At 37.3% G+C, this 57,559-nt stretch carries 52 protein-coding genes; 31 read left to right on the plus strand and 21 right to left on the minus strand.

From position 1 onward, the window contains the following. Positions 1 to 609: DUF5366 family protein (locus tag ABU914_RS09245; RefSeq protein WP_379669443.1), on the plus strand; the 609-nt coding region annotated here is incomplete at its 5' end. Here the strand turns inward: ABU914_RS09245 and ABU914_RS09250 are convergent. Next, entirely contained in the window at positions 606 to 2,498 is a 1,893-nt protein-coding gene (locus ABU914_RS09250) for a transglycosylase domain-containing protein (RefSeq protein ID WP_379669444.1), read from the minus strand. The two genes, ABU914_RS09245 and ABU914_RS09250, sit on opposite strands and share 4 nt — an antisense overlap. Positions 2,499 to 2,734: 236 nt before the next feature. Here ABU914_RS09250 and ABU914_RS09255 point away from each other — a divergent pair, with 236 nt between their 5' ends. The 6 genes from ABU914_RS09255 to ABU914_RS09280 all read left to right on the plus strand — a co-directional run bounded on the left by ABU914_RS09255 (position 2,735) and on the right by ABU914_RS09280 (position 10,536). After that, positions 2,735 to 4,630, plus strand: a complete 1,896-nt coding sequence (locus ABU914_RS09255; protein WP_379669445.1) for a PrkA family serine protein kinase — start codon at positions 2,735 to 2,737, stop codon at positions 4,628 to 4,630. A 183-nt stretch (positions 4,631 to 4,813) separates the two neighbouring features. After that, the gene (lepB, locus tag ABU914_RS09260; protein WP_379669446.1) at positions 4,814 to 5,368 is read left to right on the plus strand and encodes a signal peptidase I; all 555 of its coding nucleotides are present in this window, start codon (positions 4,814 to 4,816) and stop codon (positions 5,366 to 5,368) included. Between the two features lie 164 nt (positions 5,369 to 5,532). Further along, positions 5,533 to 6,705 (plus strand): sporulation protein YhbH, encoded by a 1,173-nt coding sequence (gene yhbH, locus ABU914_RS09265; RefSeq protein ID WP_379669447.1) that lies wholly within the window; start codon positions 5,533 to 5,535, stop codon positions 6,703 to 6,705. A 73-nt stretch (positions 6,706 to 6,778) separates the two neighbouring features. After that, positions 6,779 to 7,216: a CBS domain-containing protein gene (locus tag ABU914_RS09270; protein ID WP_379669448.1), complete on the plus strand. Its 438-nt coding sequence runs from the start codon at positions 6,779 to 6,781 to the stop codon at positions 7,214 to 7,216. Positions 7,217 to 7,328: 112 nt separating this feature from the next. Then, the gene (glpK, locus tag ABU914_RS09275) at positions 7,329 to 8,825 is read left to right on the plus strand and encodes a glycerol kinase GlpK (RefSeq protein WP_379669449.1); all 1,497 of its coding nucleotides are present in this window, start codon (positions 7,329 to 7,331) and stop codon (positions 8,823 to 8,825) included. A gap of 307 nt (positions 8,826 to 9,132) precedes the next feature. Continuing rightward, positions 9,133 to 10,536, plus strand: coding sequence for a SpoVR family protein (locus tag ABU914_RS09280; protein ID WP_379669450.1), 1,404 nt, complete (start codon positions 9,133 to 9,135; stop codon positions 10,534 to 10,536). Positions 10,537 to 10,642: 106 nt separating this feature from the next. On the opposite strand, the gene ABU914_RS09285 is transcribed toward ABU914_RS09280, so the two are convergent. Next, complete coding sequence (locus ABU914_RS09285) at positions 10,643 to 11,074, minus strand: PaaI family thioesterase (protein WP_379669451.1); 432 nt, start codon at positions 11,072 to 11,074, stop codon at positions 10,643 to 10,645. A 408-nt stretch (positions 11,075 to 11,482) separates the two neighbouring features. Between ABU914_RS09285 and ABU914_RS09290 the strand changes: the two genes are divergently transcribed. From ABU914_RS09290 to ABU914_RS09300, 3 genes are all read left to right on the plus strand, one after another. Continuing rightward, a complete protein-coding gene (locus ABU914_RS09290) occupies positions 11,483 to 12,838 on the plus strand; it encodes a TrkH family potassium uptake protein (protein ID WP_379669452.1) in 1,356 nt (451 codons plus the stop codon). 161 nt (positions 12,839 to 12,999) lie between these two features. Next, the gene (locus ABU914_RS09295) at positions 13,000 to 13,206 is read left to right on the plus strand and encodes an alpha/beta-type small acid-soluble spore protein (RefSeq protein WP_379669453.1); all 207 of its coding nucleotides are present in this window, start codon (positions 13,000 to 13,002) and stop codon (positions 13,204 to 13,206) included. A 153-nt stretch (positions 13,207 to 13,359) separates the two neighbouring features. Further along, positions 13,360 to 13,545 carry a hypothetical protein gene (locus ABU914_RS09300; RefSeq protein WP_379669454.1) on the plus strand — a complete coding sequence of 62 codons (186 nt, stop codon included), beginning with the start codon at positions 13,360 to 13,362 and terminating at the stop codon, positions 13,543 to 13,545. Positions 13,546 to 13,576: 31 nt separating this feature from the next. On the opposite strand, the gene ABU914_RS09305 is transcribed toward ABU914_RS09300, so the two are convergent. The 7 genes from ABU914_RS09305 to ABU914_RS09335 form a co-directional block, all read right to left on the minus strand. Beyond that, entirely contained in the window at positions 13,577 to 13,765 is a 189-nt protein-coding gene (locus ABU914_RS09305) for a hypothetical protein (protein ID WP_379669455.1), read from the minus strand. A gap of 66 nt (positions 13,766 to 13,831) precedes the next feature. Beyond that, a complete protein-coding gene (locus tag ABU914_RS09310) occupies positions 13,832 to 14,047 on the minus strand; it encodes a DUF5342 family protein (protein WP_379669456.1) in 216 nt (71 codons plus the stop codon). Between the two features lie 20 nt (positions 14,048 to 14,067). Then, on the minus strand, positions 14,068 to 15,429 hold the full coding sequence (locus tag ABU914_RS09315) for a YjiH family protein (RefSeq protein WP_379669457.1): 1,362 nt from the start codon (positions 15,427 to 15,429) through the stop codon (positions 14,068 to 14,070). Between the two features lie 131 nt (positions 15,430 to 15,560). Beyond that, complete coding sequence (locus ABU914_RS09320) at positions 15,561 to 16,583, minus strand: YheC/YheD family endospore coat-associated protein (RefSeq protein ID WP_379669458.1); 1,023 nt, start codon at positions 16,581 to 16,583, stop codon at positions 15,561 to 15,563. Next, complete coding sequence (locus tag ABU914_RS09325; RefSeq protein ID WP_379669459.1) at positions 16,580 to 17,965, minus strand: YheC/YheD family endospore coat-associated protein; 1,386 nt, start codon at positions 17,963 to 17,965, stop codon at positions 16,580 to 16,582. Before ABU914_RS09325 ends, ABU914_RS09320 begins: the two co-directional genes overlap by 4 nt. Beyond that, the gene (locus tag ABU914_RS09330) at positions 17,958 to 19,031 is read right to left on the minus strand and encodes a YheC/YheD family endospore coat-associated protein (protein ID WP_379669460.1); all 1,074 of its coding nucleotides are present in this window, start codon (positions 19,029 to 19,031) and stop codon (positions 17,958 to 17,960) included. Before ABU914_RS09330 ends, ABU914_RS09325 begins: the two co-directional genes overlap by 8 nt. Before the next feature lie 17 nt (positions 19,032 to 19,048). Next, a complete protein-coding gene (locus ABU914_RS09335) occupies positions 19,049 to 20,404 on the minus strand; it encodes a YheC/YheD family endospore coat-associated protein (RefSeq protein ID WP_379669461.1) in 1,356 nt (451 codons plus the stop codon). 145 nt (positions 20,405 to 20,549) lie between these two features. Between ABU914_RS09335 and ABU914_RS09340 the strand changes: the two genes are divergently transcribed. Continuing rightward, positions 20,550 to 21,683 carry a DUF445 domain-containing protein gene (locus ABU914_RS09340; protein WP_379669462.1) on the plus strand — a complete coding sequence of 378 codons (1,134 nt, stop codon included), beginning with the start codon at positions 20,550 to 20,552 and terminating at the stop codon, positions 21,681 to 21,683. A 119-nt stretch (positions 21,684 to 21,802) separates the two neighbouring features. Next, complete coding sequence (locus tag ABU914_RS09345; protein ID WP_379669463.1) at positions 21,803 to 23,575, plus strand: methyl-accepting chemotaxis protein; 1,773 nt, start codon at positions 21,803 to 21,805, stop codon at positions 23,573 to 23,575. Positions 23,576 to 23,613: 38 nt separating this feature from the next. Here ABU914_RS09345 and ABU914_RS09350 read toward each other — a convergent pair whose 3' ends face one another. Both ABU914_RS09350 and ABU914_RS09355 read right to left on the minus strand, forming a co-directional pair. Continuing rightward, complete coding sequence (locus ABU914_RS09350) at positions 23,614 to 24,054, minus strand: universal stress protein (RefSeq protein ID WP_379669464.1); 441 nt, start codon at positions 24,052 to 24,054, stop codon at positions 23,614 to 23,616. 82 nt (positions 24,055 to 24,136) lie between these two features. Further along, complete coding sequence (locus tag ABU914_RS09355) at positions 24,137 to 25,876, minus strand: SulP family inorganic anion transporter (RefSeq protein ID WP_483880148.1); 1,740 nt, start codon at positions 25,874 to 25,876, stop codon at positions 24,137 to 24,139. Between the two features lie 223 nt (positions 25,877 to 26,099). Between ABU914_RS09355 and ABU914_RS09360 the strand changes: the two genes are divergently transcribed. Continuing rightward, positions 26,100 to 26,945, plus strand: coding sequence for a Cof-type HAD-IIB family hydrolase (locus tag ABU914_RS09360; protein WP_379669466.1), 846 nt, complete (start codon positions 26,100 to 26,102; stop codon positions 26,943 to 26,945). Between the two features lie 542 nt (positions 26,946 to 27,487). Continuing rightward, entirely contained in the window at positions 27,488 to 29,125 is a 1,638-nt protein-coding gene (locus ABU914_RS09365) for a long-chain-fatty-acid--CoA ligase (RefSeq protein ID WP_379669467.1), read from the plus strand. Positions 29,126 to 29,247: 122 nt separating this feature from the next. On the opposite strand, the gene ABU914_RS09370 is transcribed toward ABU914_RS09365, so the two are convergent. Further along, on the minus strand, positions 29,248 to 30,543 hold the full coding sequence (locus ABU914_RS09370; protein ID WP_379669468.1) for an esterase/lipase family protein: 1,296 nt from the start codon (positions 30,541 to 30,543) through the stop codon (positions 29,248 to 29,250). A 165-nt stretch (positions 30,544 to 30,708) separates the two neighbouring features. Here ABU914_RS09370 and ABU914_RS09375 point away from each other — a divergent pair, with 165 nt between their 5' ends. Both ABU914_RS09375 and ABU914_RS09380 read left to right on the plus strand, forming a co-directional pair. Next, positions 30,709 to 31,284: a TetR/AcrR family transcriptional regulator gene (locus ABU914_RS09375; protein ID WP_379669469.1), complete on the plus strand. Its 576-nt coding sequence runs from the start codon at positions 30,709 to 30,711 to the stop codon at positions 31,282 to 31,284. A 153-nt stretch (positions 31,285 to 31,437) separates the two neighbouring features. Next, a complete protein-coding gene (locus ABU914_RS09380; RefSeq protein WP_379669470.1) occupies positions 31,438 to 33,618 on the plus strand; it encodes a YhgE/Pip family protein in 2,181 nt (726 codons plus the stop codon). A gap of 48 nt (positions 33,619 to 33,666) precedes the next feature. Here ABU914_RS09380 and ABU914_RS09385 read toward each other — a convergent pair whose 3' ends face one another. Next, the gene (locus tag ABU914_RS09385; RefSeq protein WP_379669471.1) at positions 33,667 to 33,852 is read right to left on the minus strand and encodes a YhzD family protein; all 186 of its coding nucleotides are present in this window, start codon (positions 33,850 to 33,852) and stop codon (positions 33,667 to 33,669) included. A 137-nt stretch (positions 33,853 to 33,989) separates the two neighbouring features. On the opposite strand from ABU914_RS09385, the gene ABU914_RS09390 reads away from it, so the two are divergent. The 7 genes from ABU914_RS09390 (at position 33,990) to ABU914_RS09420 (ending at position 43,456) form a co-directional block, all read left to right on the plus strand. Then, positions 33,990 to 35,216: a metallophosphoesterase family protein gene (locus tag ABU914_RS09390; RefSeq protein ID WP_379669472.1), complete on the plus strand. Its 1,227-nt coding sequence runs from the start codon at positions 33,990 to 33,992 to the stop codon at positions 35,214 to 35,216. Then, on the plus strand, positions 35,213 to 38,224 hold the full coding sequence (locus tag ABU914_RS09395; RefSeq protein WP_379669473.1) for an ATP-binding protein: 3,012 nt from the start codon (positions 35,213 to 35,215) through the stop codon (positions 38,222 to 38,224). Before ABU914_RS09390 ends, ABU914_RS09395 begins: the two co-directional genes overlap by 4 nt. Before the next feature lie 157 nt (positions 38,225 to 38,381). Then, the gene (locus ABU914_RS09400; protein ID WP_379669474.1) at positions 38,382 to 39,914 is read left to right on the plus strand and encodes a multicopper oxidase family protein; all 1,533 of its coding nucleotides are present in this window, start codon (positions 38,382 to 38,384) and stop codon (positions 39,912 to 39,914) included. Positions 39,915 to 40,010: 96 nt separating this feature from the next. Further along, positions 40,011 to 40,676, plus strand: coding sequence for a response regulator transcription factor (locus tag ABU914_RS09405; protein WP_379669493.1), 666 nt, complete (start codon positions 40,011 to 40,013; stop codon positions 40,674 to 40,676). Continuing rightward, complete coding sequence (locus tag ABU914_RS09410; RefSeq protein WP_379669475.1) at positions 40,673 to 42,043, plus strand: sensor histidine kinase; 1,371 nt, start codon at positions 40,673 to 40,675, stop codon at positions 42,041 to 42,043. Before ABU914_RS09405 ends, ABU914_RS09410 begins: the two co-directional genes overlap by 4 nt. 1 nt (position 42,044) lies before the next feature. Further along, complete coding sequence (yhaM, locus tag ABU914_RS09415) at positions 42,045 to 42,983, plus strand: 3'-5' exoribonuclease YhaM (protein WP_379669476.1); 939 nt, start codon at positions 42,045 to 42,047, stop codon at positions 42,981 to 42,983. Between the two features lie 206 nt (positions 42,984 to 43,189). Next, a complete protein-coding gene (locus tag ABU914_RS09420) occupies positions 43,190 to 43,456 on the plus strand; it encodes a sporulation YhaL family protein (RefSeq protein ID WP_379669477.1) in 267 nt (88 codons plus the stop codon). Between the two features lie 9 nt (positions 43,457 to 43,465). On the opposite strand, the gene ABU914_RS09425 is transcribed toward ABU914_RS09420, so the two are convergent. The 3 genes from ABU914_RS09425 to ABU914_RS09435 all read right to left on the minus strand — a co-directional run bounded on the left by ABU914_RS09425 (position 43,466) and on the right by ABU914_RS09435 (position 44,924). Continuing rightward, positions 43,466 to 43,615, minus strand: a complete 150-nt coding sequence (locus tag ABU914_RS09425) for a hypothetical protein (RefSeq protein WP_379669478.1) — start codon at positions 43,613 to 43,615, stop codon at positions 43,466 to 43,468. After that, complete coding sequence (locus tag ABU914_RS09430; protein WP_379669479.1) at positions 43,602 to 44,543, minus strand: peptidyl-prolyl cis-trans isomerase; 942 nt, start codon at positions 44,541 to 44,543, stop codon at positions 43,602 to 43,604. Before ABU914_RS09430 ends, ABU914_RS09425 begins: the two co-directional genes overlap by 14 nt. Before the next feature lie 195 nt (positions 44,544 to 44,738). Beyond that, positions 44,739 to 44,924: a hypothetical protein gene (locus ABU914_RS09435; protein ID WP_379669480.1), complete on the minus strand. Its 186-nt coding sequence runs from the start codon at positions 44,922 to 44,924 to the stop codon at positions 44,739 to 44,741. A gap of 73 nt (positions 44,925 to 44,997) precedes the next feature. Here ABU914_RS09435 and ABU914_RS09440 point away from each other — a divergent pair, with 73 nt between their 5' ends. Beyond that, entirely contained in the window at positions 44,998 to 45,570 is a 573-nt protein-coding gene (locus ABU914_RS09440; protein ID WP_379669481.1) for a YpmS family protein, read from the plus strand. A 196-nt stretch (positions 45,571 to 45,766) separates the two neighbouring features. Here the strand turns inward: ABU914_RS09440 and ABU914_RS09445 are convergent, their stop codons facing one another. Together ABU914_RS09445 and ABU914_RS09450 are read right to left on the minus strand one after the other, a co-directional pair. Beyond that, a complete protein-coding gene (locus ABU914_RS09445; RefSeq protein ID WP_379669482.1) occupies positions 45,767 to 46,348 on the minus strand; it encodes an HTH-type transcriptional regulator Hpr in 582 nt (193 codons plus the stop codon). A 134-nt stretch (positions 46,349 to 46,482) separates the two neighbouring features. Further along, positions 46,483 to 46,842, minus strand: coding sequence for a YtxH domain-containing protein (locus ABU914_RS09450; RefSeq protein ID WP_379669483.1), 360 nt, complete (start codon positions 46,840 to 46,842; stop codon positions 46,483 to 46,485). Between the two features lie 254 nt (positions 46,843 to 47,096). Here ABU914_RS09450 and ABU914_RS09455 point away from each other — a divergent pair, with 254 nt between their 5' ends. The 3 genes from ABU914_RS09455 to ABU914_RS09465 all read left to right on the plus strand — a co-directional run bounded on the left by ABU914_RS09455 (position 47,097) and on the right by ABU914_RS09465 (position 49,348). Then, positions 47,097 to 48,215, plus strand: coding sequence for a glycerate kinase (locus tag ABU914_RS09455; RefSeq protein ID WP_379669484.1), 1,119 nt, complete (start codon positions 47,097 to 47,099; stop codon positions 48,213 to 48,215). Between the two features lie 400 nt (positions 48,216 to 48,615). Continuing rightward, complete coding sequence (locus ABU914_RS09460) at positions 48,616 to 48,855, plus strand: ferredoxin family protein (RefSeq protein WP_379669485.1); 240 nt, start codon at positions 48,616 to 48,618, stop codon at positions 48,853 to 48,855. Positions 48,856 to 48,928: 73 nt separating this feature from the next. Then, positions 48,929 to 49,348, plus strand: a complete 420-nt coding sequence (locus ABU914_RS09465; protein ID WP_379669486.1) for a thiol-disulfide oxidoreductase DCC family protein — start codon at positions 48,929 to 48,931, stop codon at positions 49,346 to 49,348. 17 nt (positions 49,349 to 49,365) lie between these two features. Here the strand turns inward: ABU914_RS09465 and ABU914_RS09470 are convergent, their stop codons facing one another. The 3 genes from ABU914_RS09470 to ABU914_RS09480 all read right to left on the minus strand — a co-directional run bounded on the left by ABU914_RS09470 (position 49,366) and on the right by ABU914_RS09480 (position 52,699). Next, a complete protein-coding gene (locus ABU914_RS09470) occupies positions 49,366 to 49,893 on the minus strand; it encodes a tryptophan transporter (protein WP_379669487.1) in 528 nt (175 codons plus the stop codon). Positions 49,894 to 50,915: 1,022 nt separating this feature from the next. Beyond that, the gene (gene serC, locus ABU914_RS09475) at positions 50,916 to 51,992 is read right to left on the minus strand and encodes a 3-phosphoserine/phosphohydroxythreonine transaminase (protein WP_379669488.1); all 1,077 of its coding nucleotides are present in this window, start codon (positions 51,990 to 51,992) and stop codon (positions 50,916 to 50,918) included. 278 nt (positions 51,993 to 52,270) lie between these two features. Continuing rightward, complete coding sequence (locus ABU914_RS09480; RefSeq protein ID WP_379669494.1) at positions 52,271 to 52,699, minus strand: HIT family protein; 429 nt, start codon at positions 52,697 to 52,699, stop codon at positions 52,271 to 52,273. A 123-nt stretch (positions 52,700 to 52,822) separates the two neighbouring features. Here ABU914_RS09480 and ABU914_RS09485 point away from each other — a divergent pair, with 123 nt between their 5' ends. From ABU914_RS09485 to ABU914_RS09500, 4 genes are all read left to right on the plus strand, one after another. Then, on the plus strand, positions 52,823 to 53,566 hold the full coding sequence (locus ABU914_RS09485) for an ABC transporter ATP-binding protein (RefSeq protein WP_379669489.1): 744 nt from the start codon (positions 52,823 to 52,825) through the stop codon (positions 53,564 to 53,566). After that, positions 53,563 to 54,783 (plus strand): ABC transporter permease, encoded by a 1,221-nt coding sequence (locus ABU914_RS09490; RefSeq protein WP_379669490.1) that lies wholly within the window; start codon positions 53,563 to 53,565, stop codon positions 54,781 to 54,783. Before ABU914_RS09485 ends, ABU914_RS09490 begins: the two co-directional genes overlap by 4 nt. Continuing rightward, positions 54,780 to 55,499: an EcsC family protein gene (locus tag ABU914_RS09495; RefSeq protein WP_379669491.1), complete on the plus strand. Its 720-nt coding sequence runs from the start codon at positions 54,780 to 54,782 to the stop codon at positions 55,497 to 55,499. The genes ABU914_RS09490 and ABU914_RS09495 overlap by 4 nt, the downstream gene beginning before the upstream one ends. 188 nt (positions 55,500 to 55,687) lie before the next feature. Beyond that, positions 55,688 to 57,487: a putative bifunctional diguanylate cyclase/phosphodiesterase gene (locus ABU914_RS09500; RefSeq protein WP_379669492.1), complete on the plus strand. Its 1,800-nt coding sequence runs from the start codon at positions 55,688 to 55,690 to the stop codon at positions 57,485 to 57,487. Positions 57,488 to 57,559: the final 72 nt, after the last annotated feature.

The raw sequence follows: 57,559 nt of genomic DNA on the forward strand, positions 1-57,559 counted from the left end.
ATATCGTTTCCTTTTTTGTTTCATAAACCTACCTTAACATATCCTTTCTTGCTGTCTAAAATCTTGGGTCCATTATATTTTCCGCTGTTATCTATTCTTATTTTTAGCTTTTCATTTTCGCTTTATACAGTGTACAAAGTGATTTATTGGCTTGAAACGCTTGGATTGTACTCGGGATTACTTGAATTTTTTTCAGAAACGTCGTTAAAATTATCTTTGTTATTTTTACTAGCTCTTTTTTATTTTATGCTCTTTTCGGCGTTAAAATTGATTGCCAATACAGTGAATGAGCTCGCACTTTTTTTCTTTTCAAAAGATCAAGAAGGTCAAGTGTTAATGAAAATTCGCTCTGGTTCGATTGTTTTTGTCGTTGGCAGTTTGTTTTCACTTATTTTTAATCAATCGCTTCTTATGATGACGATTATTTTTCTTATAAGTTGTTTCGTTTATTTTTTATTTTTTCTATTTAAAGTAAGTGATTTTTTAACGATTGGAAGTATGTTCGGTATGGTAATTATGATTTTACTATTTTGGACTGCTTTCGTTTTTTTAGTTTCGTATATCGGTTTACGTATTTATAATGCTATATTGGCAACGTTAAGCATTTAATTAACTTGCATGATTTCTTTCCAAATTTGCAAATGTGGCCGAGCACTTTCGTAGCGTGATATAGATTTTCCGTTTTGATTTCCAATCCACACTCCGGCAGTATAGTCATCAGTTAGCCCGATAAACCATAAATCTTTTACATCGTTCGTCGTGCCCGTTTTTCCCCCGATGTAATTTTTTGAGACGTATGCACGCCTAGCAGTACCAGACGTAATCGTTTTGTTTAGCAACTTACGCATTTTGTCGTTCGTTGTTTTACTCCAAACGGGCGTTGTTTTTTTCTCCCATTGAAACAGCGTTTCTCCATTCGCATCTGTCACTTTTTGAATCGCATAGCTTTGTGTAAATGTACCGTTAGTTGCAAAGGTGGTATAGGCTTTCGTAAGTTCTGCTGGACTTACTCCGTACGTAAATCCACCGATTGCGCTTGCAAGATTTTTGTCGCTTTTTAATGCTTTTTCAAATTGAAAAGGTTTTAAATAGTTGAAGCTTTCTTCGACACCAGTATTGTTCATGAGACGAACAGCTGCTGTATTGATTGAAGAGATAAAAGCTTTCTCAACTGTAACACGATGATAGTTCGCATTCCCGTAATTTTTTGGACAAAATGAACCTTTGCAAAATCGGCTTGCATCGATGAGTTGAGATGTTGATGCACCTGTTTTTTCGATGTATGGAGCAAATACGAGCAATGGTTTTATCGCTGAGCCTGGTTGGCGATATATTTGGTAGGCATAATTTAATGTTTGTCTTTTGAAATCCTTTCCAGCGACAACAGCTTGTATCGTATGGGCGTTATGATTAATAATGACGACGGCACCTTCGACATCTAGATTACTTAGTACATGTTGGACAGTGTGAACAGCATTCACCTGTAGTTTCGGATCAAGGGCAGTATGAACGTGGACTCCTCGTACGTACAGCCATTCATTTGTTCTTTCCTGTAATTTTTCTTGAATTTTTTGTTTTTCTTCATCTGTTTCTGCTTTCTGAAGTTGCTTTTTAAACCCTTCTTTTTCAGCAACTAACGCTTTGAATTCACGATAAACGTAGTCAGTGTAGTCTGGATATTGATGGATTGGTTTTTGGATTTGTATGTTTACTTTTTCTGCTATTGCTTTGTCATGCTCATTTTTTGAAATATAATTGTTAGCTAACATGTTTTTTAACACGTGCTTCTGTCGTTCTTTTGTTTTTTCGATATTTTTTATTGGATTATATAATGTCGGATTGTTAGGGATCGCAACTAAAAAAGCTATTTCCGCAAGCGAGAGTTCGTTGCTTTGTTTTCCAAAATAGTAGTGGCTTGCTGCTTCGATCCCGTATACTCCATTTTGGAAATAAATTTTGTTAATATAATATTCAATAATTTCTTCCTTTGTATATTGTTTTTCAAGTTTAAAGGAAATGAGCAGTTCTTTTAATTTTCGCTCATATTTTTTTTCGTTCGTTAAAAATAAATTGCGTGCAAGCTGCTGAGTAATTGTACTTCCGCCTTCTTCAATTGAGGCATGTTCAGCATTTGTTAAAAGCGCTCGTCCTATACCGCGGATATCCACACCACGGTGGGTAAAAAATGATTGGTCTTCAACAGCGACAAACGCATGAATAACATCTATCGGAATGTCTTCATATTCAATATATTTTCGTCGCTCTGTTAAGTAGACCTCTTCAAAGACCTCTCCATTTTTATCGAGAAATTGACTGTTGTTTTCAATGTGAAAGTTATGAAGTAGAATTTCATCTTTCCACCATTGTTTCGGCGTTTTTGTTTGTTTCACTTCTTTTGTTACACCGATAAATGAAAAGACAAACAAAATGAATAAACTAAAAATAATTGAAAAGCTGACTGTTTTTTTAAACATAGTACGGTCACTCTTTTCCTTCATTTGCTTTCCTCATTTTAACACGAAATTCTGAAAGGGATAATGATTTTAGAGAAAAGGTATTGTAATCATGCTACGGATTACTGCATACGATGATAAAAAGTAAAATACACCGGTCCCTCATTTACATGGATAAGTTCTGCTTACTATCAGTGCGTGTTCAAAAAGGAGGACAACGATCCGAACTTTTTGAACATCCTCTATTAGTGAAATGGATAGCAAATATGGAGGGTGATTCAATGGATATTTTAAATAAAGTAAAACAATACCGTGAAGAAGAAAATCGTTTAAAGTGGGAAGGAACGTTTACCGAATATTTAGAGCTGTTAAAAGAAAGACCAGAGATTGCACAAACGGCTCATTCACGTGTGTACAATATGATTAAAGCTGCTGGTATTGAGAAAAAGGATGGTCGTAACGATTATCGTTTTTTTAATGAGGAAATTTTTGGACTCGAAGAAGCGATTGAGAGACTGGTTGAAGAATATTTTCATCCGGCTGCAAAGCGGTTAGATGTGCGAAAACGAATCTTGTTATTAATGGGTCCTGTAAGTGGTGGAAAGTCGACAATTGTGACGATGCTAAAGCGCGGTCTTGAACGATATTCACGAACTGATGAAGGCGCGGTTTATGCGATTAAAGGTTGCCCAATGCATGAAGATCCTCTCCATCTCATTCCCCAGCATTTGCGCGAAGATTTTTATAAAGAATATGGCATCCGTATTGAAGGAAGCTTGTCTCCGCTCAATACGATGAGGCTCGAAAAAGAGTACGGAGGGAAAATTGAAGATGTGTTAATCGAACGAATTTTTTTCAATGAAGATCGTCGTGTCGGAATTGGTACGTTTAGCCCATCAGACCCGAAGTCACAAGATATTGCAGATTTGACAGGTAGTATTGACTTTTCAACGATTGCTGAATATGGTTCAGAGTCAGATCCGCGAGCTTATCGATTTGACGGAGAGTTAAACAAAGCGAATCGAGGAATGATGGAGTTTCAAGAAATGTTAAAGTGTGATGAAAAATTCCTTTGGCATTTACTTTCGTTAACACAAGAAGGCAACTTTAAAGCTGGACGCTTTGCGCTCATTAGTGCGGATGAATTGATTGTTGCTCACACAAATGAAGCGGAATATCGTTCGTTTATTTCAAACAAAAAAAATGAAGCGCTTCATTCGAGAATTATAGTTATGCCTATTCCATACAATTTGAAAGTGAGCCAAGAGGAACGCATTTATGAGAAAATGATTAAAGAAAGCGACATGTCTCATGTTCATATTGCTCCCCATGCGCTAAGAGTTGCAGCGATTTTTTCGATTTTAACGAGGTTGAAGCCATCAAAAAAACAAGGCATCGATCCTGTAAAAAAAATGCGGCTTTATGATGGAGAAAGCGTTGAAGGTTTTAATCAAGTTGATGTAGATGAGCTAAAAGCAGAATTTCCCGATGAAGGGATGAGTGGCATCGATCCGCGTTATGTCATTAATCGTATTTCTTCGTCGATCATTCGGAAAGAAACACCGTCAATTAATGCTCTAGATGTGTTGCGCTCGATTAAAGATGGACTTGATCAACACCCATCCATTTCTGAAGAAGATAAAGAAAAATATTTGAATTATATTGCGATTGCACGGCGCGAATTTGATGAAATTGCAAAAAAAGAAGTGCAAAAAGCATTCGTCTACTCGTATGAGGAATCAGCAAAAACATTGTTAGAAAATTATCTTGATAACGTTGAAGCGTTTTGTAATCAAAACAAATTAAAAGACCCGTTAACCGGTGAAGAAATGAATCCTGACGAAAAATTAATGCGCTCGATCGAAGAACAAATTGGAATTTCAGAAAATGCGAAAAAAGCATTTCGAGAAGAAATTTTAATTCGTATTTCTGCGTTTGCACGCAAGGGAAAACGTTTCGATTACTATTCGCATGATCGGTTGCGAGAAGCTATTCAGAAAAAACTTTTCGCTGATTTAAAAGATGTTGTAAAAATTACAACGTCATCGCAAACCCCTGATGAATCACAGTTAAAGAAAATTAATGAAGTTATTGCTCGCCTCATTGATGATTATGGGTATAACTCGACGTCGGCAAATGAACTTCTTCGGTATGTTGGCAGCCTACTTAATCGTTAATCCAGTAATTATTTGTTGTTCAACGAGTAAGAGCATGTTAAAGTATAAACATATCGTATGGCTCATCTGAATTGTGTCGTCAAGCTATAGGATGTAAAATAAAACTAAATGTTAACGTCGCTATTTTATAGAAAAAGCGTACGATTAAAAATCACATTAATTTATAACGATGGGGAGAGCATGATGCCGAATCAAAATGTTCGTTTTGTCGACTGGCTAAAAGCTTTACTTATTGCTTTGATCATTGTCGCGCTCGTACGGCAATATTTATTTGCAAATTACATCGTCAACGGTGAATCGATGATGCCAACGATTGAAGAAGGCAATCGGTTAATCGTAAATAAAATTGAGGTTGAAATTCGTTCTCCGGAACGGTTCGATCTGATTGTGTTTCATGCAAACTCAGAAGAAGACTATATAAAACGGGTCATCGGTCTTCCCGGTGATACGATTAAATATGAAAACGATCAGTTATATGTTAATGGTAAAGCAGTAGATGAACCGTACTTGGACGATTTTAAAACAGATCTAATCGACGGTCAACTAACAGAAAATTTTACGTTGCTAGATAAAACAGGTCGTTCAACCGTTCCGAAAGATTATTATTTTGTACTTGGTGATAATCGTAGGCACAGTTATGATAGTCGCCACATCGGATTTATTAGCAAAGAAGAAATTGTAGGCATCGTTAATTTGCGTTACTGGCCGATCGATCGACTTCAAATGAATTTTTATTAAACACTGGGCAGTTTAAATTTTGTCTCTGCTATGTTGTTCGCTTTTGAAACAAGGCTGTATACTTAGCCTTGTTTTTATTTCTTTTGCAATAATCAACTTTTCCGTGCATAAGATAGTTGAAAAGAAGCTATCTTTTGCAATTAAAACATTAAGGAGGGGATGTCATGCGGGAAATGAATCAAAACAATTTTGTCGTCTCCAAGGAAAACTGGTCCCTCCATCGAAAAGGTTTTCAAGATCAGGAACGCCATATGGAAAAAGTGAAAGATGCGCTAAAGAAAAACTTACCTGATTTGATAACTGAAGAAAACATTATATTGTCAAATGGACATGGTATCGTGAAAATTCCGATTCGTTCATTAGATGAGTTTAAAATTCGTTACAATTTTAATAAAACAAAGCATGTAGGGCAAGGCGGTGGAGACAGTCAAGTCGGTGACGTAGTTGCACGCGAACCAGCGAGTTATGGTCAACAAGGGGAAGCAGGGAAAGGTGAAGGGGCCGGCGATAAACCTGGGTACGATTACTATGAAACGGAAGTTTCCTTTGCTGAATTGGAAGAGGCTCTCTTTAAAGAACTGGAACTTCCGAACTTAAAGCAAAAAGATGATCAAGAATTAGTGACGGAAGACATTCAATTCAATGATGTACGAAAAAAAGGGCTCATTGGCAATATTGATAAAAAACGGACGATATTAGAAGCTCTTAAACGGAATGCTCAACGTGGGAAACCTCAGATTGCTCCGATCCATAATGATGATCTTCGTTTTAAAACATGGAATGATGTTATTCGCCCTGAATCGAAAGCAGTTGTCATCGCAATGATGGATACGAGTGGATCGATGGGAAATTGGGAAAAATATATGGCACGCAGTTTTTTCTTCTGGATGACCCGATTTTTGCGTACGAAATATGAAACCGTTGATATAGAATTTATCGCCCATCATACTGAGGCAAAAGTTGTTACAGAAGAATCTTTTTTTTCAAAAGGTGAAAGCGGTGGTACAATTTGTTCATCTGCATATTATAAAGCATTAGAGCTTATTGAAGATTCATATGATCCGAAGCGATATAATATTTATCCGTTTCATTTTTCCGATGGTGACAATTTAACGTCAGATAACAAACGCTGTCTTCAGCTCGTAAATGAAATTATGAATGTTTCGAACATGTTTGGTTATGGTGAAGTAAATGCGTACAGTCGACATTCCACATTAATGTCAGCTTATAAAGGTATCGACGATCCGAAATTTAAATATTACGTATTAAAAGAGAAGCAAGATGTTTATTACGCGTTAAAAAGTTTTTTCAAAAAAACAAGTAGCAGTGTAATGTAGGGAAATGCTATAAAAAGGAAAAATAAAGCTTGCAAACGAGGATAAAATAAGCGGGAAAGGAGGTCGCATAATCATGCATCAACAACAAACTGTTCAACAACTTATGACAGAATCCGTTATTTCTTTATCACCGAATCAAACGATTGAAGAGGCAGCTCGTCTCATGAATGAAAATAACATCGGTGCGCTCCCCGTTGTTGAAAACAACCAGGTGGTAGGGATGTTGACTGACCGTGACATTACGATTCGCTCAACAGCCGATGGAGGGAACGAAAAACAGCCAGTTTCACAAGTGATGACGAACGAAATCATTAGCGTCACGCCAGAAACACTAGTAGAAGAGGCGGCTCGCCTCATGTCAGAAAAACAAATTCGGCGACTTCCCGTTCTGCAGAACAATCAAATTGTCGGTATGGTCTCACTAGGCGATGTGGCAACTGACGAACAATTTGATTCTAAAGCAGAAGAAGCATTAACAAATATTTCAAAACCATCTCGACCGCAACATTAAGCAATTTTTTGGGCGTTCCGTAGGGAACGCTCTTTTTTATGCACCTATCATATCAACTATGTGAAAGTTCTCGATTTTACGTTATATTAAAAACAAAAGGGAGGCGGTCTGTTTGGAAAAAAAGTATGTGCTCGCGCTCGATCAAGGGACGACGAGTACGAGAGCCATTTTATTTAATCAACAAGGAGACATTGAAGGAATTTCTCAGCGTGAATTTACACAACATTTTCCAGAACCAGGCTGGGTTGAGCATGACGCACAAGAAATTTGGGGTAGTTCGTTAGCGGTTATGGCTGAAGTTGTTTCGATTCGTTCAGATATTCAACCTCAAGAAATTGCGGCGATTGGGATTACAAACCAGCGTGAAACGACAGTCGTCTGGGACAAACGAACGGGAGACCCGATCTATAACGCTATTGTGTGGCAATCTCGGCAAACGGATCCGATTTGTAACGAGTTAAAGCAAGCTGGACATGAGGAGTTAATACGTGCTAAAACAGGTTTACTAATCGATGCTTATTTTTCCGCGACGAAAGTAAAGTGGATTTTGGATCACGTTGAAGGAGCAGGAAAGCTTGCAGACGACGGTCATTTGCTGTTTGGAACGATCGACACGTGGCTTATTTGGAAATTATCCGGTGGTGCTGCACATGTTACGGATTATACGAATGCTTCACGTACACTTTTGTACAATATACATGAACTTCAATGGGATGACGAATTGCTTCATTTGTTTTCAATTCCAAAATCGATGCTCCCTAATGTTAGACCATCTTCAGAAATATATGCAAAAACAGTGCCATCACATTTTTTCGGTGAAGAAATTCCAATTTCCTCAGCAATTGGAGATCAGCAAGCTGCTTTGTTTGGGCAGGCTTGTTTTGAAAATGGCATGGCAAAAAATACATATGGAACAGGCTGTTTTATGTTAATGAACACTGGAAAACAAGCGGTAAGAAGCAAACATGGATTGCTAACAACAATTGCTTGGGGACTTGATGGTGAGGTTGAATATGCGCTTGAAGGTAGTATATTCGTTGCCGGTTCAGCGATCCAATGGCTTCGTGATGGACTACGGATGTTGAACACCTCTGAAGAAAGTGAAACATATGCAAACCGTGTCGAGTCAACAAATGGGGTCTATGTCGTTCCTGCATTCGTTGGATTAGGAACACCATATTGGGACAGTGAAGCGAGAGGAGCGGTTTTCGGAATTACACGCGGAACGGAAAAAGAGCATTTCGTCAGAGCAACATTAGAATCACTTGCATACCAAACGAAAGATGTGCTCGATGCAATGACAGCTGATTCTGGAATCACGTTAAAAGCACTTCGTGTAGACGGTGGCGCTGTAAAAAATAACTTTCTTATGCAATTTCAAAGTGATTTGCTAAATGTTGCTGTCGAGCGTTCAAAAATGAATGAATCAACTGCTTTTGGCGCAGCCATGCTAGCAGGTCTTGCTGTTGGATTTTGGAAAGACAAACAAGAGCTTGTGGAACAGTTCGCGATTGAAAGAACATTTTTGCCAACGATTTCAAATGAAACTCGAGATGCTTTATATACAGGCTGGAAAAAAGCGATTTATGCGACGATGCAGTTTAAATAAAAACTAGATTAAAGTGTGTCCTAATTGGAAAGTCGTTCATGAAACGGTCGTACGATCATAAAATAAAGTAATTAGATAAAAGTGTGTGTTCAAAAAGGGCGGAATAAGACGCAAGCAAATTGAGGTACGGAATAAAAAACCGGAGGACTTGCACAGGATGTGCTGACTTCTGCGTTGTGATCACGATGTGCACATTTTTAGCAGAAGATCATAAAATTGTTCTAGTACATGGGAAAGGTTTTTAACAAAGAGATGCGCGAGGGATTTACTGCACTTTTTGAACATTTTCTAAAAAGGAGACGACATCATGAGCGAACTAAAAGAGCTAAATCGTGCGATTGATGAAATTACAGAAATTGCGAAAGGATTTGGCCTTGACTTTTTTCCAATGCGCTATGAAATTTGTCCAGCTGATATTTTGTATACGTTTGGTGCATACGGAATGCCGACTCGTTTTTCTCACTGGAGCTTCGGGAAACAGTTTCATAAAATGAAGTTGCAATACGACTTAGGTTTAAGCAAAATTTATGAGCTTGTTATTAATTCAAATCCATGTTATGCGTTTTTACTTGATACGAACAGTTTAATTCAGAATAAATTAATCGTTGCTCACGTCCTTGCACATTGTGACTTTTTTAAAAATAACGTGCGTTTTTCAAAGACACGACGCGACATGGTTGAAAGTATGACGGCAACAGCAGAGCGGGTTGCTCATTATGAGATGGTACATGGTAAAGAAGAGGTTGAGAAATTTTTAGACGCCGTTTTATCGATTCAAGAGCATATTGATCCGTCATTGATGGGACCAACGCTTCAATATGAACAATATGAAGAAATCGAAGAATCAATTCAAAAAAATACACCTTACGACGACTTGTGGGGTTTAGATGATTTCAATAGGGAAGATAAAGAAATAAAACCGAAAAGAAAAAAAATTCCACCCTATCCAGAAAAAGATGTGCTTCTTTTCATTCAAGAATTTAGCCGTGAGCTCGATGAATGGCAACGGGACATTTTAACGATGATGCGTGAAGAGATGCTTTACTTTTGGCCACAGCTTGAGACAAAAATTATGAATGAAGGTTGGGCGACGTATTGGCATCAGAGAATTTTACGAGAAATGGATTTGACGACCGATGAAGCGATAGAATTTTCATCGTTAAATGCGAATGTGATTCAACCGTCGAAAACGTCTATTAATCCGTATTTTTTAGGTTTGAAAATGTTTGAAGATATTGAAGAACGGTACAATAATCCAACGGAGGACATGATCAAACATGGTGTAAAACCAAATACAGGTAGGGAAAAAATTTTTGAAGTTCGTGAGATTGAGTCGGATCAATCATTTATACGTAATTATTTAACGAAGGAACTCGTTGAGAAGGAAGATTTGTATGTATTTGAAAGAAAAGGAAGAGAATATAAAATTACGCATAAAGAATTTGAAGATGTGCGTGACAACTTGATTGCACAACGTATTAACGGAGGATTTCCGTACATTACTGTGACAGATGGAGATTACTTACGGAACGGAGAATTGTATTTACGCCATCATTATGAAGGTACTGAACTTGATTTACCTTATTTGGAAAATGTTTTACCTTATGTTCATCAGTTGTGGGGCAGAACCGTTCATCTCGAAACAGTAGTTGATGAAAAACGTGTCTTATTTTCTTGTGACGGAAAAAAAGTATTTCGCAGGTATTTATAGGGCAAAAAGATGTTCTCGATTGTGAGAACATCTTTTTTAAACTTATTTACTATAAGCAAGTATACCGGTTCATAGAAGCGATTTAAAGCTTGTCAGTTGATAAGCTTTACTTCTCAAAACGATAAAATGTACCGTTTGTTACACTCATAAGTTCCCCTTGTTCGTTTATTATTTCACACTCCATAAAGCAAACTTTGTATCCATCTCTTATGTAACGAGCTGTTGCCGTTAGATTTCCTGTATTGGATGCTTTTAAAAAAGAAGTCTTCATTTCGAGGGTTACGTAAGGGACATCTTTTGTCCTTCCGTTTAAATGACCCATTGCTGTGTCTGCAAGGTACGTTAATATTCCACCGTGGATGATGCCTGCAGGATTAAGCATTGGTTCCGTTACTGGACACGTAATCGTACACGTTTTATTTTCATCGTCATATGAAAATTCAAATTGAAGAAATTTAAATAAAAATACATTCTCTGGTCCAATTTCTTTTGTGTCGTATGCGTGTTCTACGTGTGTCATAAATTGTTGTTTATCCATCTTTTCTGTCTTCTCCCTTTGATTTCTTTTTTATGTTGTTTAATTCTCGCAGTTGAATAAACTGTGCGGTAAATGTTTGGAAATACATAAGTCGCTTTCTGCGGGCACATGGACACCTGGCGAAAGGTTGATATATTGAGGACAGCATTTCGTTCATCCTTATTTTAACTGAGTTCTCATAAACACGCGTTGTCCAATTCCTTATCAGGATTTATAATGGTACTTTATAGGAATTATTTATCAAAAAAAGATGTAGTGAGAACCAAGGGCGTGGAAAAGCAGTTCTGAGCCACGATTTTGTACAAAAGGATGTGTGCTTGACGACAATATAAATAAGCTTAAAAGCTTCACATCCAGAACGCCTCTAAACTTTTAGAACAACGACTTAGGGAAAGAAGGGAAGGCGCAATGCCTTATGTTCGCAAACGAAAAACGGATTTATCACCGTTTCAATTGCTCGTGCTTTTTTATTTTACCGCGGTAGCAGTTTCTGCACTTTTATTAAGTTTACCATACGCTCATAAGCCAGGTGTGGATTTTAGTATGATGGACGGGATATTTACGGCTGTTAGTGCTGTTAGTGTAACAGGACTAACTGTTGTTTCGATTGCAGATACGTTTAGTCTTGCGGGTACATTTGTCATTTTAATCGTCATTCAAATTGGTGGGATCGGCTTGATGACGATGAGTACATTTTTATGGTTAATTTTCGGGAAAAAAATTGGCTTGAAAGAAAGGCAACTTATTATGGCTGATCATAACCAGTCTACGTTAGCGGGACTTGTAGATTTAATGAAGCAAATTCTGTTTCTTATTTTACTAATTGAGTTCATCGGTTTTTTAATTCTCGGTACATATTATTTAACGTATTTTTCGACTGCGAAAGAAGCGTATTACCACGCTTTATTTGCGACAATTAGTGCAACAACAAATACAGGATTTGATATTACTGGCCAATCACTAATTCCGTTCGCTCAAGACTATTTTGTACAGTTCATACATATGACTCTTATCATTTTAGGAGCAATTGGATTTCCCGTTTTAATTGAAGTGAAGCGTTTTTTTCAACATAAACGGAAAAATGCATTTTCGTATCGTTTTTCGCTCTTTACGAAATTAACGACTACAACTTATTTCATTTTGATCGCTGTTGGTTTTTTACTTATATTAATGCTTGAGAAAAATTATTTTTTTATGGATAAGGTGTGGCATGAACGTCTGTTTAGCTCCCTTTTCCAATCAGTCACATCACGGAGTGCTGGTCTGTCAACAGTTGATGTTGGTGAATTTACACTCGCAACAAAATTAGTTTTAGCGGCATTGATGTTTATTGGTGCTTCCCCAAGTAGTGTCGGTGGCGGAATTCGTACGACGACCTTTGCAATAATATTACTTGCGATTTACTTTTTTGCAAAAGGAAGGCGCTCGATTAAAGTGTTTCATCGGGAAGTTCATGAAGAAGACATAATGAAAGCATTTGTTGTAGCAGCTGTCGCCATCATATTGTTTGTAAGTGCTGTTATCATTTTATCTTTTACTGAGCCTTTTACACTCACTGAAATCATGTTTGAAGTAGCTTCTGCGTTTGGGACATGTGGTTTATCATTAGGAATTACGCCAGATTTAAGCACATTAGGGAAAATTGTTATCATGCTATTAATGTTTATTGGAAGAATTGGTCTCGTTACATTAATTTTTTTGATGAGAGGAAAAGGGGTAACGGAAAAATATCATTATCCGAAAGAACGAGTGATTATTGGCTAAACGGTAAGCAAGTAATTGTTTTTGATACATGACCAATCTCTTTTTATTTGTTGATATGAATAGATAAATTCATTGGTTAGGCTTCTAATAATTGGAATGCACGAAAATACATAAGAGCACATGAATGTCACAAACTAGGTGTACAAAGGAGGTGATACATCATGGCAAACAACAGCAACAGCAACCAGCTTTTAGTTCAAGGTGCTCAACAAGCAATCGACCAAATGAAGTATGAAATTGCACAAGAGTTTGGTGTAAACCTCGGTCCTGACACTACTTCTCGTGCTAACGGTTCAGTTGGTGGAGAAATTACGAAGCGTCTCGTATCTTTTGCACAACAACAAATGCAAGGTTTTCAACAACAATAATAATTTCATAAACCATGGCTGTGAAGGAGCGGGAACCCGCTCCTTCTTTACCTTGATAAAAGAAAGGAAGTCATATGTGTGAATGATGTATGTCTGCTTTGTAATTTATTAGGATGTGATGAAGTAGTTCGTTGTGAGAAGTGCCATAATTCAATGAATGATTTAGGGAAAATAGTTGATTATTTAGACGAATATAGCCCGTATGAAGATATCCAAACGTTAAAATGTGTTGATGGTCTAAGTTATTCAATTGAGAAGCATAAGTGCCTTCATTTGTTTCACTGTTCCCATTGTGAAATTCAAAAAGTGATTGCTATTCAAGAGCAAACATATATATGAGGAAACCCGAGCGTGAGGCCCGGGTTATCTATTATTTTTGATTTTCATTCGTTTGTCGCGGTGGCTCTTCCTCTTCAAGGTCAATCGCTTGTCCGATTTGTGTGTTGCCTTCACTCGGCACTGTGCCACCAGCCATACCTTCATTTAACATTCGATCAATATCAATGTAAGCTTTGTTTCGTCCTTCATATAATAGATCATCTTTTTCTCGTTTCTCCATTAACATTACTCCTTTCAAACGATTACTTTGAAACGATTAATGTTATTATGGTCAACTGTCAAGAAATTATTTTTCATAAACGTGAAAAAGCATTAATTCGTGTACTTGGGTTTGAAATTTATCGATAAGTTCGTTCGAAGGTTCGGGTTCATACCAATCAATTTTCCCATTCGGATGATAATATCCACGATAATGTTGTCCTTGATGAAAAAAAGAAAATTCGTAAGCTTTTTGCAATCTTCGCTTCGTTGCAATTTCTTTAAATTGAAAGTGTGCAAACATTGTTACTCCTCCTTCATCGCTTAAAGTAAAATGTGAGCCATCAATACGATAATTGGTAATGAAATGAGTGTACGTTCGAAAAAGATGATGACTAAGTCGACAAATTTTACCGGAAGTTTTGAACTTAAAAGTAATGCTCCAACTTCAGACATATAAATTAACTGTGTGACTGATACACTAGCAATTATAAATTTCGTAAATTCACTTTCAACGACTCCATTTCCGATAATTGCTGGTAATAGCATATCAGCAAAGCCGATAACCATCGTTTGAGCTGCTGCCGCTGCTTCTGGGATTTGTAGAAGTGATAATATCGGTACAAAAGGAGCGCCTAAATAAGTGAAAATAGAAGTATATTCGGAAAGAATGTTTGCTAATGTGGCAATCGTCATAACGATTGGGATCACACTGATCCACATATCAAGAACATTTTTCACACCGTTTTTGAATATCGTTGCAATTCCATTGTTTAACCGTGCACGCATTGTCGCAAGACGAAGTCCCCATTGTACAGTAGATATCCCTTCAGGTATTGATTCATCGACTTGTTTGCCGACAGGTTCGTAATACGTATCAGGCTTTCTTGAAAGTGGAGGAATGCGTGGCATAATAATGGCACATGCTAACCCGGTAACGATAATTGTTAAATAATATTGCAAGAAAAGATGTTCTAAATCAACATACGAAAGAATAACGATACTAAATGTAATCGAGACGAGGGAAAATGTCGTTCCGATAACAGCAGCTTCACGTTTCGTATAGTAACCTTGTTCATATTGCTTACTCGTTAACAAAACACCGATCGTCCCGTCGCCAATCCATGAAGCTAAACTATCGATTGCTGAACGACCAGGAAGTGTGAACAGTGGACGCATGATTTTTGTCATCAATGCCCCAAAAAATTCAAGCAATCCGAAATCGAGAAGCAATGGTAAAAACAAGCCAGCGAACAAAAAGATTACGAGTAAAAAAGCCGAAAGATCATAAAGCGCAATCGCACCAGTATTTTCAGACCATATAAATGCAGGTCCCCATTCGAATAATGTTAGGACTGCAAAGATCATACTAAAAATTCGTGCAATAATCCAAATTGGACGAACATCGAACAACCCTTTGAAAAATTCGTTTTTCATAATTAATGCGGGTTTTATAACCTTAGTTAATATCGTAAACAAGACGATCACGACAAAAATACTTACTGTGATCACTGGAAGACTTTCTGCAAGAACGTCAGAAAGCCAATTTGCTAAAAAAGCAATAGGAAGTGTAACACTGCCATTATATTTAATCGGAACAATGAATAAAAAGATACCGACTATCGAAGGGAGAATGAATTTGAAATAATCACTTACTGTCGGATGAAAGTTTTTCATTTTCTCCATATGTTCTCTTCACCTTTCTCCTAATGGCTACGATAGAATATCATCGTTTTTATCTGAAGTATATTATACAGGAATATGTATAATTATAAAATGAAAACTTGGTTTCTTAGTATGTTGAAACCAAGTGTATCTCATTTTGTTACCGTTTGAAACGCATTGACAAGTTCAACAATTCTTTTTCTTTCAATGTCTTGCTCATCAAATGACATCGGTTTTGTATTCATTTCAAACAACCAAAAGTTCCCATCTTCATCTCTTCCGATATCGAGCGAACATTCTTTAAATGTTGGGAATAATCTGTTTAGTTCGGTAACGATTTGCTCGACTATGATCGTAAGTTTTTTTACATTTACTTTTGGGCGAATACGATCTAACGGGAGGATTGTTCCTCCACGAAGTGTATGAGTCGTAATGTTGTTAATGTTTGTAGCTCGAACGCCAATGCCGATAACTTTCCACTCTATGTGAGGCTTTAGGAGAAGGATGCGAAAATCATATTTTTGTTCATTCCATTCGTTTAAAGTAATTCCTTGCTGCAAAATAAAACCTGTTTGTGATTGCCGAATTAATGTGGAAAAGAAATGGTAAACATCGCGACTTGTTATGATTTTAGAGTGTGACTGTGTTTTTAACACAATGTTGTTCTCGTCTTGATACATTAACGTAACGATACCATTCCCTGTTTTTCCGTTAATCGGTTTAACATAAATAAATGAATGCTTTTTTAAAAACGTAAAAGCTTTTTCAGAATCTGTCAGTATTTCGGTACGTGGTAAGTGAATATCTAATTTTTGGACGTTTACTAATCGTTCATACATTTCCCATTTATCGATAAAGCGTGGATTAAAATATGGTATGTGATCTTGTTGAAGTCTTTTAAAAAAAGCATTTAATTTTTTTTCAGCTTTTTGTGAAGGCAGCCGGTTGTAGACGACAGAGGGGTAAGGAAACGTCTTTTTTTTCCAGCCGTTATTTTCAAAAACAAAGCCTTCAATCGTTTTTTCTTGGATTCCTAATGGGGTAAATACGAAGCATTTCCCACCTCGAGTCGTTAATTCATCTTGAATGTTTCGGAAAAAGGTTTCATCGCCGCTAAATCCCTTTTGTTTTCGATCGCCAGAAAGGATTCCTACAAGTAGCTTATGTTCCGTCATGTAAGTACGCTCTCCGGTTTCGTTATGATCGTTTCAGTTAAATATGTTCCGAACTCGAACGGCATTTTCCTCGTTATGATATCTTCTTTTTTTAAATTAGGATGAATAAAAATTGCGCGACCAGGTTTTGAATTTGCTTCAAACATCCAAATGTGTCCTTGTACGTCAATACCCATGTCAAAGCCAAATTCTCCATGAATCCCATCAATTTTTTCTTCTAGCGCTTCGCTTAGGAGCAACGCAGCGTTTTGCAATTTACGAATATACGGTCGGAACGATTCGTTCTTTTGAATGAGTTCTTTGATCGTTTTTACACTTCCACCATAGGCAAGATGGGTTGTCACACAATTGTGACCAGAAACTTTTGCAGCGATGGCCGAAACTTGCCATTGACCGTTCATATTTTTGTTCGTATGAATTCGAAAATCAAGTGGTCTATTATTCACTTTCATTAAGGAAATGCCTTGTTGTACAACGAGATCTGAACGTTCATCTGCTCGAAAATGCGTATTAAAAAGATCTGTTAATGAATCGTAACGTTTGATAACCGTTTTGTTTTCATGTTGAAAGCGGCAATAATAAAGTGCATCTTTTTCACGTTTAATAATGTGATAAATCCCGATCCCAAGGCTACCGTTTGTTGGTTTGATGTATACATGTTTATATTGATTGAGCAATTCTTCAATTGTTGTGAGCGACGGATTTATATTCGTTTTTGGTAAGTAGCAGTTTACGTTGTCGTTCTGTAATAATTTTTCATAAATCGTCCACTTGTTAAAGAATCCAGAATTAAACCACGGAATGCAATAATTTGTTTGCATTCGTTTTTTTATCGCTTGCAGTGATGGTAATTGTTCAGCTTTACGATTGGGAATTCTGTCATAAACGACGTGAGGGAACGGAATTTTATGTTGTTGCCAGCCACTTTTCGTATAAAAAAAACCAGAAATCACACCATGGACCCAGTCTATGACGTGAGAACCAAAAATAAAAAAATAGCCTCCCATTTTCGTAGCTGTCGTCAAATATTGCGCAAACAAAAGTGATCGTTCTCCAACGGGCCGATGATGATTGTTCAAAAATCCTGCCGTAAAAATACCGATTAACGGCCCAATATGCAGTTGTCTGTCTTTTATATACAAACGGATGCGAGATTCAAAAGGAAGACATAACTGATCCCATATATTTGCAGAAAGCTCGCAAACGAATTCACTCGAAGCATGTGGTCTCACTCGAACGTTAGCGATATTGGTACCAAAAGTTAGTTCGGTTGGCACATTTTCTGTTTTGTTCAGTTGTTCATAAAAATGTAGTGGAAGTGATAAAATGTGTTTTGAATTGTAGCACTTTTTAAGGAGAATCGGTTTTTCTAATTCATTCATCGTTCGTAACTCCTTTCGATTTGAATCGATGTAAATAAAGACAGTACCGAAGAGGGTTTTCATAAAAGTCTTTGTTTTTTAAAGACTTTAAAATCGTTCGGTATCCTGGTTTTGAATTCACTTCAAGCACCCAACATTTTCCTGTTTGGTCCATCCCGACATCAATTCCCATTTCGTATAATGGACCAAACTGTTTATCAAGAAAAGGGGGGATTGTTGAAACGATGATGTGTAACTGTTTCATCACTTCGTTCCTCTCGTTCATAGGAACGTCTCGAATCCACTCGTGAAAATTTTTCGTCTTTCCGCCGTTATGAAGGTTTGATACGAAGTTACCTTTTTTTCCAAGACGAATGCCACGTCCTGTTTCTTGCCAATCCCCAGTTTCATTTTTTTGAACAAGGATGCGGATATCAAAAGGTTCGCCTTCAAAATTTGTTAACCGTAAAAATGATTGAACAATATAGTTGTTTGTAACGTTAAAATTGTGAAGCCAATGGCTGAATTGTTTTTTTGAGAACATACCCGTTTTCTTCTGCCCATGTACATGTGTTTGGATGACAATGTGATCCTTGGTCGTTTTTGATAAAAAGAAAATTCCTTTCCCATGGGCCCCTCGAATTGGCTTTAAAACAAGCTTTTTTTTATGATTAAGTTTGTTTATTACGTCTACAACACACGTGATTTTTTCAGTTTTTGGTAAAAATGGTGCAAGAATATGATGGTTTTTCATCACTTTGTAAACAGACCATTTGTTTGGTAATCCGATTGAAAGAAATGTTGTTTCCTTTTTGAGCATTTTAACAGTAGCAAATTCGTTTACATTTTGCTTATGCGTATAGTAACAACGGTCGTATATAAAATCAGGTAGCGGAAACGTGCATTGTAGCCATTTATGAAAAAAATGGTCGAACATTTCCCCTTTTACCTCATTTGTTCCAGGATCCCACTGAAGCGGGTGAAAACGAAAGACGATAATATTATATTTTTTGCTTTGTTTCGCGATCGTTGTAAAATAATTTGATTCTAATTGTGGATGCAACGTTAAAATGCCGAGTGAAATCATACGCTGTCACTTGCCTCTCAATGGATTTCAAATCCAGCTAACGAAGCCGCAAATTGAATAAGCGCTTTCGTCGAACGTTTAATCTTATGCCCACTTTCAACGATGTTACTTTCTTCCGTTTTTGATGGTTTCGTATTCATTTCTAGTATCCACGGCTTGCCGAATTCATCGATCATTAGATCAATACCAAACTCCCCGAATGTACCGTCCAATTGCTGTTCGATCGTTTTTACACAGTGCAAGGATAGCTCAACGAGCAAGTTGAGAATGGCGTGACTTTCGTGTTGATTGAATGAAGACGATAAAATTTGTTTAGGACGATGAAGCGAACCGCCCATGGCAACGTTCGAGACGAACCGTTCATTTGCGGAGCGTCGTCCTACGATCGAAGTCACTTTCCATACGCCCGTTCGATCTTTATTACATAAGATTCGAAAATCCGTCGGCTGTCCGTTATATGTTAATGATTTAATGCCTTGCTGAAGGATGTACGGTTGCCGCTTTAAAATTGGAATGACGTTACGTAGAAGATGTAAAAGATTAAATTGTACGTGATGTTCAGATGATTGGTTTGAAAAATGTAGCGTATATTTGCCATTTTCATGGGTGATTTTTACGATTCCACGTCCAAGACTGCCTGTTATCGGTTTTGCAAAAATGACTGTATATTTTTGCAACATAGCATCAAGATCAGAAGCTTTTTGATATAAGACTGTTTTTGGAAGGTGTGGAATGAGAACAGGCTCGTGTTGCAACGCATTGAATATTTCCCACTTATTTAAAAACCGTTCATTAAAGATTGGGATTCGCTGATTGCGAAAACGTGTAAATAACATATTCGCTTCGTCGCTTTTTTCTAGTTTTCGTGATGAGATTCGATTGTAGATGACGTCTGGAAGTGGCATTGCTCCTTTCACCCATTGTTTCATTGTCCAGCGATATCCAAGTATATGAGATTCATGATGTTTAGATTGCAGTGGTATAACGTAGAAAAATATCCCCTTTTGTATACAATATCGTGCCAATTCTTTAAAAAATGATGTCATTGCCCCGAACGGCTCGTATGGAGATAGTTGGTTGCTTTTACTCGCTAACAGCGCGATGACAGGGCCTAATTTTATTTCTTTTTTTTCTAAGTTGTATTGTAATAAGAACGGTCTTTCCTCAAACGGAATGAATAGCTCGGATGCGATATGTTCACTTATTTCTAACACATCTTTTCCAGCATGAACACGAACGAAAACAGAATGTTGGCCGAACGTGAACTGTAACGGTTCATCACGTTTTACCCGTGTATAGACAGATTGTGGAAGTCTAATCTGATAAGGATCAGATTGATGATCCAACGATTTCACAATCGTTTTCATGTGCATATTCTTCCCTCTCTCTTGCATATTTTTGGAAGAATTGATATAGGCAAACGCTGATATCGTATACTATGTACATCTTCTTCATGTTGTGATAAAGTATTCTTGCATTGGAGAACATCTCGTAATTTTTGGAAAAGGTAGATGCTAAATGGATATTGTCTTTCGTTTTTTTATTTTAATTGTTGTCGGTGCACTCATAGGGGGAATCACAAACTTTTTTGCGATAAAAATGCTTTTTCGTCCATTGCATCCCGTTTATATTGGGAAATGGCGATTGCCGTTTACACCCGGTCTGATTCCAAAGCGACATAAAGACATCGCTGAAAAACTTGGTCAAGTTGTGGTCGAACATTTACTTACTGCTGACGGGTTAACAGCGAAATTGCACGAAGAGCAATTTGTAGACGAGCTAAATGAATTAGCGAGAAAAGAAGTATCACGTTTTTTAGATCGTGAAGAAACATTGCTAAATTTAACTCAATCGTTGAGCATTGAACGTGCTCATGAAAAAGTAGAGCAGTTCATTTTAAATAAACTTGAGGAAAAGTATTGGCATGCGATTAGTCGTGTAAAGACCAAACAAATCGTTCATATTATACCTCGAGAATTTCAGGACTATATTGATGAAAACATTCCGGTTTTGATCGATATCGTTTGTACAAAAGCGATTGCGTATATTGAAAGTGAGGAAGGAAAGGATAAAGTCGGTCATCTTATTGACCGATTTTTAGCTGATAAAGGGACGCTCGGAAACATGGTGAAAATGTTTTTAGGCAATGAAAGCATTATGAAAAAAGTTCAGCCTGAAATCGTAAAATTTTTTAGTCAGCCGACGACACGTATATTATTTGAAGAAATCGTAAGGAAAGAATGGTCTAACATTCAACAAAAAGCGATCAGTGATTTTGACGAAAAAATCAATTATGACGCACTATTAAATTGGCTGAAAGACCAAATAAGAAAAAATCTTAACGTCACACAATTTTTTAATCGTCCGCTTGGAGAAATTTTGGCTGAGCAAAAAGAAACGATCCTTGAAACGATAGTTCCTAGACTTGTTATAAACATACGGAATTTTGCTGTATCCAAAATTGAAACGGTGATGGAAAAACTACGTTTAGAGGACATTGTAAAAACTCAAGTTGAATCATTTCCTTTACAACGAGTGGAAGAAATTGTTCTAACAATTTCAAGCCGAGAATTTAAAATGATTACGTATTTAGGAGCATTGCTCGGTGGGGTGATTGGTGCAACGCAAGGGATTATGTTTTTGTTTTTATAATAACAATTTTCTTATTTTTTTTAATCACTTAACAAACATGTTAATAAGCCGATAACTATGTTGTGTGCATAAATTATATCCAAATAATAAATAGTTAACGTTAAGGAAAGGGAAGAAAGATGTCAAACAACATTCGGTTTGTTAACAGGATTTTTTTTAAGCTTATTTTACTTGTTTTTTTAATTGCGCTTTTTATTGGAAGCTCGATTGGAATAACAAGTTATTCGTTTGCAAAAAAAGAGTTAATTGAGAGTGGAAAGCTTGATTTGGAGCATATTGTTCAAAATGCAATTTCTGTCATTGACTTGTTAAATGATGAAGTCGAAAAAGGTAATTTGACATTAGAAGAAGCTCAAGAAGAAGCGCGCCGTATTTTAATCGGTCCCAAAACTGGAGAACAGGAGGGACAATTAACTGATTATACCCAATCTAGTTTTGTGTATAAGGAAGAAGGCTACTTATCCGGGTATGATTCAAACCACCGTGCCATTCTTCATCCTTTTACGTCGCTAGGTGAAGACCGTTCAGATGTTGTTAATAGTAAAGGCGTTGAAACTGTAAAAGGGTTAGTAGAAGCTGCAAAAGCAACGGATCGAGAAGGTCATTTCTATGAATATTATTGGAAAAATCCCGGCGATCATGGCGAAAGGTTGAAAATAGCTTATTTTAATTCGTATGAGCCATGGGATTGGAACTTTGGAGTTGGAGCATATGCTGAAGAATTTTATGAATCACTCGATTCATTAAAATGGATCATTACAATATTAACAGCAATTTCGATTATATTGGGAATTGTGACTGTTTATCTTTTAATGAGAAAAAAATTCACATTGTTATATGAAGCATCTGAAAGCTCTATAGCGATTTCAAACCGCGATTTAAGAGGACAAGATTTGCCAGAAGGCAATGATGAAATCGGTCATTTAGGAGTCGCATTTAATCAAATGCAACGAAGATTGCGCAACCTTATTGAGCAATTACAACACCTAAGTAAAGCGCTTATATCAAATGCGACAGAACTATCGGCTTCTTCTGAACAATCATTAGCAAGTATCGAAGAAGTCAGTGGTGCGATGAATGAAATCGCAACTGGTGCTGTAAATCAAGCATCAGATATTGAAGATGTCAATGAGACGTTAACGATTTTGAATGAATCGATTGCAAAAATGAACAATGAAAACAGAAATATCCGTAAAGTAACAGAAACCTCTGAACAAGCAGCATCGAAAGGAAAAGAAATCGTAGACGTGTTAAAGCAGTCAAATGAAGAAGCGAAATCTGCATCTCTACAAATTATGGAAAGCGTTGGGAGCTTAGAAAGCCAACTGATGAACATAACAAAAATAACGGAAACGATAAATAATATTTCACAACAAACAAATTTATTAGCGTTAAATGCGAGCATTGAAGCAGCACGAGCTGGAGAACATGGCGAAGGTTTTGCGGTTGTCGCAGAAGAAGTGAGAAAACTTGCTGAACAAGCGAATCATGAAACATTACAAATCAAAGAAATGATTGAAGGAATAGAAGAAGAAACGAAAGCAACGATGGATGCGATTAAACGAACAACAGAAATTTCAACGCAGTTAGATGAAGCAGTAAACAATACAGAAAAAGAATTTCATGAGATCTCATCGACTGTTGCAAAGTCTGGAAAAGCTCTTCAACTATTGAATGAGGAAATTCATAGTGTGACAGAGCAAAGTAATCGGATAATGGAAGCAATCCAAAATGTATCAGCTGTTTCACAACAAACAGCTGCTTCGGCGGAAGAAGTGACAGCATCCGTTGATGAACAGAGTCAAGTGATGTCAACGGTAACGTCGTTAGCAGAAAGTTTAAATGAATTGAGTGAAAAACTGAATGAAGGAATTAACAAATATCGCCTCTAAATAGATGAAATGCAGCCTTTTAGGCTGCATTTTCCATATTATTTCACGATGAAAACAGGGCAGTTGGCATGTTGAACGACGTAATGGCTAACACTTCCGAGGAACACTTCTTGCAAACCGCTTAAGCCTCGGCTTCCAATGACGATTAAATCTGTATCACGTTCATTTGCAAAGTCAATAAGAACTTTTGCGGAGTTTCCTTCTAGTACGTACGTACGAAATTGATTTGGAATGTTTAAATCTTTTAGCTTTTGCTCGACCTTTCTCATCATTTTTTCTGTACCTGCACGAAAATCTTTCAACAGACCTTCATTGTACAAACCAAATCCTTCAAGACCTTTTGGCACGTCATAGACTGTAGCGACATCAAGTTCGATTTCTGGTGATTGTTTCAAAAGTTCAATAGCTGTTTGCAACGCTTTTTCACTCAATTTTGAACCGTCATATGCAACTAAAATTCTTGAATAAAAACTAAGCATTTTTAGCATGCCTCCCTTTTGACAAAATGTGCCTTCTTTTAATCTATCATAGCACGAGAACATAAATTTGGAAGATTTTTGCTCATTCCGTCACAGTTTCGGCACGTTTGGAAACTTTTTGAAAGGCATGACATTCTACATTATTTTTCTGCTGACACGATTTGCATAAATGTTTTTTTAACAGAGATGCACCGTGTTCAACTGCTTCTTCTGTTGTACTAAAAATTCGTTCTCCACCAATTTGTTCGTAAAGCCCACTCGTTTTTAAAATGTTTAAAGGCTGTTCGCTTATTCCAGAGACTAAAATAATCCCTTTGCTTTTTTGGAAGTTAGTTACGAGAGAAGCGAGGTTGTTCTCTCCAGTTGCATCAATGAATGGGACACGATTCATGCGAAGTAACAAAATTTTTGGGCGCCGATTGATCACACGTGATAACGTCTGTTCAAATTTCGTTGCCGTCCCAAAAAATAATGGTCCTTCGATCGTATAAATGTCAAATTGCGGACACTCTCGATCAGCGATTGCGTAATCTTGTGGCATATCTTGTAAATGATTTTTCGGAATCATTTTTTCGATATCGAGTGATCGGCTCATTCTAATAATAAAGGAAAGCATTGCTAGCAGTAACCCGACTTCAACAGCTACCGTTAAATTGACAAAGACCGTTAACAGAAAAGTTACGATTAAAACAACTGAATCGCCTTTTTTTAATTGTAAAATTTGCCAAAACACTTTTCGCTCACTCATATTCCACGCAACGATCATGAGGATCGGTGCCATACTCGCGAGTGGAATGTATGAGGCGTAAGGAGCAAATAGGATGAGTGTAACTAAAACAAAAACACCTTGGAATACGCCAGATAGCGGTGTTCGTGCCCCGCTTTTAATGTTCGTTGCCGTTCTTGCAATGGCACCTGTAGCAGGGATTCCACCAAAGAGTGGTGTTACGATATTCGCGATCCCTTGCCCTATTAATTCCCGATTTGAATGATGGCGTTTTCCGGTCATTCCGTCAGCGACGACTGCTGAAAGCAATGACTCAATCCCGCCTAGAAAAGCGATGATAAATGCGGGTTTCCATAATAACAAGATTTTTTCAAATGTTATTTCTGGAAATTGAAAAGACGGAAGTGAATTCGGGATGCCCCCATATGCTGTTCCAATCGTTTCAACTTTTGCTGGATAAAAGAACATCGCGATGACGGTTGGAACGATTAGTGCGATGAGTAAAACTGGAACTTTCGGAGCTATTCTTGGAATGATAATAATACAAGCGAGACCAATAATCGCAGTAAGAATACTATAGCCATTAACCGTGTGTGCTTGGCGAGCAAGTTCTATCATCGTTTCATGAAAATATTCTTTTTTCTCAACGTTTTCCAAGCCAAAAAAGTTCCCAATTTGACCGGTAAAAATAATCACTCCAATCCCCGCTGTAAATCCGATCGTTACGGAGCGAGGAATAAACTTTATGAGATTCCCAATTTTAAAAATCCCCATAATGACTAAAATGAGACCAGCCAATAAACCAGCAATAAGTAGATTTTCATAACCATATTGTAAGACGACCGCAAGCAATATCGGGATAAAGGCTCCAGTCGGTCCTGCAATTTGGAAGCGAGAACCTCCTAATAAAGCGACTAGAATACCAGCGATAACCGTTGTGTAAATTCCATATTCTGGATTTACCCCTGAGGCAATGGCAAATGCCATTCCGAGCGGAATGGCAACAATTCCAACAGTTATACCAGCAATTAAATCTTTGCGAACGTCAGATAGTGTGAGTCCGCTAAATCGGTCATCACGAAACAAAGCTGTCATCTCCTACTGTTGTTCTAAAATAAAAAAGTCTGTTATACAACAGACGAAAGTCGAAAAAAATCTAATTATTATAACGACATTGTCAATACGTATAATAGTATACAGTAAAGCGAATCATTAAGCAAGTTTACGATATTCTTAATAGTTTAAAGGATTTAAGTTTAACAGGTATATTGGACAAACCTTTTTTCATAAAGTTTTGTAGAGAGGAGGTTTGTTTAATATGGTGTATCGATTACTCGTTCTTGACATTGATGGAACGATTTTGCGATCGAATCATCGAATTGATAAGGCGGTAAAAGAAGCAATTGAGTATGTTAAACGCAAAGGTGTTTACGTCACGTTAGCGACAAGGAGGCATTTTTCATCAGCAAAAAAAGTGGCGAAGGCGTTAAAACTTGATTCGATTTTAATTACGCATAACGGCGCTTTCGTAACAGATGACATTGAAAGTCCATGGTTAGAAGAACGGATTTCGGAACAAGAAGTAGATGGAATAACAAAATTGCTCGAAAACAACCAATGCCACGTAAGGATTAAGCATGAACGGTTTTCTTTGGCGAATCGCATTAAACAAAACCAAGAAATTATCGCAAAAATGACAATTGGTGATCCGTTATTTTACCCGATTAATTTTACAGATGAATTGAATGAATATATAAATGAATCACCGATTTCTCCACTCCAAATTGAAGCGTTTTTTAATACGAAGTTGGAAGGGCAAGTGATTCAAAAGGCGATTATGGAACGTTTCCCAAATGTTGAAGTGAACATGTACGATAATCACCGTTTAGAAATAGTAAAACGCAACGTTTCAAAAGGTCGCGCTTTATTAAAGTTAGCCGAACATTTTGATATCTCACAAGATGAAATTGTCGCAGTTGGAGACTCAGAAGCAGATATCGATATGATTCGAGAAGCAGGGCTTGGTGTAGCGATGGGGAATGCCCCTTCCGAGGTGAAACAACACGCCGACTGGATTACACGCAGCAACGATCAGAATGGGGTTGCTTATATGATGAAAGAAGTATTTAGAAAGCAATTACGTTTGCAAATTCGTTCCCTCTAAGGCTACGTCCCTAGAGGGACTATTTTTTGACCTTTATTTATATTTAAAAAAATAAAAAATTGAACTTGCATTTATGTAAGCGCTTTATTAGTATAATAGTATCAGTACATGTTCAAAAAGGAGGATAAAAAACAAGGTTGACTAAACGCTAACGTCCTGAAACTGTGATTATTCGGTGCAAAATAGTAAAGCTGCATATGCAAGCTGCGTCTTGTTGTAACATTAACGTTAGCAAGGCTACGCCAAACAAACTCTCTACTACCTTATGCTTAGCAGACCTAACTACAAAGCATATGTAGATTTAAAGTCTCGGTATAAAAAATCAGTGATTTATAGAGAATATACTAATAGCTGTAATTTAGGTACGCTCTAAAAACGTCATGTCGCTTGAGAAACTTGACATCTATAAATCGAGTGGTATTAAAGGACGTGAATGTCATAGCAGATGAACTTTCGGTTCTTTTGACGAAACATTCGAGCTTCCTATACTTTTTGAACAACCTTTATAAGAGAAAACTCACATAAGAAAGGGTGTAGGTAAAATGACTGCAACAGAAAAACGGTGGCTTAAACATTATCCTGAAAACATTTCAAAAGAAGTTGACATTCCTAACATTCCTGTACAGCAATTTTTAAAAGATACGGCAGCGAAATTTCCAGATAACGAAGCGATTTCATTTTATACGAGGAAAATGCCTTATCGTGAAGTGCTTCAATTAGCAACAATGTTTGCTTCTGCACTTCAAGCGAATGGACTTCAAAAAGGTGATCGCGTTGCAATTATGCTACCGAACTGCCCGCATTACGTCATTTCTTATTACGGCATTTTGATGGCTGGAGGCATTGTAACGCAAATTAACCCGATGCTCGTCGGTCGTGATTTGGCACATATTTTAAATGATTCTGGCGCACAAACCCTAGTAATCTATGAACCGCTGTTACCAGTTTTTCAACAAGTTAAAGATGAAACGCAAGTGAATAAAGCGATTTCCGTTAACTTCCCAGAAAGTGGAAAAGATGTTGAGCCAGCTATTCCGTTCGAGGTCTTTATGATGCAGGCGAATGGGAAAGTAGAGGAGCCAAATATTAATCCTGCTGAAGATGTAGCAGTTTTACAATATACAGGTGGGACGACTGGTCGTTCAAAAGGGGCTATGCTTACACACCGTAACCTTGTTGCAAACGTTATTCAGACATATGCTTATTTCGAAACGGAATTTAATATCGGTGAGGATCGCGTGCTATCGGTTATTCCGCTTTTCCACGTATACGGAATGACGAGCTGTATGAATCTATCAATCTATACAGCAGCAGCAAATATAATGTTGCCTCGTTTTGATTTACAAGAAGTGCTTGAGACGATTAAACGTGAGCAACCGACGACATTCCCAGGTGTTCCGACAATGTATATTGCGATTACGAGTCATCCAGAAGCGGACAAATATGGTGTCGACAGTATTCGCAGGTGTAATAGCGGAAGTGCACCGATGCCAGTTGAAAGTATGCGAGCATTCGAACAGAAAACTGGCGCGATGGTACTAGAAGGTTACGGTTTATCCGAAACATCGCCGACAACGCACTGTAATCCAGTTTTTGGAGAACGTAAGCCAGGAAGTGTTGGAATCGGACTTCCGTCAACGGATTACAAAATTGTTGATCTAGAAACAGGCACAAAAGAGATGCCGATCGGGGAGTCAGGTGAAATTATTATTAAAGGACCGCAAGTGATGAAAGGTTACTGGAATATGCCTGAAGAAACTGAGCATACGCTACGCGATGGTTGGCTCTATACAGGTGACATTGGGAAAATGGATGAAGATGGTTATTTATATATCATTGACCGCAAAAAGGATATGATTATTGCAAGCGGTTACAACATTTATCCTCGTGATGTTGAGGAAGTCATTTACGAGCACCCAGCTGTACAAGAAGCGGTTGTCGTTGGTGTACCAGATGCGTATCGAGGTGAGACGGTTAAAGCAGTGATCGTTTTGAAAGAAGGCCAGACTGTAACGGAAGAAGAGATGATTGAATATTGCAGACAAAACCTTGCCGCTTATAAAGCACCGAAAATCGTTGAGTTTAGAAAAGAGCTTCCAAAAACAGCGGTTGGAAAAATATTACGTAGAACGATTAAAGAACAAGAAATGAAAAAGCATGAACAACAACAACAATCGTAAGCAGCTATGTTCTTGCAGCCTCCATTCGAGCTGTCATTTTATAAATTTGACTCTATGTAAAATAATTCAAGCTATAAAAAATGCGTTCGGACACTTTGAGTCCAAACGCATTTTTAACTTTATTATTCGGGTAGGGAATATAACAGTGCTGCGATATCTTCATACCAATTACGCATATCACGAACGCCCCAACCGATGATGTCAAGGTGGTCAAAATGCTTCATCTTGCCTAAATGGTTCCATACTCCTGTTTGCGGATTTCCGTCATATTCTATTATTTGATCATTCGAACCGATCGTTGGTCCTTTCATGGTGGAGACACTGACGAGACCATCGTTTTCCCACCAAGTTCTGTCGATCGTAAATCTGTTTTTATTGAAAGTTTTTGAACCGATATATCGGCTAAATGGTCGCAAAAATGGATTCATAAATGTGTCGGGAACGTGGTGTCCTGTTAGAAGACTCCGATGTGTTTGTGAGTTGCTAACCGAAAAATAATAAACATCTGGCTGGGCTTTCACCCAACGATTTAATTCATAAGCACCTTCAGGCTTTAAGTCCCAGTTTGCAGTATCTATTGATTTCCACCCCGGACTGTTACGAATTCGCTTGACATATTGAGAAAACCGTTCGTTTTTTTGCTTTACAATTCCCCATTGATCGAGTTTAAAATCATACAAATCTTGATTAATATTCCCAGCAAAAATGGCCGCTCCAATAACCAATTCTTGTATGATTGGAATTACGTCGTTAATCATGTATGCAGCTGTCGATCCGTCGTGGGGAGTAGAGATCGATAAAACAGAATGCACCCAAGGTTGTTCTTCGGAAAACAGGGGAGACACGTCATTTCCACTTGTTCGTTCTCGTTCATCGACTTCGTTAAGCAATTGTGCGAGTGTCCGGATTGTTTGACCTCCCATGCTATGTCCAATTAAATGCACTTTATTTGGTTTACCTGTATCGGGATTTATTTCTCCCCAATCAGGGTACAATCCAGGAAATGTTCGACCATATCGGTTGTGCCCAAATTCATTTGCATGAGCTTCACCGTAGTCTACTGTCCCACCTTTAATTTGATAATAGAGTTCAACTGCTCGATCCCAATTGCTTGAAACAGGTCCGACTGCGGCAGTGTATACGGTATAACCTTTGTTTCTTAAGTCTTTCTCAATGTCATGAATGCCACCCCACATTTTAATGATTCCGCCAAACTCGTCTCTGCCGAATCCGCCTAACCCATGAACGAGAACAATCGGGTAGTTATTTCCGTCATTATGATCAAGCACTTCAACGTTCACGCTTGGTCTGATATGTTCTTCCTTTTCTTCGTTTTGACTAGCGTTGACGGAGCAATGAAATGGTTCTATAGCGATAAGAAGAATGATGACCAGACACGCATAAGTCTTTTTTAACAATAAGAAAACCTCCTTAAATGATCGTGCGTTATATCATATTGTCATATTTTCAAAATATTACAATAATTGGAAATTAAATTCCTTATTGATCATTATGAGTTGAAGGTGTAATATATCTAAATAGATTGACCATTTGACCATTTTGGTCATTAAGGAGGATTAAGTATGTCAATTGATCGAAAACAAAATATAGTAGATGCCGCTGCACGCTCATTCTCGATGTTTGGATATAAAGCGACGACAATGGATCAAGTTGCAAAAATAGCAAGTGTAGCTAAAGGAACAATTTACACTTTCTTTAAAAATAAAGAGGAATTGTTTGATGAAATCATTGGTCATTTAATCGGAGAAATGAAACTTGTTGCTAATCATGCGATTGAACGAAATAGTACGTTTGCTGAAAACTTACATCAAGCATTATTTGGGATGTTAGAGTTTCGAAAAAAACATCAACTTGCACTTCAACTTTCACGAGAAGTAAAAGAGATTGGAACACCTGAAGCTGTTCAAGCGATAAAAAAATTAGAAGATGCCGTTTTTAGCTTTGTAAAAAGTCAAGTAAAAGCAGCAATCGTAAAAGGTGAAATTAAACGATGTGATCCGTTCATAACGGCATACGTATTAGTAAAAATGTATATTGCACTTGTTCTAGATTGGGAAAAAGAAAATGAACCGTTAAATAAAGAAAAAATTGGTGAGCTCTTTCAGCTTTATTTACTTGAAGGTTTAGCTGTTCGCTAAATTGAGACTTATTGACTTTTTATCCGTTGCTACCCGGAAAAACGCAGCTACCGAACAGCGGTTTACGATTCTATATTTAGAAGATTGCACGATTTAAATTTTTTACAAAAATAGCTATTTGACTAATTTGGTCATTAAGAAGGGGTTGGAAAGATGAAGTTAAATCAAATGAAGCAAGAATTGTTAAGCATTATAACGAATAAAAAGATTTTAATTCCAGTTATTGCAGTTATATTTGTTCCAGTTATGTATAGTGCTATGTTTTTATGGGCATTTTGGGACCCTTATGCTCGGCTTGATCAAATTCCTGTTGCTGTTGTTAATAAAGATGAGGGTGAAATATTTCAAGATGAAAAACTTGAAATTGGAAATGAATTTGTTAATAAGTTAAAAGAAACACCAGAATTTAAATGGGATTTTGTCGACGAAGAAACAGCGGACCGTGGCTTGCGCAATGAAAAATATTATATGAAAATCGAAATTCCAAAAGATTTTTCAAAAAAAGCGACAACTGTTTTAGATGATTATCCAGAACAGTTAGAATTGCATTACGTTCCGAACGAAAGCTTTAACTTTTTAGCTGGTCAAATTGGCGAAACAGCGGTTGATAAAATAAAAGAAAAAATCGCAAACGAATTAAGTGAAACGTATATCGAAGTTGTGTTTGAAAATATCGGGAAACTAGCGGACGGAATTGAATTGGCGAGTGATGGGGCAGCACAGCTTGCTGATGGAACGACAGATGCGAAAACAGGTGCTGAATTGATCGAAGCAAACCTTAAGAAAGTTGTTGATGGCTCGAATACGTTGCAGTTGTCACTCGTTCAGGCCCAGTCAGGAACGCAAACATTAAATACAGGAATTCAACGAATTAATGATGGAAACCAACAGTTGCTTCAAACCCTTCAAGAAACCGCTCCAAAAGTGAATAAACTCACAGATGGAACAGCACAAGTAAAGAACGGAGCTCACAATTTGAATGAGGGTTTGTCTGACTTACAAGTTAGCTTAGAAGAAAGATTGATTCCATCAGCGCAACGAATAAGTAATGGTCTTAATGCTTCTAACAAACAGCTAGAAGAAGCTAAAAAGAAAAAAGACGAATTGGCGACCGCGATTCGTCGTATTGATGAAATATTAGAGCAATTAAATACGCCAGAAATCATTGAGCAAAATCCTGATCTTGCTAAATACGTTGAAAGTCTTATTGGCTACTCAAATGAATTAAAACAAGTGGCAGCACAGTTTGATACGCTCGTAAGTGCACAAGGTCAATTAGCGGAAGGATCGGAAACGCTTGTTGCGGGGCTACAAACATTTGGCAAAGAATTTTCAAAAGCCCAAAAAGGTTCGACACAGCTTGCAACAGGTATAGACCAACTTGCAGCCGGAACTGAAACCGTTGCTCAAGGATGGGATTCGTTAATTGATAACGTTGGAAAACTAGCGAATGGAAGCGAACAATTAGTTGCTGGTAGCGGACAGTTAACCGATGGTTTATCACAAATTCAAAATGGATCGGCGGGTTTAGCAAGTGGTACAAACGAATTGTATGACGGTTCAAAAGAGCTCACTTCGGGTTTAACCGAGCTTAACGACGGAGCTGATGAGTTAGCTAGCAAACTTAAGGACGGTGCTAATGAAGCGTCAGATGTGTCGGCGAATGAGGATCATTTTAATATGTTTGCAGACCCGGTAAAAGTGAAATCAGATACGTTTGCCCCTGTTCCTAACTATGGAACTGGATTTGCACCGTACTTTATTTCTCTCGGTCTATTTGTCGGGGCTCTATTATTATCAATTGTCTTCCCGTTAAGAGATCCAGCAGTCGGCCCAAAATCGGCTTTTAGTTGGTTCGCAAGTAAATTTTCACTTCTCGTCCTAATCGGGATCGCGCAAGCGTTAATTGTTGATGCGATTTTACTATTCGGTCTTAAAATTGAAGTGACAAGTGTGCCTTACTTTATTTTATTTACGGTGATTACAAGTATCGTGTTTATGTCTCTTATTCAATTTCTTACGACTGCTTTCGGTGATCCAGGTCGGTTTATCGCGATCATTCTATTAATTATGCAATTAACGACGAGTGCAGGTACGTTCCCGCTTGAATTAATTCCAGAGGTGCTTCAGAAGTTTAATTCACTATTGCCGATGACATATTCTGTATCTGGCTTTAAAGCGGTTATTTCAAGTGGAGATTATGGATTTATGTTGGAAAATGTTGGCTATCTGTCTATTTTTCTTATGACTACGATAGCAGCAACAATAGTATACTTTGTCGTTTTATTTAAAAAAACGTATGCGAAATGGAATGGAAGAGAAAAGGCAGTATAACGCAAGAAAGCGTCCACAAGTTGGACGCTTTTTTGCTTATAACAAATGTTAACGATGGAAACCGATAAGCTTGCCTGCGCTGGACGTAACCCGATGTGTAATATCGCCGTAGCCGTTTTCTTCTAACATGATTTTTCCTTTTGTTCTCGCTTCTTTATCGTTAGCTGCATCAAAACGTTTTTCAAAAAGCTTTTCGCCTTTTTGACTAAAAGCTGTCGCAACATAGTCTTTCATGAAACATCTTCCTCCTTTTCATTCCCTTAACAAAAAAATAGCACAATGTTATGATTTTTTCCATCAAAATATGACATAGACAGAACATTTGCTCTTATATATGTTAACATAATAATAGATGACAGGAGTTGGTTCAGGTGACGATTACATTTATTCATAGTGCGGATTTGCATCTCGGACGAGTATTTACTGGATTACGTCATTTGCCAGGAAACATTTATGAACATGTCGTTGAAAGCGGATTTCGCGCGTTAGAAAAACTTATTGATGCCGCGATTGAACATGACGTAGATTTCGTTCTTTTCGTCGGTGACGTTTTTGATTCAAACGATGTTAGTTTACGAACGATATTGCGATTTCGCCAACAGTTAGAAAGACTTAAACAACATGAGATCCATGTGTTTATTAGTTATGGAAATCATGATCCGTTCACCGAGCGTCGATACGTTGACTGGCCAGAAAATGTAACTGTTTTTACTGATGAAGAGGTAACTTCTAAGTCATTTACGACGAAAACCGGACAAAAAGTAAACATTTATGGCTTTAGTTATATGACAAAAGAAATTTTCACAGATAAAAGTGAAGAATACATAAAAGTAGGCGATGCCGAATTTCATATCGCGACATTACATGGAAATGTTGACGGTCAGACTGACCATGATTCGTACGCTCCTTTTTCTGTGACCAACTTGAAGGAGAAAGATTTTGATTATTGGGCGTTGGGACACATTCATAAACGACAAATTCTTACCGAAGAACCACCAATCGTATATCCTGGCAATATCCAGGGAATGCACCGAAAAGAGCTAGGAGAGAAAGGATGTATTCTCGTTACACTTACGGATGGGATGAAGCCTGCGATAACGTTTATTCCGACAGCTGACGTTATTTGGCGTGAAGAAGTCATCGATATCACTGATGTTGAAACGTTTAATCATTTACTAGATAAACTCAGTGAACGTAAAGAGGACTTTAGAAAACAAAATACGTTCGTTCACCTTCGTTTTGTCGGGAACGGAAAATTAAATGATCAATTACAAATAGCGTATGAACTTGATGATCTATTGTGGGCGGTAAATGACGGAGAGCATGAACGATTTCCATTTGTTTGGATAGCAAGTGCAAACGTCCAGACGACAGGTGATTGGAATCGTGAAGAACTTCGAAAGCGCGAAGACTTTATTGGTGAATTGATTGCATCTATTGATGTGTATGAAGATTTTGATGAAGCGATAAAGCCATTGTTTAAAAATCGGCACGTGCGTTCATTCATACACGCTTTTTCTGAAGAAGAAAAACAAGCATTACTTGATAGAGCGGAACGACTTTTACTTACACAGTTCATGAAGGAGTACGAAAAATGATTATTGAGAAATTGATCATTTACGGTTACGGATTTTTAAAAAATGCAGAAATTGAACTTGGTTCGTCTTTGCACGTGATTTATGGAAAAAATGAAGCTGGGAAATCAACGATCTTGTCATTTATCGAGACGATGCTATTCGGATTTCCCAAACGACAGCAATCAGAGATTCAATATGCACCAAAATCGGGCGGAACATACGGTGGAAAATTAATCGCTCATATACGTAACAGAGGTCATTTGACAATTGAACGTATCCGTGGACGCGAACCTGAGGAATCGCTTATTTATGTAAATGATAAAAAAATTGATGAATCTTCACTGCATTCGTACCTTGATAAAATTGATCGTCCGCTTTTTAGGCAACTTTTTTCTACGAGATTAGAGCATTTAAGAACGATGGAAAAGCTGCAGGAAGACGATTTGAATCGTTTTTTACTCGGAGCTAGTCTATCAGGCCATTTGTCGCTTCATGAAATTGAATCTCATCTTGAAGTGCTGCGCAATGAATTGTATCGACCCCGAGGACGAAAGCAAGTTATCAATGAATCGTTAGCTGAATTAAATAAGCTAGCGGATGATGTGAAAAAAAGTGAAAGCTTAAAAGCAGAATTTGAAAAAAAAGCGGATGAAAAGGCGAAAATGGAAAGCGAATTGAATCGGTTACAAACAGAAAAAAAACGACTGAAAAACGAAAAACAATTTTACGAAAAATTGTTAGCAGTCACACCGTTGTATAAGTCGATTGAGCGGCTCAAACTGAAGCTTGAACAATTGCCATCGGTAGCACAATTTCCTGAAAATGGTGTCGAGCGTTTAGAACAAATCAAAATGAAACTCGTTGATATTGAAGCTGAATATCGTGCAATCGAGAAACGTATAACACAGCTTGAACGATCCGTTCCTACGGTAAACGAAGAATGGTTACTTGAAGGAGATAAGGTAGACGGATTGCGTGAGCGTAGTGAAGTATATCAGTTAAAACTAGAACAGCGATTGCAAGTAATTGAACAAATAAAACATGACGAACGTGATGTACGCGAGTTTATTGAACAAATCGGCACAAATTGGACAGTGGAAAAAATTATGAATGCTAATGTTAGCTTGACGGAACAAGAGAAGTTAGAGCAATTAGCAGCGGATGTGAATGAATTATCGAATGAACGTAATCATATTGAGAGAGAGTTAGCATCGAAACGTAATCAGCTTAAGTTAATTGACACAAAAGAAAAAGAATTAAAAAAAACGCTTTTGTCTAAGGAAGAAAAACATCAGTTACAAACACTAGTTTTAACACATGATGAGGATTCTATCGAGAATGAAACGTTGTTCATACAAAAAATAATTGATCGCTATGACCGTGAACTGCGTAATATGCAAAAAGGGACAGCGCTTCCTTTCGCGATTACATTGTTAATCGGAATCGCACTTAGTTTTTATCTGCTTTTTGTGAACAGTCAAATGTACGTAGCGATTGTTGTTGCTAGTTTAAGTGGGTTTGTGTCTTACTTCATTTATAAAGCAGAGCAGCAGAAACGTGCAACGCGTGAACAAATTCTCAAATTAAAAGCGGACGAAGAAAATCGACTAAAACAGTTACAACATGAAGCGTTGCACGTTGACAATCGTGACATAGGAGCAGCAAAAAGAAAATTATCAATCGATGAAGAACGTAGTAAAGAATGGTTGGTCGTTAAGCATAACGTCGACCAATTACAGATTGAGTATGAACGGATTATGAATGACTACGATGTGATTGACAGGTCGTTGCAAACAAAACGAGAAGAAGCTAGGCAATGGGCGAAACGTCATGATTATCCAACGACCTTGTCCATGTCTCATTGGGTTGAATTGTTTCATCGCTTGAAAGATGCAAAAAAACAAGTATTGGCAATTGAACGTGCGAATGCAGAGAAAAAAACTCTTGAACAATGGATCAGAGAGTATGAGCATGATGTATATGAAGTATGCTCGATCTTCCAATTAAATCGTAAGGAAAATGTGACGTCTTTGTTATTGAAAATAAACAGATTACTTGAAGAAGAGAAAGCTAAAAAAGACCAAGAAATTCGCATTGCGATGCAAATCGAAGAAGAGAAAAAGCAACTGCAAGCCGTGTTAGAGAAAAAAAACCAGTATGAACATGAATTGAAACAATTAATGCAAATCGCACAGTGCGAGACGGAAGAAGAATTTTTCGTATTTGGGAAAGCATGGGATGAGAAGCAAACCATTAAAGATGAAATAAATAGAATGAAGCGTGAAATTAAAATCCATATACGTGATGAACAGGAAAAAGAACGAATTGAATCGGTTGTAACTAAAGGAAAAGTGAATGCGGAGGACAAACTGTTAGAAAGAGAGCAACGACTGCGTGAAATCGATAGTAAAGAAGCAAACATGATGCAACGAATCGCGCAACGCCAAGTTGAAATGTCCGCGATTGAAGAAGGTGGGGAATATGATGCGAACTTGCAAAAGCTCGAGCTAAAAAAGGCCCAGTTGCGTCACGATGCGCTTGATTGGGCTACGTACACCGTGGCACTTCATTTACTAACGAAGACGAAAGAGCATTTCCGTAACGAGCGTCTTCCGAAAGTGATTGCTATCGCAACAGCGTACTTTTCAAAAATGACGAACGGGACGTATCATGCACTTTCTGTACCTGTTGACGGGGAAGATTTTTTTGTTGAATCCAAAAATGGGGTCCGCTTTTCACCAAGTGAATTAAGTCGCGGTACGCAAGAACAGCTTTATTTGTCTTTGCGACTAGCTCTTTCTTCCGTTTATCCGTCTTCACTCAGCTTTCCAATTTTACTTGACGATATTCTCGTTCATTTTGATCGGGAACGCAGACAAGCAGCTCTTCGCGTGATCCGTGAGCATGCCGAAACACATCAAGTGTTATTTTTTACGTGTCATGAACAAATTGCAAACGAATGCAAAGGAAAAAGGATTAATCTACAAAAGGAATTACGAACGCATCAGGGTATTCATACAATCAGCTAAAACACAAATACATATGCTAGAGTGAATGACTTACTATATGTAGAAGTGGAGACTTCTTGACTAGTGTAGTCTAAAACTTTAGATAAAATCTATGTTCAAAAAGTGGGCTAATATGATCCTATGGACTTTTTGAATATATCTATCGGAGCTGATGTCTATGCGTTTACAACGTACGTTAGAAAAGTTTGTTGATCCGTTACCGTTATTACGAACGTTAAAGCCAAAACGAAAGAGTAAGCGGAAAACGTTTTATGAAGTAGCGATGAAAGAATTTCGTGAAAAATTACATCGTGACTTGCCACCAACAAGATTATGGGGTTATGAGGGAATGTTTCCTGGTCCAGTCATTGAGACTCATAAAGACGAGTTAGTTGAAGTACTTTGGAAAAATGAACTACCGAGCCGACATTTTCTACCGATTGATCAAACCCTTCATAGTGTTGCTGGGAACCCTGAAGTAAGAACGGTCGTTCATTTACATGGTGGAGCAACTCCGCCTGATAGTGATGGTTATCCTGATGCTTGGTTTACGAATGGATTTAAACAGACAGGTCCAGATTTTCGTAGAAAAGTGTATGAATATCCGAATGAACAACGTGCAAGTACGCTTTGGTATCACGATCATGCAGTTGGAATTACGCGGCTCAACGTTTACGCGGGGTTAATTGGGATGTACATCATTCGTGATAACGAGGAGGAAAGCTTAAACTTACCAAAAGCGGACTACGAAATTCCATTAATTATTTCTGATCGTTCGTTTAATGAGGATGGCTCATTATTTTACCCGAGTCAGCCTGATCCACCTCTCGAGGATGGACCAAATCCATCTGTTGTCCCGTTCTTTTGTGGTGACACCATTTTAGTGAATGGCAAAGTGTGGCCATATTTAGAAGTTGAGCCGAGGAAATACCGTTTTCGGTTTTTGAATGCTTCAAACACACGTAATTTTGAACTTAGCCTTGATTCGGGACAATCGTTTTACCAAATTGGTTCGGACGGCGGTCTTTTAGAAAAACCAGTAAAAATGAAAACGATCAATATGCATCCTGCTGAACGAGTCGATGTCATTATTGATTTTTCGCGTTACGAAGGAGGAGAAATCATTTTAACAAATGATACAGGGTGTGGTGGACCGTTTGATCCTGAAAAAGATGCGAAAGTGATGCAATTTCGTGTAAATCAAACGTTGCGTGAAAAAGATTCGAGCGTTATACCAAACCGTTTAAGCAAACTTCCGTTGCCACCAAAACAAAACATTCAAACGATTCGTCATTTAAAGCTCGTCGGTTCACAAGATGAATTTGGTCGTCCGTTGCTCCTTTTAACAAATCGAATGTGGGATGACCCTGTGACTGAGAAACCGCAATTAGGTGATACGGAAATCTGGATGTTTATGAATACAACGGCATTTCCTCATCCGATGCATGTGCATCTTGTTCAATTTCAAGTGCTCGAACATCAAGCGTTTGATTTAGAGCGATACAACGAGACTGGTGAACTCGTATTTACAGGACCGATTGTTGCTCCTAGCAAGAGTGAACGCGGATTAAAAGATACGATTACCGTTCCTCCAGGTACTGTAACTCGGATACTAGCAAAATTTGCTCCATATGCTGGACGTTACGTATGGCATTGTCACATATTGGAACATGAAGACTACGACATGATGCGTCCATTTGATGTACAATAGCATTAAAGCATGTTTAAAATCATGAAAGCTAAAAACCTTCCAATTTGAAGGTTTTTTGCATTAAAATAAAAGAAAGATTATTCGTTCGGAAGGGGGATTGCGATGTACACAATTAATTTAGTTGAAGACGAAACAAATTTAGCAAAAATCTTAAAAACGTACTTAGAAAAAGAAGGTTGGGACGTGAATGTTTTCTTTAGTGGAGAAGAAGCGTTGCGCCATCTAGAAGAACCATGCCATTTATGGATTTTAGATATAATGCTTCCAGGCATTGATGGATACGAGATTTTAAAGAAGATTAAAAGTACCTCTCATACACCCGTCATTTTTATTTCTGCTAGAGATCAAGACCTTGATCGCATCGTTGGACTTGAACTTGGCGGAGATGATTATTTGTCGAAGCCTTTTTTACCTCGTGAACTTGTTATCCGAACTCGAAAACTACTAAAGCTCGTATATGAGCAACATTTATCGAAAAAACTTGAAGTGTGTGGGTATACGATCGATTTTATTAATCGAAAAATTAATGATCGAAATGAAAAAATTGAATTAACGACGAAAGAAATGGATGTCGTTCTTCTGCTCGCTGAACATGTCAATGAAATTTTACAGCGTGAGACAATTTTAGAACATGTATGGGGTGCCGACTATTTTGGTTCAACACGCGCGGTTGATGACGTCATTCGCCGAATTCGTAAAAAAATGCCACGACTTAACCTAGAAACAGTCTACGGATATGGCTATCGGATTATACGCTCATGAATAAATCGAATTTAACTGGACGAATTTGGTTATCTTTTATTGCCCTTATTTTTTTACTAGGGATTTTAATCGCTGTCATTTATCCGTTGTCAATTCAAGGTACTTTGACGGAAGAGACGTATCAAATCATCCTTCAAGAACAGAAGCGAATAATGAACCCGTTGTCAGATGACGCGATTCCGTATCGTGGGAACACTGATTTTATCGAACGACGTGAGGCTGCCCGTTCTGTCGGACATGCTCTAATTATTAATCAAGAAGGTACGTATCGAGGTGACCCCATTCCGAATGACGTATTCAATAAAATGGCGAAAAATGCATATAGTCAATCACATGAACTTGTTCGCTATAATTTGAAATACGAAGAAGCTACGCTTTTTTATGTCATAAGAAAAATTGAACACGCGAATGGTCCGGCCTATTTAATTTCATACATGTGGGATACGTATCGAAACCAAATGATCCAACATTTATGGAACCGCTTATTAATTATTTTAATGATCGCTGGTATTGTTAGTCTTTTTCCCGCAATTTTGCTAACCCGTTATTTGCGTGCTCCTCTCGTTGAACTTGGTAAACGGTTTGAACAAATTGCGAAGCGAAATTGGAAAGAGCCATTTAAATGGGAAGGTGAAAAAGAATTTGAAACATTGTCAAACCAATTTGAACTGATGCGGCAAAATTTAATTAGTTATGATGAAGGGCAAAAAACGTTTATTCAGCAAGCTTCGCATGAGTTGAAAACACCGATTATGATCATTACAAGCTATGCCCAGTCGGTGAAAGACGGTGTCATGCCGAAGGAAAATATCCATGAAACGATGGATGTCATTTTACAAGAAGCATCGCGAATGGAGAAACGGATTGGTGATATGCTTTATTTTTCAAAGCTCGATGCATTGAAAGATGAACAGTCGCTTCTAGAACATACACTCATTCGATTCGGGACATTAGCAAGTGAAATCGAAGAACGGTTCCGATTTCAACGGGACGATGTAACCATTCATATTCGCGGGGAAGATGTTCAATTTTACGGGGATCGGGAACAATTTGAAAGCATATTAGACAATTTAGTGCAAAATGCGATTCGCTATGCAAAAGATACAATTATACTCGAAGCAACGGAATCGAACAATGAAACAACAATGACTGTTTTTAACAATGGTCCAGAGATTACAGACGACGAACAACGATACATGTTTGAGCCGTTTCAAAAAGGCACAGAAGGAAAATTTGGTCTAGGGCTTGCGATCGTCAAGCGAATCGCTGTGCTTCATGGTGGCACTGTTCACGTTGAAAATAAAGAGCATGGCGTTGCTTTTTATGTCACGATCCCGAAGCATGAAGGAGAAAAAAGGGGGATGTGAAATGAATACAGGTCTCGCACACTATCGTGTAGGTGATCAAATCGAAACGTTTCTATTAATTAAGTCGGTGACGAAAGGATTGACTCAAACGGGAAAGCCATACTTAACGATTGTTTTACAAGATAAAACAGGTGATATTGAGGCGAAACTTTGGGATTGTACGAAAGAAGATGAAGAGCGATATAGTACAAGTGCAATCGTAAAAGTCGCTGGGGAAGTGATGAGTTATCGGGGGCGTAATCAATTGAAGCTGATTAGAATACGCTTAGCGACTTCGCAAGACGCTGTTAAAGTCCAAGACTTCCTTGAAACAGCACCGCTTGAGCAAGAGAAGATGATGGAAATTATTACACAATACGTATTTGAAATGAGGAACCCGAATATCCAAAGGATTACGAGGTATTTACTTCGTAAACATCAAGAGGCCTTTCTTCACTATCCAGCAGCTACGAAAAATCATCATGAGTACGTTGCTGGATTAGCGTACCATGTCGTTTCCATGCTAAAACTTGCGAAGTCAATTGTGGAGCTTTACCCATCTTTAAATGCAGACTTGCTATATGCAGGTGTCATTTTGCATGATTTAGGTAAAGTAACTGAACTTTCAGGTTCCGTTGCGCCTTCCTATACGACAGAAGGTGTTTTGTTAGGGCATATTTCAATTATGATGAGTGAGATTTCTGAAGCGGCTACAGAATTAGGCATTGATGGTGAAGAAGTACTCCTTTTAAAGCATCTTATCCTGAGTCATCACGGGAAGGCAGAATGGGGAAGCCCAAAACCCCCACTTATAAAAGAAGCTGAAATTTTGCATTATATTGATAATATTGATGCGAAAATGAATATGCTTGATCGAGCACTAAAGCATGTTAAACCAGGTGAATTTACAGAACGAATTTTCGCGCTTGATAATCGTTCATTTTACAAACCAAATTTTTGATCTATAGTTCTAATTGTTGCAATCTCTTCATAACGTAATACTAGAGTGCTTGTCTTTCTCAAAAGCTATTTCTTAAGTTCGTTGTTAAAACTGTACGGTACCGCTTCGTATAATGCCTAGAAGGGAAAGTGACATAGTAATTATTAATTTATCGATATGATGTAAAAACTCAATGAAGGAAAGTATTGCGAGGACGGAGGGATTGCATGCGTGCGGTTTGGTTGTTTTTTCTAATCGTTGTTTTATATTTCTTTTTTCATTTGATGGGCTGGGTTGGTGTAATGTTAAGCTTTTTAGCAACTGTTCCAGCGTGGGGATATTTTATTATTGCCGGGATTGTTTTTAGTGGATACAAGGTGATTGAGGGTGTTCTCGAAGATAAACGTGCAGACTATGAGCACATCGAACGAGAAGGTCAAGTGTTTTTAGATCGAATGGAAGAGGAACGAAAAAGAAGAAAAGAAGTTCAGTAAAGCATAGATTCATTTTTTAGTACGGTTTACTTGTAAAATAACACGTGAAAAAAAACGAATCCACGTTCCAAATTCTTGAACTTGTGGATAAATAGGAATAGGACCCGCGCAAACAATTGTTTCTAATCGTTTACGCGGGTTCCTATTATTTGTCTTCATTATCTTTTACTTCGTCGTCATCGCCATCTTGTTTACTTTCTTGTTCATTATCTTGTTCATCATCATTCTCTTCTTCATCTTCAACTTTGAAAAGGTCTTTAAACTGTTTGTCGTTTACTTTAATGTTTGCTTCTTTCAATAGCTCGTTACGAACTTCTTCATACGGTCTAGCGTTTTCTTGTAAGTATTTTTCCTCAACGTCATCTTTACTATCTTCAAACGTTTTGTCTGTCCGTTTGTCTGCTTTAATGATGTGATATCCGAAAGAAGATTGTACGGGTTCACTAACTTCGCCTTCTTTCAGTTGAAGAGCAGCTTCAATAAATTCAGGAACGAGTTGTGAATCATGTTTAACTGTGCCTACACTTCCACCTTCAGGAACACTCCCTGAATCGGTTGAGTACTCTTTGACAAGCTCTTCAAACTTAGCACCATTATCTAGTTTTTCTTTAACTTCTTTTGCTTTTTTCTCATCTTCGACTAAAATATGTCTCGCTTCTACTTCAACGAACATATCTTTATTTTCATCATAAAACTCTTTCAGTTTTTCATCTGTTACTTCAATTCCATCCGTCGTAGCTTTTTGTCTAAGCAAGTTCATACGTATTTCTTCTTTTAACTGATCGGCAGATTCAAAGCCGCTTTGCATTAATGCCATATCAAACTCTTCATCTGATTCGAAAGGTTCTTTGATTTTTTCTAACTCTTTTTCAACTTCTTTATCAGTAACATCGTATTTCTTTTCAAGTAATTTTTTTTCAACGAGCTGCTGAACCATCGCATCTCCGTATTGAGATTTCATTGCATCGTATAGTTCATCTTTCGTTACATTACCTGCATCTGTTTCAACAACGGTATTTTTATTTCCGCAAGCTGCTAGACTAAATAGGGCAACGGTTGCGATGATCGCTAGAACATATTTTTTCATTCGTCACACTCCTACATCTTAAATTTGCATAGTAGTTAGTATATCATAGGGATAGATAAAAAAGCATAATTTGAAGTAAAAATGAAAGAATTTACAACATTCGTATTTAAGTGTTTTTACAATAAAATACATTCATTTTAGTTTTAATGTGGTTGTTTTTCGTATATTTTCGTTTTTATTTGCTTGGAACGCTTATTATGTGAATAAAATTTCAACATAAGAGGAAATAAGTAGTATTGTGATCAGTATGTTGATCCATCGAAACACCTTTGGTTGCCGTTCTTCCGGTATATTACGATTTAGACAAAGAGCATTTGTCATGGAATTAAAAAGAAAAAGCATGGAGATGGCAAATACTATAAATAACGTAAAAAAGCTCATAATAAATCCCCCTAAAAGCAATTGGCTACTAAAAATGTTATATATGTTTTATTATATTAGCAGGTGAGATATGATGAATCGATGGAAGGTTGCTTTCTTTAGTCTAGCAGCTATCGTTTTAAGTCTAGTCATCGTTGTTTTAATTTTGCTTTCAAAAGGTAATGAAAATGATTTACTGATAGAACCACCGACCGTTGATGGTGAATCGATATTCTTAATTGAAACGTCAAAGGAACGGTTAAATTATTTAATTCAATCGCAGCTTGAGACGATAAAGTATGACCGTAATCATATCGATTTTACGGTTGAATTAGATGAACTTGTTAATGTAAATGGCTATATTACTGTATTCGATAGAAAGTTAAGTTTTCGAATGCAAATGCAACCAGACGTACAAAAAAACGGAAATTTGTTATTAAAACAACAATCTTTTTATATCGGAGAAATGCCAATTCCGAGTAAGCAAGTGTTGGAATTTATCCGATCAAGCGCAAATTTGCCAAAATGGGTCATTGTCCAACCAAATGATGGCGTCATTTACATTGCGCTGCATGAAATTGAAGTGAGCGATAATTTACACGTAAAAGTAAACTCACTGGATTTAAAAAATGACGAACTTTCATTTGAAATCTATGAGCCATTATGAAAACACCTCATGCATTAACAATAATTATGCATGAAAAATCAATATGTTTCAATTGTTGATTGAAAAGCTATTTAAAGATGAAGAGGTACTTCGGGTATAAGGATACGAAGTGAGATGAAAAAGAGAAAAGAATAACTGAACGATTATAATTTAGAAAAATGATTCGAAGTCGTTTACCTTTTCATCTTTGATTGCTTTAAAAAGTTGGTTCTTTATTTTCTTTCATTTGAAGAGATTGCTGTTCTGCTTCAGTTAATGCATTGTATGCTTGCTCGAATGAAGCTTCAAACAATTGGGTAAATTCTTGACCGTAGATTTCACGAAGAATGCTAAAAAGTTCAGGAAATTCAGGAAACTTGCCATAGAGATTACGAAGCGGTAAACTTCCTTTCAAGATAGAATCGTTTTGTGGTAAATAGCTATTAAACGTTTCAACGAGTAAATTTTTTCCTTCTTTGGTTAAATAAACGTACGTGTTTCGTTTGTCATTGTCTTTTTTCGAAAACGTTAAATAGCCACGTTCTTCTAACTTTTTTGAAAAGTTAAATGCAGTTGAAACGTGCATAACACCGAACTTAGAAATATCTGAAATCGTAGCCCCCTCTAAATAATGAGCAATCCATAGGATGTGATGCTCATTAATGTTCAAGCCAAACGGTTTGATCCATTGTTGCCAATCTTTTTCAACCATTTTCCATAGGGCCTTACTTAATTGAACAATTTTGTAGCTATACATAATCGTGTCTTTTTTCGTTAAAGACTGTTCTACCTTTTCCAAAAATATCCCCCACTTTCAAAATGAATATAGCAATCTTTCTTTTTATTATGCCAGTAAAATAAAAAATAATAAAGCGAAAAATTCAAATTTTTTAAAAACCTTAACGAAAGCAGAGAGTACTCTCTGCATTTCGCTTATCTTCGGTTCAATTCTTTCGCTGTTTGTTCAGCCTTTTCTTTAAGTGCTTCAATATCGGTTTTTAACGATTGAATAACAGGATTGGTTTCTTCTTTCCAATTTGTAATAGCGTCTTTTAAATCGTTACCGACTGTTTTCAGCGCTTTAGTACTTTCCGTTTGAAGTTGAACGATGTTATTTTTTAAAGATGAAACATCGGATTTCAATTGATTGGACGTATTTTTAAGTTTGTTTTTAGCTGTTGTAAATCGAGCACGCAATTCTTTCCCAGAACGAGGTGTGCTAAAGAGAACGATTAAACTACCAGCTAATGAGCCAACGAGAAATCCTGCGGTGTATTGTTGGAATTTAGACATCGAACATTCCTCCTAGGTTCAGTTTATTCTAATAATAATATAAATCGGTCATTTTAGTAATATTTCTATCCTTCTTGATAAAATCCTTTCCCGTTCAACAAAAGTTTTATTCCCTATTTTATATTATAGTATGCCATTAAAAAATTTTCCTTCACATGTTTCTATTTTTGTTCGTTAAGATTTACACTTATGGGCTCGCCAAAGAGCGAGATTTTTATATAATAGATGTAATATAAGAACAAAGGGTGATCGATATGAACATACTTGTTGCGCCCGATTCTTTTAAAGAGAGTTTGTCAGCCCTTGAGGTTAGTAAGACGATAAAAGAAGCGATTTTAAAAGAGATGCCTAATGTTCAAGTTAATATGTACCCGATGGCTGATGGTGGGGAAGGGATTCTTGATACTTTAGTATATGCGACAAAAGGTCGATTAGTTGAAGCTGTTGTAAGCGGACCGTTAGGAAATAAAATCTATACCGAGTATGGCGTGTTAGGAGATGGCAAAACAGTAGTCATTGAAATTGCGAAGATAGCTGGACTAATGCAAGTGAGTCCGTCAAAACGAAATCCACTGAATACAACAACATACGGGATCGGTGAAGTGATTGTTCACGCATTAGAGCGAGGGTATCGAAAGTTCATCATCGGTCTCGGCGGAAGTGCAACGAACGATGGCGGATTAGGTATGCTTCAAGCACTTGGCGGGTTATTTCTAGATGAATATGGGTGGGAAGTTCCACCATTTGGTGCATCTTTAATGAAACTAAAAAAGATTGATGTAAGTCGATTACATCCTCTCTTAAATAAAAGTGACTTTGTCATCGCAAGTGATGTCATGAATCCATTATGTGGAACAAAAGGTGCAACTTATGTATTCGGAGCACAAAAAGGAGCAACAGAATTGCAAATGCAGCAGCTTGATAATGCGATGAAAAATTATGCGAACCTTATCGAAACGGAGTTTAATCAATCCTATCAGAATAAAGAAGGAGCTGGAGCAGCAGGGGGATTAGGCTTCGCGTTTATGCTTCTCGGTTCACGTTTGCAATCAGGAGCTGAACTTGTCGCACATACAATCGGTTTGAAGGAAGCGATGAAAGGTGCACAATGGGTCATTACAGGCGAGGGAAAAAGCGATGAACAAACGATGTACGGAAAAGTACCCGTTTATATTGCTAAATTGGCTAAGGAATACAATGTAAAAGCATTATTAATCTCGGGAAGTTTAGGAAAAGGCTATGAATCGTTGTATGAGTATTTTGAAGCTTGCTTCTCGATTATAAACAAACCGATGCCACTTGAAGAGGCAATGAACGATGCGAAAGAATTAATTTTTCAACAGACACGTAATATAGCAAGAATGCTATCGTGATAACTGTAGGTTGAAGATTGATTTGAAGTTGTTGCCTATTCAGTTATGCAGCATGTTTGTGAATTTATAGAGATGCAGAATAATATGATTAGAACATTCCGACTTGTTGAGCTACAAGTAAAGCTTTATTTGCAGACGTTGCGGAAAGTCAAATTTGTCGAATTGTTAACAATTTGTAATTCAATCGAGATGTTTTCTAAGCATTCTATTGTCAGCGAACGAGACCTTTATTACATAGAAAAAGAAAGTGACAATTTACACAAATGGAATGTCGCACATTCCCATTTCAAAATGTTCACTCTTTTTCGACTAAAAAATTAACACACATTTCATTTGTTTACAAGAATAAGAGGTGGTAAAATTAAAATGATCATTGCAAGAAAGAAAGGTGTGAACTCACGTGGCTTTTGTCATTATTGAACCATGTATCGGTGAAAAAGCTGGGGAATGTGTAGACGTTTGTCCGGTTGATTGTATAGAAGAAGGAGAAGACCAATACTTTATTAACCCAGAAATCTGCATTGATTGTGGGGCGTGTGTTGCTGTTTGCCCTGTCGATGCGATTATTGAGGAATATGATGCAACTCCAGAAGAAGAAAAGTTTCTCAGAAAAGCCGAGGAATTTTTCGGAATTTCATAATGGTTTAGCAAAGGAAATGTCTTACAATGTATGTAAGGCATTTTTACTTTTGTTTTGAAAGAAGTGGAAGAACGTGAAAAGAATTGTTTTATTTGATGGAGTATGTAATCTGTGTAGCGGAAGTGTTCAATTTATTATAAAACGAGATCCGAAAGAACAGTTTCAATTTGCTTCCCTACAAAGTGAAGTTGGGCAACAGTTAATAAGGAAATATTCGATATCCGAAGATGTGAATAGTTTTATATTAATTGAAGATGGAAAAAGCTATATGAAATCTGAGGCGGCTTTACGTGTAGCTAAAAACATAACTGGGGCATGGAAGCTGTTTCGTTTATTTCTATTCATTCCACGCCCGATACGTGATCTTTTCTATCGTTTAATTGCGACCTATCGTTATAGGTGGTTCGGTACACGTGAGAGTTGTATGCTGCCAACAAAGGATCTCGAGAAAAGGTTTTTAGACAACAAAAAAGACTTACCCTTCAGTGAGTAAGTCATGCATTTTTTAAATTAGACTGATTTTTGAATTGGTTCAAAGTTTGACCGTTTCATAACAGATTGAACGATTGGGTATACAATGATAGTGAGAATTGTATTTAATGCAATTGCTGGCAAAACAACGGTAGAAAAAAGAACTAAGAATGGTGCGGGTAAGCCAACGATGATAAGGGCTGAGCCTAAAAAAACGACACCACTTACTACTGTTCCGATTACAGATAGGATACTAGCTTTTAATACCGAATTTTTAACTTTTTGCAGAACAGCGACAAGCGCTAAGCAGATAAATGCTGTAATAAACTTATCGATAATGTTCGGAATAAGCCCACCTGGAAACGAGGAAATGATACCTGATAAAAAGCCAGTTAACAACCCAATAAGTAAAACGTGCTTGACATCAGGAAACAATAAAATCGTAATGAACATCATTACTAAGAGGACATCTGGTCGCATACCGAAATTTGTAATTGCTAAAATTAACGATAAAACGGTCCCCATACCTAATAACATTGCAATTAATACTAAATTTTTTGTTTTCAATCTCAACTCTCCTCTTCTCAACTCACTCATATTTTTGACTTATTATATCATATTTTTAACCTGAGACAACGTTTTTTTCTTGAATATGCTTTTTGCTTTGTTGTTTTTCTTATGTCGAGAGTGTCCTAATTCCCTTGAGTAAAAACGTTATGTTTACTTTGATTTCTTTTCGATTTTTCTAGTTGAAAGGAAATTCACATTAAATGGATAATATTCTTTATAAAGGGTCTACTTCTCCCGTTGTCCACATGTGGGTCTTTTTAAAAGATGACTTTTCCATTGTGACTATCTTTTAAGCAATCTTTATAAGACTTCTTATGTTCTACCTAATGCCATCGCTAACATCACACAAAAGACTAAGCCGAAACGGACTTTTATTTTGTTCATACCTCAGATTGTATGAAGCTCAAATCCAAAAGACACATCCAATCGACTGTTGACTCGTTCTACAGTTGTTCGTTTGTTATATTCTTTTTCTCATTTGTAACTGTGAATATCCCGCAATCTTCTGACAGTGGAATACGGATTGCTTGCTAGTTCTCGACGAAGTTTCTCACTATTCCACATTGCTCTAACCGGATAATCATCCCGACCGTTTTAGCGTTCCTTTACTAGGATTCTCATGAGTTCTTCATCCGGTATAAATTCGAGTACAAGATGTAATCATTTTAAATCGCCAAGTTCTTCAATTTCATTTCATGAAAACAGACTCATTAGTGATATAATTGCCATACAAGGGACTTCCTTTTTGGTGTTTTGGTTTTTTGTTATTACTATTTTACACTATAGAGGTTCCTTTTTTGACTCCTTTTTCAATGGGGTAAGATTTTCAATTTTTGCTTGTTACCCCTTTAAACCAACAACAAAAGCCTTGATTTTTGGGGTAAAAAGTTTTTTGATATTTCCTTCAGCCTTTTTATAATATAAAAACCTTTACTTCACAATTAGCTTGCTTGAACATACAGAAATAGGCATCCTTTATCCGGATGCCTAATGCCTTTTTGTATCTTTAACTTAGCGCCTTACGCTTTTTTCATAAATTCGAGCATAAACTCGCGTAATCTTTCAACGGATTGTAATGGAACCGCATTGTAAATTGAAGCACGGCAACCTCCGACTGAACGATGACCATTTAAACCGACAAAGCCTTTTTCTTTTGATTCTGCTAAAAATTGTTTCGTTAATTTTTCGTTCGGTAATGTAAATGTCACGTTCATAATCGAGCGGCTGTCTTTTTGAGCATGCCCGTTGTAAAAACCGTTGCTATGATCAATGACGTCATAGAGTAGGTTTGCTTTTTCGTTATTTACTTTTTCAATAGCTTCGGCACCACCATGATGTTTCACCCATTCAAGCACGAGAGAAAGCATATAAATCGCAAAGCTAGGCGGTGTATTAAATAAGGAATTATTTTTGCTATGTGTACGGTAGTCGAGCATCGTCGGCAAGTTAGGTTGCCCTGTTTCTAAAAATTCTTTTTCCGCAATGACAACAGTGACACCCGAAGGACCAAGATTTTTTTGTGCTCCAGCATAGATGAGTTTAAATTTAGTTACATCTAGTGGTCGGCACAAAATATCACTTGACATGTCGGCGATAAGATTTTGGTTCATTTGTGGGAATTCATGCCATTGTGTCCCGTAAATCGTATTATTTGATGTAATGTGAACGTATGCAGCATGTTTATCTATTTTTATTTCACCTAAAGATGGGATGCGGTCAAAATTTGTATTTTCACTCGTTGCCGCAATACTTGTTTTTCCAAGCTTTTGCGCTTCTTTTAACGCTTTTTTTGACCAAGAACCTGTCATAACATAACTGCCGACACCATTTCCAAGGAAATTCATCGGAACCATCGTAAATTGTAGGCTCGCTCCTCCTTGAAGAAACAAAACATCATAATTGTCAGGGATGTTCAACAACTCTCTTAGCAACTCTTGCGCATGGTTATGCACGTCTTCATACTCTTTACTGCGGTGACTCATTTCCATCACTGACATGCCACTGTTTTTAAAATTGACGAGTTCACTTTGTGCTTGTTTTAACACGTCAAGGGGAAGTGCAGTCGGTCCCGCGTTAAAATTATAGCTTCTCTCCATTTTGTACACTCCTTAGATCGTGATTTTTATACTTTTTTCATATTTTAAAAAGAAGTTAGAGCAAATTAAAGCCTAATTCCGAACAAAATAACAAAAAAATATCTTTATGTTCATATTTTACCACTAGTCGAGTATAAAAAAAAGACTCCCGGATAGGGAGCAGACGGTTTCGTTTCTCGACTCACTCATCCTCTTATGACTTTTTCTATTCGAGTTACAAAATGGATGAGCACAAGCTTAGCAATTAACGATCCGTCTGACAGAACAGACTAATGTGATTAGTTTATACCGTCTGAAATATGATTTGCAATTTCATTCAATTGTTCTGGTGTATATTTATCATTATTCGTTTTCCAGATTGCACCGAAACCATCTTCATTTCCGTAGCGTGGCAAGAGATGGACGTGATAATGAAATACGGATTGCCCAGCTGGAGCCTCATTGTTATTAAGTAAGTTTAACCCGACGGGTTGAAACTGTTTTTTAATCGCTTTCGCAATCTTTGGAACTACTTGATAGACATGTTTTGCGGACGCTTCAGAAAGTTCGTACACATCTTTTTCGTGTTTTTTTGGAATGACAAGTGTGTGTCCTTCTGTCACTTGGCTAATATCAAGAAAAGCAAGAACATGCTCATCCTCATACACTTTCGCTGCTGGAATTTCCCCCGCCACAATTTTACAAAAAACGCAATTTTGATCGTGTATCAACCGTTATCATCCTTTCGGTTCATTTGTTTTATTTCTATTATAATGTATAAGCCAAGCCGTGCAAATGTAATAAAAAGACGTTAAACTAGATGTAATCTTAAAAAAGAAAGGACATTCGCGTTGGAAAAACTATTAGAGTTACGAGACGTAACGGGTGGCTATACGATGACTCGGCCCGTATTACATAACATTTCATTTAACGTTCATTCAGGTGAAATTGTTGGCCTTATCGGTTTAAATGGTGCAGGGAAAAGTACGACAATTAAGCATATACTTGGGTTAATGGAGCCGACATCTGGAACGATTACAATTCGGGGAAAGACATGTGTAGAAGCACCAGATGAATACAGAAGTCAGTTTACATATATCCCAGAAACCCCTCAATTGTATGAGGAATTAACACTATGGGAACATATGAAGTTGACAGCAATGGCTTATAGCGTGGATGAGGAAACATTTAATCGTCGAACAGAGAAACTATTACAAGAATTTCGGATGGAAAAGATGAAACATTGGTTTCCGAATGAATTTTCAAAAGGAATGCGGCAAAAAGTGATGATTATGTGCGCACTTTTAGTTGAACCGAATTTGTATGTCGTTGACGAACCGTTTGTTGGACTTGATCCGATCGCCATTCAATCATTTTTAAACTGGATGGTCGAGTTTAGGGAGCAAGGTGCAGGGATTCTCATGTCAACGCACATTTTAGCGACCGCAGAAAAATATTGTGACCGCATAATTATTCTTCATGAAGGAAAGATTGTTTTACAAGGGACGTTGAATGAGTTAAGGGAAAAAGCGAATATGTCGGCTGCAAGTCTTGATGACATTTATCTCGAAGTGGCGCAAGGAGCTTTTTCATGATGAACAGTCGCAAGCTATGGTATGAACGATTTCAAGCATTTTTGAATGTGTTTGTTCGTTATATGCGCCTTATTGCGAACAGCGGCCTGCTTTTTTCGTTTATTTTTTCGCTTATTTTTGGAAGTTACTATTATAGCTTGTTGATTAAGCAAATCCCTGAACCATTTCCCGTCTTAGTTTTGATTGCAGTCATTATGACGTTCGTGCTCACGAAAACAAACATACGGACATTTTTGAAACGGGCGGATCTTGTGTACTTACTTCCAGCAGAGGAACGAATGAAAGGATTTTTTACGTCAGCTCTTTGTTATAACATCATCTTACAAATGGTCGTTACGTTTCTGATTTCAATCATTTTAGCCCCTCTTTATGCTGTTCGAATGGACGATTCTTCATATCCATACACGATGATTATTTTGATTTTTATGCTTATTAAAGTGTGGAATGTATTCGTTCATTGGCATGCGTTAAAATTGAATTCTGACCGAGCGATTATGAGGGATACAGTGCTGCGAGTTTTTGCCACGTTGCTGCTCGTTTATTTAGTTTTAATCGGTGCTGACATCCGTTACATAGTAATTGTCGGTGGGATTATGATTGTTTTTTTATTTTACGTTTCAAAAACAATCGCTCAGGAACATCGTATAAAGTGGGAACGACTGCTCGAGCGAGAGGAAGAACTTGCGACTCGGTTTTATAAGTTTGTGAATGCGTTTGTTGATGTTCCAGCATTAACACAACGAGTAAAAACGAGAAGGTGGACACAGCTATTCACTTTGTTTTTGCGTCATGAGCCATCTTCTGTTCCATACGTACTCTATATCAACGCTTTTTTCCGTTCAAGACAATATTTCGGTATTTATATTCGCTTACTCGTGATCGGATTACTTGTACTCGCCTTTCTGCCTTATGAGTATGGAAAGCTGTTAGGTATGGTTCTCTTTTTGTACATGACGGCAGTTCAACTGAGCCCGCTTGTACGTCATTTTTCCGATCGTGACTTGCTTACGTTATATCCAATTGCTCAATATACGTACGTTCAAGCGTTTCAAAACGTAATTTTATCGTTGCTCATTATTGAAAGCTTGCTATTTGCGGTCATCATTTTCATTACTGGTGTGTCATTCGTACATGCTGTTCTTCTGTTTTTTGCAACGGTTTTCATGATATACCTTTATGTAAAGCAATCAATTAAAAAAGAGATGGGAACCGAATGATGATGGATTATGAGATGAAAGCACAAGCTGAATTCAAAGCTTGGGAACGAAAAATTTATAAAAAGAACCGTCTAATGAATCGATATATGAAATCAATCCAAACGAAAATAAATAATAAAATACCTGAGCGAATTCACGACATAATAACATCAAGTATGAAACAGATGGTGAAAGCCGTCCTATTAGGCTCAGAATACACGACCAATCCGCAGCCTCTTCTTGACATTTCGCTTGAAGAGCGAGAGCAAAAGGTAAAAGAAAAAATAAAAGTGTATCAACGAATGGCTTCGATCGAAGGGGCAGGAACCGGTGCAGGCGGTTTATTGCTAGGGGCTGTAGACTTTCCATTGCTCCTTAGCATTAAAATGAAATTTCTATTTGAAGTAGCAAGTTTATACGGATTCAATGTTAAAAACTACGGAGAGCGGGTGTATATTTTACTGCTTTTTCAACTCGCTTATTCGAGTGATAAAAAACGAATCGAAGTGTACGAAAAAGTGAAAAACTGGCGTGAAACGAGTTCGCTCTTACATACTGAACCATTCGATTGGCAAACGTGGCAGCAAGAGTACCGAGACCATATTGATCTCGTGAAGCTTTTGCAGCTTATTCCTGGATTTGGAGCGATTGTAGGTGCTTGGGCGAATTTTAAGTTATTAGATGAACTAGGTGAAACGGCTATTCAAGGCTATCGACTTAGAATTTTTAATAAATAAAAATAAAAAAGACAAGAGTTGACAATCTATGGTATAATTTTCACAGTTCCTTCGTCATCTCTATCAATAATTCTGACTAATTAGACAAAAGAGAATGTAAAGTCCCTAGTCCCTAATATTTATGCGAATTTAGTATTAGTAAATGATTGCAGTTCGACATGATTGTTATCAATAAAGGGGGACGGAGTATGTTATTATTGTCTGGCCTAAATGAGAGAGAAAGGTTTTTAATATTCCTTCTCTTTTTTATTCCGATTTTCTTAATTGGGCTCGTTTTTCTTTTTCAAAATCTATCGTCTCCGTTTTATGAACAAGAGAACTACATTATGATTCATTTTATGCTTGAAATAGTATGTGTAATCGTTTCGTTCATGATTGCTTTTCAAGCGTTGGTTATTTACCCTTATACATTTAGAAGAACTGGAATTTATATTGGCGCATTATTCCTTTCAATCGGAATATTAGGCTTTTTCCATATAATGGCGCTTATAGGAATGCCACATTTTATTATGGAAAGCTCGAACCATGTTTCGATGTGGTTTTGGATTGCTGCTAGAATAACACAAGCGGTTGGTTTATTTGTTATTTTGACTTTTCCGAAAACGGAATTAAAGCATTCACTATGGGAAAAACGTACATTTGTATATATAAGTTCTTTCGTCTATTCGCTTACGTGGATTGCATTTATTTATATATATTCTCCGCATTTGCCGATCCTCTATGTCGCCAATGTTGGGACGACGAGTTTAAACAATGGATTTGAATACTTAATGATGTTTTTATACGTTATAATGATCGTGTTATTCGTGAAAACTTATAATCGATTAGATAAATTTAGTTTAGCGATCGTGTTGTCGTTATTTTATTTAATCGTTTCCGGATGGATGTTTACGCACTATAATGATGTTCATGATATAAAAAATTTTGTTGGACATCTTTTAAAGGCATTTGGATTTCTATTTTTCGGTTATGCTTTATACATCACTTCTGTAAAACGTCCGTTTCAAATGCAAAGAGAGTTACAAATAAAGTTAAAACAGCATACTTTTTATGATGATGTGACAGGGCTGCCTAATTTTCGCCACTTCAACGATAAACTGGCGCAATTTATTCAACAGCGAAAATCGTTTGGAATTATTATGTTTGAAATTCACCAGTTACAAAAAATTAATAATTCTCTCGGTCAAGCATTGACGAATGAAATCTTAAAGTTAATCGCACAGCGCTTAGAACAGTCATTGTCGAATCAATATTTTTTAGCAAGAATGACAGGAGACTACATGGCTGTATTAATGCCAAATGCGAAAACTGAAAAAGAGTTACACGCCGTATGCAATCAAATTGGTATCATTTTTGACAAGCCTTTTAAAACGAGAAATTTAGAGTTGATGATTAATATTTCGGTAGGGATTACGATTTTTCCGATTGATGGAAACCAATCTGAACTGTTGCTTGATAATGCGAAAGCGGCGTTAGATGAAGCAAGGCTAAATGGAATCCCACATTTATTTTATAAGCCTGAAATGAGAAGTAAGCGTTACAATAAATTGTTGCTTGAAAATGACCTGCAAAAAGCATTAGAAAATAAAGAATTGTCACTTGTTTATCAGCCGAAAATCGAGTTAACAACTGGAAAAATTTATGGGTTTGAAGCGTTGTTACGTTGGAATCATCGTGAGCGAGGATTTATATCGCCGAGCGAATTCATTCCACTAGCTGAAGAAACGGGTCTTATCGTCCCAATTGGAGATTGGGTCATTCAAACTGCTTGTAAGCAACTAAAAGCTTGGCATAGCATAGATCCGTCATTAAAAATGGCAGTCAACTTTTCGTTTCGACAATTTTATCAGACAGACATAACTGAGAAAATTAAAAAAACATTAGAAGAGACAGAGTTACATTCCGATTATTTAGAACTTGAATTAACCGAAAGATTGGCGATTGAAATTGACGTATGGTACCGTCAAGAATTTTGTGTAAGTCGATAGGGCTCTCACTTGAACTGTCAATATAATGGTGCTTAAGCAACCTTAACAACTATACAAAAAATGTCAGAAGGT

It is taken from the genome of Pueribacillus sp. YX66 (genome assembly GCF_041725775.1).
In the GTDB taxonomy this organism is placed as follows: domain Bacteria; phylum Bacillota; class Bacilli; order Bacillales; family UBA6769; genus Pueribacillus.

Excerpts from the sequence above, each read along its gene's own strand:
- ABU914_RS09250 (WP_379669444.1), bottom strand. The coding sequence starts at position 2,498 with ATGAAGGAAAAGAGTGACCGTACTATGTTTAAAAAAACAGTCAGCTTT.
- ABU914_RS09255 (WP_379669445.1), top strand. The coding sequence starts at position 2,735 with ATGGATATTTTAAATAAAGTAAAACAATACCGTGAAGAAGAAAATCGT.
- lepB (WP_379669446.1), top strand. The coding sequence starts at position 4,814 with ATGCCGAATCAAAATGTTCGTTTTGTCGACTGGCTAAAAGCTTTACTT.
- yhbH (WP_379669447.1), top strand. The coding sequence starts at position 5,533 with ATGCGGGAAATGAATCAAAACAATTTTGTCGTCTCCAAGGAAAACTGG.
- ABU914_RS09270 (WP_379669448.1), top strand. The coding sequence starts at position 6,779 with ATGCATCAACAACAAACTGTTCAACAACTTATGACAGAATCCGTTATT.
- ABU914_RS09280 (WP_379669450.1), top strand. The coding sequence starts at position 9,133 with ATGAGCGAACTAAAAGAGCTAAATCGTGCGATTGATGAAATTACAGAA.
- ABU914_RS09285 (WP_379669451.1), bottom strand. The coding sequence starts at position 11,074 with ATGGATAAACAACAATTTATGACACACGTAGAACACGCATACGACACA.
- ABU914_RS09290 (WP_379669452.1), top strand. The coding sequence starts at position 11,483 with ATGCCTTATGTTCGCAAACGAAAAACGGATTTATCACCGTTTCAATTG.
- ABU914_RS09295 (WP_379669453.1), top strand. The coding sequence starts at position 13,000 with ATGGCAAACAACAGCAACAGCAACCAGCTTTTAGTTCAAGGTGCTCAA.
- ABU914_RS09300 (WP_379669454.1), top strand. The coding sequence starts at position 13,360 with ATGAATGATTTAGGGAAAATAGTTGATTATTTAGACGAATATAGCCCG.
- ABU914_RS09305 (WP_379669455.1), bottom strand. The coding sequence starts at position 13,765 with ATGGAGAAACGAGAAAAAGATGATCTATTATATGAAGGACGAAACAAA.
- ABU914_RS09310 (WP_379669456.1), bottom strand. The coding sequence starts at position 14,047 with ATGTTTGCACACTTTCAATTTAAAGAAATTGCAACGAAGCGAAGATTG.
- ABU914_RS09315 (WP_379669457.1), bottom strand. The coding sequence starts at position 15,429 with ATGGAGAAAATGAAAAACTTTCATCCGACAGTAAGTGATTATTTCAAA.
- ABU914_RS09320 (WP_379669458.1), bottom strand. The coding sequence starts at position 16,583 with ATGACGGAACATAAGCTACTTGTAGGAATCCTTTCTGGCGATCGAAAA.
- ABU914_RS09325 (WP_379669459.1), bottom strand. The coding sequence starts at position 17,965 with ATGAATGAATTAGAAAAACCGATTCTCCTTAAAAAGTGCTACAATTCA.
- ABU914_RS09330 (WP_379669460.1), bottom strand. The coding sequence starts at position 19,031 with ATGATTTCACTCGGCATTTTAACGTTGCATCCACAATTAGAATCAAAT.
- ABU914_RS09335 (WP_379669461.1), bottom strand. The coding sequence starts at position 20,404 with ATGCACATGAAAACGATTGTGAAATCGTTGGATCATCAATCTGATCCT.
- ABU914_RS09340 (WP_379669462.1), top strand. The coding sequence starts at position 20,550 with ATGGATATTGTCTTTCGTTTTTTTATTTTAATTGTTGTCGGTGCACTC.
- ABU914_RS09345 (WP_379669463.1), top strand. The coding sequence starts at position 21,803 with ATGTCAAACAACATTCGGTTTGTTAACAGGATTTTTTTTAAGCTTATT.
- ABU914_RS09350 (WP_379669464.1), bottom strand. The coding sequence starts at position 24,054 with ATGCTTAGTTTTTATTCAAGAATTTTAGTTGCATATGACGGTTCAAAA.
- ABU914_RS09355 (WP_483880148.1), bottom strand. The coding sequence starts at position 25,876 with ATGACAGCTTTGTTTCGTGATGACCGATTTAGCGGACTCACACTATCT.
- ABU914_RS09360 (WP_379669466.1), top strand. The coding sequence starts at position 26,100 with ATGGTGTATCGATTACTCGTTCTTGACATTGATGGAACGATTTTGCGA.
- ABU914_RS09365 (WP_379669467.1), top strand. The coding sequence starts at position 27,488 with ATGACTGCAACAGAAAAACGGTGGCTTAAACATTATCCTGAAAACATT.
- ABU914_RS09375 (WP_379669469.1), top strand. The coding sequence starts at position 30,709 with ATGTCAATTGATCGAAAACAAAATATAGTAGATGCCGCTGCACGCTCA.
- ABU914_RS09380 (WP_379669470.1), top strand. The coding sequence starts at position 31,438 with ATGAAGTTAAATCAAATGAAGCAAGAATTGTTAAGCATTATAACGAAT.
- ABU914_RS09385 (WP_379669471.1), bottom strand. The coding sequence starts at position 33,852 with ATGAAAGACTATGTTGCGACAGCTTTTAGTCAAAAAGGCGAAAAGCTT.
- ABU914_RS09395 (WP_379669473.1), top strand. The coding sequence starts at position 35,213 with ATGATTATTGAGAAATTGATCATTTACGGTTACGGATTTTTAAAAAAT.
- ABU914_RS09400 (WP_379669474.1), top strand. The coding sequence starts at position 38,382 with ATGCGTTTACAACGTACGTTAGAAAAGTTTGTTGATCCGTTACCGTTA.
- ABU914_RS09410 (WP_379669475.1), top strand. The coding sequence starts at position 40,673 with ATGAATAAATCGAATTTAACTGGACGAATTTGGTTATCTTTTATTGCC.
- yhaM (WP_379669476.1), top strand. The coding sequence starts at position 42,045 with ATGAATACAGGTCTCGCACACTATCGTGTAGGTGATCAAATCGAAACG.
- ABU914_RS09420 (WP_379669477.1), top strand. The coding sequence starts at position 43,190 with ATGCGTGCGGTTTGGTTGTTTTTTCTAATCGTTGTTTTATATTTCTTT.
- ABU914_RS09425 (WP_379669478.1), bottom strand. The coding sequence starts at position 43,615 with ATGAAGACAAATAATAGGAACCCGCGTAAACGATTAGAAACAATTGTT.
- ABU914_RS09430 (WP_379669479.1), bottom strand. The coding sequence starts at position 44,543 with ATGAAAAAATATGTTCTAGCGATCATCGCAACCGTTGCCCTATTTAGT.
- ABU914_RS09435 (WP_379669480.1), bottom strand. The coding sequence starts at position 44,924 with ATGAGCTTTTTTACGTTATTTATAGTATTTGCCATCTCCATGCTTTTT.
- ABU914_RS09440 (WP_379669481.1), top strand. The coding sequence starts at position 44,998 with ATGAATCGATGGAAGGTTGCTTTCTTTAGTCTAGCAGCTATCGTTTTA.
- ABU914_RS09450 (WP_379669483.1), bottom strand. The coding sequence starts at position 46,842 with ATGTCTAAATTCCAACAATACACCGCAGGATTTCTCGTTGGCTCATTA.
- ABU914_RS09455 (WP_379669484.1), top strand. The coding sequence starts at position 47,097 with ATGAACATACTTGTTGCGCCCGATTCTTTTAAAGAGAGTTTGTCAGCC.
- serC (WP_379669488.1), bottom strand. The coding sequence starts at position 51,992 with ATGGAGAGAAGCTATAATTTTAACGCGGGACCGACTGCACTTCCCCTT.
- ABU914_RS09490 (WP_379669490.1), top strand. The coding sequence starts at position 53,563 with ATGATGAACAGTCGCAAGCTATGGTATGAACGATTTCAAGCATTTTTG.
- ABU914_RS09495 (WP_379669491.1), top strand. The coding sequence starts at position 54,780 with ATGATGATGGATTATGAGATGAAAGCACAAGCTGAATTCAAAGCTTGG.
- ABU914_RS09500 (WP_379669492.1), top strand. The coding sequence starts at position 55,688 with ATGTTATTATTGTCTGGCCTAAATGAGAGAGAAAGGTTTTTAATATTC.